The 57,671-nt window shown below is 59.0% G+C and carries 48 protein-coding genes (2 of these 48 running past the window's edge); 19 read left to right on the top strand and 29 right to left on the bottom strand.

Annotated features, from left to right (window positions below):
* The 7 genes from aroB to AFK65_RS18240 form a co-directional block, all read right to left on the bottom strand.
* A protein-coding gene (aroB, locus tag AFK65_RS18210; protein WP_032804992.1) for a 3-dehydroquinate synthase crosses the window boundary here: on the bottom strand, positions 1 to 729 show its 5' portion. 360 nt of this gene lie to the left of the window's left edge; the window shows 729 of its 1,089 coding nt (coding positions 1–729); its start codon is at positions 727 to 729; the stop codon falls past the left edge of the window.
* Between the two features lie 54 nt (positions 730 to 783).
* Entirely contained in the window at positions 784 to 1,305 is a 522-nt protein-coding gene (gene aroK, locus AFK65_RS18215; protein WP_004386573.1) for a shikimate kinase AroK, read from the bottom strand.
* Positions 1,306 to 1,599: 294 nt separating this feature from the next.
* Positions 1,600 to 2,850 carry a DNA uptake porin HofQ gene (hofQ, locus tag AFK65_RS18220; protein WP_369835008.1) on the bottom strand — a complete coding sequence of 417 codons (1,251 nt, stop codon included), beginning with the start codon at positions 2,848 to 2,850 and terminating at the stop codon, positions 1,600 to 1,602.
* The gene (locus AFK65_RS18225; RefSeq protein ID WP_007702653.1) at positions 2,762 to 3,142 is read right to left on the bottom strand and encodes a HofP DNA utilization family protein; all 381 of its coding nucleotides are present in this window, start codon (positions 3,140 to 3,142) and stop codon (positions 2,762 to 2,764) included. Before AFK65_RS18225 ends, hofQ begins: the two co-directional genes overlap by 89 nt.
* Positions 3,143 to 3,161: 19 nt before the next feature.
* Positions 3,162 to 3,638, bottom strand: a complete 477-nt coding sequence (locus AFK65_RS18230) for a HofO family protein (RefSeq protein WP_007702656.1) — start codon at positions 3,636 to 3,638, stop codon at positions 3,162 to 3,164.
* Positions 3,622 to 4,176, bottom strand: coding sequence for a PilN domain-containing protein (locus AFK65_RS18235; RefSeq protein WP_007702657.1), 555 nt, complete (start codon positions 4,174 to 4,176; stop codon positions 3,622 to 3,624). Before AFK65_RS18235 ends, AFK65_RS18230 begins: the two co-directional genes overlap by 17 nt.
* Complete coding sequence (locus AFK65_RS18240; RefSeq protein ID WP_038858747.1) at positions 4,173 to 4,955, bottom strand: hypothetical protein; 783 nt, start codon at positions 4,953 to 4,955, stop codon at positions 4,173 to 4,175. Before AFK65_RS18240 ends, AFK65_RS18235 begins: the two co-directional genes overlap by 4 nt.
* 119 nt (positions 4,956 to 5,074) lie before the next feature.
* On the opposite strand from AFK65_RS18240, the gene mrcA reads away from it, so the two are divergent.
* Entirely contained in the window at positions 5,075 to 7,627 is a 2,553-nt protein-coding gene (gene mrcA, locus AFK65_RS18245) for a peptidoglycan glycosyltransferase/peptidoglycan DD-transpeptidase MrcA (protein WP_007702660.1), read from the top strand.
* Positions 7,628 to 7,707: 80 nt separating this feature from the next.
* Here the strand turns inward: mrcA and nudE are convergent, their stop codons facing one another.
* Entirely contained in the window at positions 7,708 to 8,268 is a 561-nt protein-coding gene (nudE, locus tag AFK65_RS18250) for an ADP compounds hydrolase NudE (RefSeq protein WP_007702668.1), read from the bottom strand.
* A gap of 336 nt (positions 8,269 to 8,604) precedes the next feature.
* Between nudE and AFK65_RS18255 the strand changes: the two genes are divergently transcribed.
* From AFK65_RS18255 to hslO, 4 genes are all read left to right on the top strand, one after another.
* On the top strand, positions 8,605 to 10,743 hold the full coding sequence (locus AFK65_RS18255) for an intracellular growth attenuator family protein (RefSeq protein ID WP_038858746.1): 2,139 nt from the start codon (positions 8,605 to 8,607) through the stop codon (positions 10,741 to 10,743).
* 62 nt (positions 10,744 to 10,805) lie between these two features.
* Positions 10,806 to 11,486 (top strand): GMP/IMP nucleotidase, encoded by a 681-nt coding sequence (gene yrfG / locus AFK65_RS18260; protein ID WP_007702677.1) that lies wholly within the window; start codon positions 10,806 to 10,808, stop codon positions 11,484 to 11,486.
* Positions 11,486 to 11,887, top strand: a complete 402-nt coding sequence (gene hslR / locus AFK65_RS18265; RefSeq protein WP_004385531.1) for a ribosome-associated heat shock protein Hsp15 — start codon at positions 11,486 to 11,488, stop codon at positions 11,885 to 11,887. Before yrfG ends, hslR begins: the two co-directional genes overlap by 1 nt.
* Before the next feature lie 23 nt (positions 11,888 to 11,910).
* Positions 11,911 to 12,789 (top strand): Hsp33 family molecular chaperone HslO, encoded by an 879-nt coding sequence (gene hslO, locus AFK65_RS18270; RefSeq protein WP_007702682.1) that lies wholly within the window; start codon positions 11,911 to 11,913, stop codon positions 12,787 to 12,789.
* Positions 12,790 to 12,836: 47 nt separating this feature from the next.
* Here hslO and AFK65_RS18275 read toward each other — a convergent pair whose 3' ends face one another.
* Positions 12,837 to 14,540: a DUF4153 domain-containing protein gene (locus AFK65_RS18275; RefSeq protein WP_038858744.1), complete on the bottom strand. Its 1,704-nt coding sequence runs from the start codon at positions 14,538 to 14,540 to the stop codon at positions 12,837 to 12,839.
* Positions 14,541 to 14,968: 428 nt separating this feature from the next.
* On the opposite strand from AFK65_RS18275, the gene pckA reads away from it, so the two are divergent.
* Positions 14,969 to 16,588: a phosphoenolpyruvate carboxykinase (ATP) gene (gene pckA / locus AFK65_RS18280; RefSeq protein ID WP_007702685.1), complete on the top strand. Its 1,620-nt coding sequence runs from the start codon at positions 14,969 to 14,971 to the stop codon at positions 16,586 to 16,588.
* Between the two features lie 67 nt (positions 16,589 to 16,655).
* Here pckA and envZ read toward each other — a convergent pair whose 3' ends face one another.
* Together envZ and ompR are read right to left on the bottom strand one after the other, a co-directional pair.
* Complete coding sequence (gene envZ / locus AFK65_RS18285; RefSeq protein WP_007702686.1) at positions 16,656 to 18,002, bottom strand: two-component system sensor histidine kinase EnvZ; 1,347 nt, start codon at positions 18,000 to 18,002, stop codon at positions 16,656 to 16,658.
* A complete protein-coding gene (gene ompR / locus AFK65_RS18290) occupies positions 17,999 to 18,718 on the bottom strand; it encodes an osmolarity response regulator transcription factor OmpR (protein WP_006177890.1) in 720 nt (239 codons plus the stop codon). Before ompR ends, envZ begins: the two co-directional genes overlap by 4 nt.
* 341 nt (positions 18,719 to 19,059) lie before the next feature.
* On the opposite strand from ompR, the gene greB reads away from it, so the two are divergent.
* The 5 genes from greB (at position 19,060) to feoC (ending at position 25,330) form a co-directional block, all read left to right on the top strand.
* Complete coding sequence (gene greB / locus AFK65_RS18295) at positions 19,060 to 19,533, top strand: transcription elongation factor GreB (protein ID WP_007702687.1); 474 nt, start codon at positions 19,060 to 19,062, stop codon at positions 19,531 to 19,533.
* 112 nt (positions 19,534 to 19,645) lie between these two features.
* Positions 19,646 to 21,973, top strand: coding sequence for a Tex family protein (locus tag AFK65_RS18300; RefSeq protein WP_038858742.1), 2,328 nt, complete (start codon positions 19,646 to 19,648; stop codon positions 21,971 to 21,973).
* 554 nt (positions 21,974 to 22,527) lie between these two features.
* The gene (gene feoA / locus AFK65_RS18305) at positions 22,528 to 22,752 is read left to right on the top strand and encodes a ferrous iron transporter A (RefSeq protein ID WP_007702689.1); all 225 of its coding nucleotides are present in this window, start codon (positions 22,528 to 22,530) and stop codon (positions 22,750 to 22,752) included.
* A gap of 26 nt (positions 22,753 to 22,778) precedes the next feature.
* Positions 22,779 to 25,094, top strand: coding sequence for a Fe(2+) transporter permease subunit FeoB (gene feoB / locus AFK65_RS18310; RefSeq protein WP_038858741.1), 2,316 nt, complete (start codon positions 22,779 to 22,781; stop codon positions 25,092 to 25,094).
* Positions 25,094 to 25,330 (top strand): [Fe-S]-dependent transcriptional repressor FeoC, encoded by a 237-nt coding sequence (feoC, locus tag AFK65_RS18315; protein ID WP_007702692.1) that lies wholly within the window; start codon positions 25,094 to 25,096, stop codon positions 25,328 to 25,330. Before feoB ends, feoC begins: the two co-directional genes overlap by 1 nt.
* 48 nt (positions 25,331 to 25,378) lie before the next feature.
* On the opposite strand, the gene AFK65_RS18320 is transcribed toward feoC, so the two are convergent.
* Together AFK65_RS18320 and bioH are read right to left on the bottom strand one after the other, a co-directional pair.
* Complete coding sequence (locus AFK65_RS18320; RefSeq protein ID WP_007702693.1) at positions 25,379 to 25,648, bottom strand: YdgH/BhsA/McbA-like domain containing protein; 270 nt, start codon at positions 25,646 to 25,648, stop codon at positions 25,379 to 25,381.
* Between the two features lie 81 nt (positions 25,649 to 25,729).
* A complete protein-coding gene (gene bioH, locus AFK65_RS18325) occupies positions 25,730 to 26,509 on the bottom strand; it encodes a pimeloyl-ACP methyl ester esterase BioH (protein WP_038858740.1) in 780 nt (259 codons plus the stop codon).
* A 39-nt stretch (positions 26,510 to 26,548) separates the two neighbouring features.
* On the opposite strand from bioH, the gene gntX reads away from it, so the two are divergent.
* Positions 26,549 to 27,226, top strand: coding sequence for a DNA utilization protein GntX (gene gntX / locus AFK65_RS18330; protein ID WP_038858738.1), 678 nt, complete (start codon positions 26,549 to 26,551; stop codon positions 27,224 to 27,226).
* Positions 27,227 to 27,284: 58 nt separating this feature from the next.
* On the top strand, positions 27,285 to 27,860 hold the full coding sequence (gene nfuA, locus AFK65_RS18335; protein ID WP_007702711.1) for a Fe-S biogenesis protein NfuA: 576 nt from the start codon (positions 27,285 to 27,287) through the stop codon (positions 27,858 to 27,860).
* 159 nt (positions 27,861 to 28,019) lie between these two features.
* On the opposite strand, the gene cspE is transcribed toward nfuA, so the two are convergent.
* The 3 genes from cspE to malP all read right to left on the bottom strand — a co-directional run bounded on the left by cspE (position 28,020) and on the right by malP (position 33,026).
* Positions 28,020 to 28,232, bottom strand: coding sequence for a transcription antiterminator/RNA stability regulator CspE (gene cspE / locus AFK65_RS18340; protein WP_004386389.1), 213 nt, complete (start codon positions 28,230 to 28,232; stop codon positions 28,020 to 28,022).
* A gap of 272 nt (positions 28,233 to 28,504) precedes the next feature.
* A complete protein-coding gene (malQ, locus tag AFK65_RS18345) occupies positions 28,505 to 30,613 on the bottom strand; it encodes a 4-alpha-glucanotransferase (protein WP_038858736.1) in 2,109 nt (702 codons plus the stop codon).
* A gap of 10 nt (positions 30,614 to 30,623) precedes the next feature.
* Entirely contained in the window at positions 30,624 to 33,026 is a 2,403-nt protein-coding gene (gene malP / locus AFK65_RS18350) for a maltodextrin phosphorylase (RefSeq protein WP_007702720.1), read from the bottom strand.
* Positions 33,027 to 33,625: 599 nt separating this feature from the next.
* Here malP and malT point away from each other — a divergent pair.
* A complete protein-coding gene (gene malT, locus AFK65_RS18355) occupies positions 33,626 to 36,331 on the top strand; it encodes an HTH-type transcriptional regulator MalT (RefSeq protein WP_038858734.1) in 2,706 nt (901 codons plus the stop codon).
* 140 nt (positions 36,332 to 36,471) lie between these two features.
* Here the strand turns inward: malT and AFK65_RS18360 are convergent, their stop codons facing one another.
* From AFK65_RS18360 to glpE, 3 genes are all read right to left on the bottom strand, one after another.
* Positions 36,472 to 37,230, bottom strand: a complete 759-nt coding sequence (locus AFK65_RS18360; protein WP_007702726.1) for a DeoR/GlpR family transcriptional regulator — start codon at positions 37,228 to 37,230, stop codon at positions 36,472 to 36,474.
* A gap of 25 nt (positions 37,231 to 37,255) precedes the next feature.
* Entirely contained in the window at positions 37,256 to 38,086 is an 831-nt protein-coding gene (glpG, locus tag AFK65_RS18365) for a rhomboid family intramembrane serine protease GlpG (RefSeq protein ID WP_038858731.1), read from the bottom strand.
* 75 nt (positions 38,087 to 38,161) lie between these two features.
* A complete protein-coding gene (gene glpE / locus AFK65_RS18370; protein WP_172461549.1) occupies positions 38,162 to 38,506 on the bottom strand; it encodes a thiosulfate sulfurtransferase GlpE in 345 nt (114 codons plus the stop codon).
* A 208-nt stretch (positions 38,507 to 38,714) separates the two neighbouring features.
* Here glpE and glpD point away from each other — a divergent pair, with 208 nt between their 5' ends.
* Both glpD and AFK65_RS18380 read left to right on the top strand, forming a co-directional pair.
* Positions 38,715 to 40,232 carry a glycerol-3-phosphate dehydrogenase gene (gene glpD / locus AFK65_RS18375; protein ID WP_007702736.1) on the top strand — a complete coding sequence of 506 codons (1,518 nt, stop codon included), beginning with the start codon at positions 38,715 to 38,717 and terminating at the stop codon, positions 40,230 to 40,232.
* A 147-nt stretch (positions 40,233 to 40,379) separates the two neighbouring features.
* Complete coding sequence (locus AFK65_RS18380) at positions 40,380 to 41,939, top strand: sensor domain-containing diguanylate cyclase (RefSeq protein ID WP_038858729.1); 1,560 nt, start codon at positions 40,380 to 40,382, stop codon at positions 41,937 to 41,939.
* Positions 41,940 to 41,944: 5 nt separating this feature from the next.
* Here AFK65_RS18380 and AFK65_RS18385 read toward each other — a convergent pair whose 3' ends face one another.
* The 7 genes from AFK65_RS18385 to asd form a co-directional block, all read right to left on the bottom strand.
* Positions 41,945 to 42,400 carry a hypothetical protein gene (locus tag AFK65_RS18385; protein ID WP_007702742.1) on the bottom strand — a complete coding sequence of 152 codons (456 nt, stop codon included), beginning with the start codon at positions 42,398 to 42,400 and terminating at the stop codon, positions 41,945 to 41,947.
* Between the two features lie 68 nt (positions 42,401 to 42,468).
* Positions 42,469 to 44,916: a glycogen phosphorylase gene (glgP, locus tag AFK65_RS18390; RefSeq protein WP_007702744.1), complete on the bottom strand. Its 2,448-nt coding sequence runs from the start codon at positions 44,914 to 44,916 to the stop codon at positions 42,469 to 42,471.
* Positions 44,917 to 44,928: 12 nt separating this feature from the next.
* Positions 44,929 to 46,362 carry a glycogen synthase GlgA gene (gene glgA / locus AFK65_RS18395; RefSeq protein ID WP_007702746.1) on the bottom strand — a complete coding sequence of 478 codons (1,434 nt, stop codon included), beginning with the start codon at positions 46,360 to 46,362 and terminating at the stop codon, positions 44,929 to 44,931.
* Between the two features lie 98 nt (positions 46,363 to 46,460).
* On the bottom strand, positions 46,461 to 47,744 hold the full coding sequence (gene glgC / locus AFK65_RS18400) for a glucose-1-phosphate adenylyltransferase (protein ID WP_032805004.1): 1,284 nt from the start codon (positions 47,742 to 47,744) through the stop codon (positions 46,461 to 46,463).
* Between the two features lie 13 nt (positions 47,745 to 47,757).
* A complete protein-coding gene (gene glgX, locus AFK65_RS18405) occupies positions 47,758 to 49,737 on the bottom strand; it encodes a glycogen debranching protein GlgX (RefSeq protein WP_038858724.1) in 1,980 nt (659 codons plus the stop codon).
* Positions 49,727 to 51,922, bottom strand: coding sequence for a 1,4-alpha-glucan branching enzyme (gene glgB / locus AFK65_RS18410; protein WP_007702760.1), 2,196 nt, complete (start codon positions 51,920 to 51,922; stop codon positions 49,727 to 49,729). Before glgB ends, glgX begins: the two co-directional genes overlap by 11 nt.
* A 265-nt stretch (positions 51,923 to 52,187) precedes the next feature.
* On the bottom strand, positions 52,188 to 53,294 hold the full coding sequence (gene asd / locus AFK65_RS18415; RefSeq protein ID WP_038858723.1) for an aspartate-semialdehyde dehydrogenase: 1,107 nt from the start codon (positions 53,292 to 53,294) through the stop codon (positions 52,188 to 52,190).
* Positions 53,295 to 53,462: 168 nt separating this feature from the next.
* Here asd and AFK65_RS18420 point away from each other — a divergent pair, with 168 nt between their 5' ends.
* The 3 genes from AFK65_RS18420 to AFK65_RS18430 are packed head-to-tail and all read left to right on the top strand — an operon-like array spanning position 53,463 to position 55,117.
* Positions 53,463 to 54,056: a YhgN family NAAT transporter gene (locus AFK65_RS18420; RefSeq protein ID WP_007702768.1), complete on the top strand. Its 594-nt coding sequence runs from the start codon at positions 53,463 to 53,465 to the stop codon at positions 54,054 to 54,056.
* 51 nt (positions 54,057 to 54,107) lie between these two features.
* Complete coding sequence (locus tag AFK65_RS18425) at positions 54,108 to 54,371, top strand: hypothetical protein (RefSeq protein ID WP_032805006.1); 264 nt, start codon at positions 54,108 to 54,110, stop codon at positions 54,369 to 54,371.
* On the top strand, positions 54,368 to 55,117 hold the full coding sequence (locus AFK65_RS18430; protein WP_007702780.1) for a Fic/DOC family protein: 750 nt from the start codon (positions 54,368 to 54,370) through the stop codon (positions 55,115 to 55,117). The genes AFK65_RS18425 and AFK65_RS18430 overlap by 4 nt, the downstream gene beginning before the upstream one ends.
* A gap of 37 nt (positions 55,118 to 55,154) precedes the next feature.
* Here AFK65_RS18430 and gntU read toward each other — a convergent pair whose 3' ends face one another.
* The 3 genes from gntU to gntR form a co-directional block, all read right to left on the bottom strand.
* Positions 55,155 to 56,495 carry a gluconate transporter gene (gene gntU, locus AFK65_RS18435; protein ID WP_032973649.1) on the bottom strand — a complete coding sequence of 447 codons (1,341 nt, stop codon included), beginning with the start codon at positions 56,493 to 56,495 and terminating at the stop codon, positions 55,155 to 55,157.
* A gap of 3 nt (positions 56,496 to 56,498) precedes the next feature.
* A complete protein-coding gene (gene gntK, locus AFK65_RS18440) occupies positions 56,499 to 57,026 on the bottom strand; it encodes a gluconokinase (RefSeq protein ID WP_038858721.1) in 528 nt (175 codons plus the stop codon).
* A 141-nt stretch (positions 57,027 to 57,167) separates the two neighbouring features.
* Positions 57,168 to 57,671, bottom strand: partial view of a gluconate operon transcriptional repressor GntR gene (gene gntR, locus AFK65_RS18445; protein ID WP_007702792.1) — the 3' portion only. Its footprint extends 492 nt past the window's final position; the window shows 504 of its 996 coding nt (coding positions 493–996); the start codon falls outside the window, past its right edge; the stop codon is at positions 57,168 to 57,170.

The following is a 57,671-nucleotide window of genomic DNA, read 5'->3' on the forward strand; positions in this document are numbered from 1 at the left end:
CAGCAACGCGCGCATGCCGCTTTCGCGCTCGTCCGCTGCGACGACATCGGCTTTGATTTCGCAACAGCGGCGAATGCAGTACGCCATCGCCGCGCCGTCGAGTGTGAGCAGCGCGTCGATGTTCTCTTCCAGCCAGTGGAAGAAATCGCGGTCGAGGATGATGCCATATTTAATGACTTCCGCGAGCCCGGAGGCGAGCTCACGCGCAGGCAGGGTTTGCAGACAGTCGAGATCGACCACCACGGAGGCGGGCTGCCAGAAGGCGCCTATCATGTTTTTGCCAAGCGGATGGTTTACGGCGGTTTTGCCGCCAACGGAGGAGTCGACCTGCGAAAGCAACGTGGTCGGCACCTGGATAAAGCGCACGCCGCGCTGATAGCACGCCGCGGCAAAGCCAGTGAGATCGCCGACTACGCCGCCGCCCAGCGCGATAAGCGTGGTATCGCGGCCATGCGGTTTTTCCAGCAAGGCGCTGAACACGGTTTCCAGTACCGCCAGGCTTTTATAGTGCTCGCCGTCGGGCAAAATCACCTGGTCAACCTTCACGCCGGCCTGTTCCAGCGCAGACCGGACTTTATCCAGCCACAGCGGCGCCAGCGTTTCATTGGTGACCAACATGGTCTGGTCACCTGCACGCAAAGGCCAAAAGGAAGCCGGATCGTTAAACAATCCGGCTGCGATGGTGATAGGGTAACTACGTTCCCCGAGAGTAACCGTTAACCTCTCCATGACGTTCAGTAACCTTCTGTGCTTTACCCGCAGGTGAGTATGGATTCGCCGGAATTAGTTGTTTTCCAGCATATGGATAATCTGGTTAGCCACAACTTTTGCGCTCTGATCGTCAGTACGGATGGTGACGTCGGCAATCTCTTCATACAGCGGATTACGCTCGTTGGCGAGCGCTTCGAGCACTTCACGCGGCGGCGTATCAACCTGCAACAGCGGACGTTTTTTATCGCGCTGAGTACGGGCGAGCTGCTTTTCGATAGTGGTTTCCAGATAGACCACCACGCCACGCGCGGAGAGACGGTTGCGGGTTTCGCGGGATTTGACAGAGCCACCGCCGGTCGCCAGTACAATACCCTGTTTTTCCGTCAGTTCATTGATGACTTTTTCTTCGCGATCGCGGAAACCTTCTTCGCCTTCTACATCGAAGACCCAGCCGACATCAGCTCCGGTGCGTTTTTCGATCTCCTGATCGGAGTCGTAAAATTCCATGTTGAGCTGTTGTGCTAACTGACGCCCAATAGTGCTTTTGCCAGCACCCATAGGCCCAACCAGAAAGATATTGCGTTTCTCTGCCATTTTTTCGGTACTACTAAGACAATTCGTTGATGATAAACCCGCGTGCAATAACCCTGAGCTGCGGGAAATGAACTGAAACCTCTTAAGCGATAGTGCGAGAGTCAGATCAAAAATTATCTCAACACTCAAGGTAGTTTGGCAACCGAATAAATCACCGCGTCTGACGCACAGGAGTGAAAAAACAATAACGGATGCACCGCCTTTGACCGACTCTCAAATCGGTACTCCTTGTATGCTAATTCCAACTCTGCGTCAAACATCCGGCGACGATTATGGCTAAAAACTCCTGCGCGATCAGGCGCCGTTGATGATGCGTGGTGTAATAAACACCACTAGTTCACGTTTTTCTTTATCTTTGCCGTCGTGGCGAAACAGGCCCCCGAAGAGCGGAATATTTCCCAATACCGGCACCTGTTCATTCCCGCTTTTATTTTTTTGCTGGAAAATTCCGCCGAGCGCCAGCGTTTCGCCGTCTTTAACCTCAACCTGCGTTTCAATCTCTTGTTTATCAATGGCTAATACTTCGCCATCAGCCTGTTGCAGCGCCTGGCCCGGCATATTCTGACTGATCCGCAACTTCAGCCGGATACGTCCGCCCTGGCCAATAGTGGGCGTCACTTCCATCCCCAGCACCGCTTCTTTAAATTCCACCGACGTCGCACCGCTTTCGCCGCTCGACACCTGATACGGGATTTCACTACCCTGTTTGATGCTGGCAGGCTGCTGATGCGCGGCCAGCAGACGCGGGCTGGCGATAATTTCCACTTTCTGTTTTTGCTCCAGCGCTGACAGCTCGAATTCCAGCATGCGCCCGTCGATACGGCCGATATTAAAGCCCAGCCGCGTGGTAGCGTTCGCCACCGCCAGATCCGCGGAAATGGTGGTGGGGTGATAGAGCTTAGTGGCGCCTTCGGCATCCGCGGTGCTCCACTTGACGCCGAGCTCGCGCAGGCTCTGCTGATTGATGGTAACGATATGGGCGGCCAGCTCCACCTGGCCTACCGGAATATCCATTTTCGCGACCCACTCCTGCACCTGACGCAACGCGCTTGCGGTATCGCGTATCAGCAGCCGGTTGGTACGCTTATCCACCGTGACGCTGCCGCGTGGCGTCATCAGTTTATCGCCGAGCGCCGCCAGCCCGGCGGCAAGCTCCGTGGCTTCGGCATAACGTAGCGTGACGGTTTCGCTCGCCAGCGGCAGATGACGCGCCTGCTGCTGGCGCGCCGCTTCGCGCTGGGCCTGCGTTTGCTGCTCCCAGCTTTCGGGGTAGACGCGCAAAATGTTGCTCTCTTTGCGCCAGCGCAGCCGCGCGCTCTCCGTGACCATCTGAAACGCCTGCTGCCAGGGCACGTCCTGCAAATGCAGCGAGACCACGCCCTCCACGCCAGGCGCGATGACCAGATTTAACTGCTCGCTCTCGGCCAGCGCCTGCAACAGCTGGACGACCGGCGTTTCATCCGCCACCAGCGAGACGCCCGGGCTCGCGGGCGCGGCGCAGACGGTTGTCGCTGCGAGTAATAATAAAGGAAGGGATTTCCTTATCATGATGCGCATCCTTAAGTGTCCATACCAGAACCGAAGGGCGGCACCCTTCGCCACTTTTTAACATCACCTTACCGGCTTCAACACCGGTAAGCTGCCAGCCTGTCGGGAGCGTCGCGCCAGGGCTGACACGCAGCCACGTTTTCTCCGGCGTCTGCAACAGCACCCGCACTGAATCGCCCTTTTTCACCATGCCGCCATAGCGCCAGAGATCGGCCTCGTGCAACTGGCAGCGCGCCTGCGGCGGCGCAAAAGGGTCACGCCCTGCCCAGACCGGACAACTCGCCAGCATTAGTAAGATCCATAGCACGCTACTTCTCATGGGCGCGCCCCAGCTGTAGCGTCAGGCGCAGGCGCTGGTCGCTCTCACGCCGCAAAGCAAACCCGTGCGCCAGCATGTCGTTTTGCGCGAGCGCTTCAAAAACCGCTGGCGCATGCGGCCACATCAGCGCCAGTTCCAGCTCGCCCGTATCGCCTTGCGGTTGCCAGCGGATAAGGTGCCCGTCCGGGCCGGGATTCAGCGCCAGCGGCGAAAACGGCTTCAGGACGAGCTGCGCCTCCAGCGCGGCGATAGCTTCTCGCCGATCGGGCTGCACGGACCGTAATCGCTGAAGCGTTTGCCGTTCAGCGCCGCGTTGCTCAAGCTGCGCGTTTAACTGATCAAGCTCCTGGCAGAGCGGCGCCAGCCATGAGTAAGCCGCCGCTGCCAGCAGCGCCAGCCAGCTGATGGCGCACACCATGCGCAGCGCCAGCGGGCCGCTAAGCCAGCGATCAATGAGAAGCCGCATCGGCAGGCTCCTTCTGCAATGAAAGGCTAAAATGCCAGTAGCCCTCGGCCTCCCGGCGCGTTTCACCTGGCGTTACCCGCGTAAAAGGCGCAAGCCCGCGCAGATTTTCCTCAAACAGACTGAGCGCCTGTGGTTCGTAAGCGTTGCCGGTGAGCTCCAGTCGATCGTCATGAAAACGCACCGTGGTGAGCCAGAGCGACGCCGGCAGGGCATCGGCGAGTGTGAGAAGGCGTTGCCGCCACGCCGCGACGTCCTGACGGGCGCTTTCACGCCGCTGCCAGCGCGCGCGCAACGCCTCATATTCCGCTCCGGCGCGCTGCGCCTGTTGCAGCTGTGTTTTTTGCTGCGTCACAACGAGGAGCAGAGCGTCAAGCTGCTGCTGTAGCGCGCGTCGCTGATGCCTCATGACAGAGTGACCGGCCACAGCCACAAGCGCTGCCGCAAGCGTCACGAGAAGAAAAAAACCGCCCCAGCGCATCAGCCGCGTGCGTCGCCGAATGTGTCGCCACGGTAAGAGATTAATATGCCGCTTCATCACGCCGCTCCCAGCGCCAGCCCAATGGCGACCGCGAAGCGCCCGCGCGCATCCGGCAAGGGCGGACAGGGCCAGGTGATAGCCTGCCACGGATCAAACATCTGCCAGTCCCCCTCTTCCTGGGGGATGCCGCATAAGGCTATCTCCTGCGCCTGCACGTTAAGCTGCGCTGCGAGCGACGCCAGGCCTTCCGCGCCAGGGGTCGCGCATACGCCCCAGCGATCGCGCATCGCCCACAGCCACTGCGCGCCCGCCTGCGCCACAATGGCCTTGCAGGCATCGCCGACATACGGAAAGAAACAGGCCAGCGCGCTCGCGTCGGGCGTTAGCGCGGCGGGCGTCAAACGCAGCGCGCGAGCACAGGCCGTCAGTTCCGCCACCTCCGCGGCGCGCGCGGCGGTTACGGCATAGCCCTCCTGGCTCTCGGTATAATCAAACGCCAGCGCGTCGGGCGGCAGAGAGAGCTGGCGGGCGGCCACGGCGCCAAGCCAGGCTTCGCACTCCGGTTCGCACAGCGCGGTGACGGGCCGGGGAAGCTCTCGCCGGAGCGTTCGCTGCGCCGGAAATCCGAGCCGGATGGACGAATAGCGCGGCAGCTGCGCGCGCCACGGCGTCAGCGCGTCAATTAACGCCTGACGGCGCTGTTCATCATCGTAATAAGGCGCCAGCGGGATCGCCCACCAGCGCTGCTGCCGCCAGCCGCCTCGCTTAGGCGTTAGCGCCACGGAAATAACCATATCTGATTGAATATGCAGGCCTATCTGCCATTGCGCACCGATCATTTTTGACGTTCTCCCTGTCCCGCAAAATGAAAATGCAATATCAATGCTTCTGGCTTGCCTTTATACTACCGCGCGGTTGTTTATAAACTGCCCAACAGAAACTAAATGGGAAATCCTCGGTGAAGTTCGTAAAGTATTTATTCTTCCTTGCAGTCTTTTGCATTCTGCTGGGAGCCGGCTCGATATACGGTCTGTACAAATTTATTGAGCCCCAGTTACCTGATGTCGCCACGCTGAAAGATGTGCGGCTGCAGATTCCTATGCAGATCTACAGCGCTGATGGCGAACTGATCGCGCAGTACGGCGAAAAACGCCGCATTCCGCTGACGCTTAATCAAATCCCGCCGGAAATGGTAAAGGCGTTTATCGCCACGGAAGACAGCCGCTTCTACGATCACCACGGCGTCGATCCGATCGGGATTTTCCGTGCCGCGAGCGTTGCGCTGTTCTCCGGCCACGCCTCGCAGGGCGCGAGCACCATTACGCAGCAGCTGGCGCGTAACTTCTTCTTAAGCCCGGAACGCACCCTGATGCGCAAAATCAAGGAAGCCTTTCTCGCGGTGCGTATCGAGCAACTGCTGACGAAAGATGAGATCCTTGAGCTTTACCTGAACAAGATTTACCTCGGCTATCGCGCCTATGGCGTGGGCGCCGCCGCGCAGGTCTATTTTGGCAAAACGGTGGATCAGCTCTCCCTGAGTGAAATCGCCGTCATTGCCGGTCTGCCGAAAGCGCCGTCGACGTTTAACCCGCTCTACTCGCTTGAGCGCGCCACCGCGCGCCGCAACGTCGTGCTCTCACGTATGCTGAGCGAAGGCTACATCAGCCAGTCGCAGTATGATGACGCCCGCAGTGAAACCATTGACGCCAATTATCACGCGCCGGAAATCGCGTTTTCCGCGCCGTACCTGACGGAAATGGTGCGTCAGGAGATGATCAGCCGTTACGGCGAGAATGCCTATGAAGACGGTTATAAGGTCTACACCACCATTACCCGCCGCATTCAGCAGGCCGCGCAGAAAGCGGTTCGCGATAATGTGATGGACTACGACATGCGCCACGGTTACCGCGGCCCGTCTAACGTGCTGTGGCGCGTGGGCGAGATGGCATGGGACAGCAAGAAAATCACCGATTCGCTGAAAAATCTGCCGACTTACGGGCCGCTGCTGCCTGCGGTGGTCACCTCGGCGAATCCTGACGAAGCGACGGCGCTGCTTGCCGACAACTCATCGGTGTCGCTGAAGATGGACGGCGTGCGCTGGGCGCGTCCTTACCGCTCCGATACCGCGCAGGGCCCGACGCCGCGCCGCGTCACCGACGTGTTGCAGGCGGGCCAGCAGATTTGGGTGCGTAAGGTCGATGACAGCTGGTGGCTGGCGCAGGTGCCGGACGTCAACTCGGCGCTGGTCTCCATCAACCCGAAAGATGGTTCGGTGCTGGCGCTGGTGGGCGGTTTTGATTTCAACCAGAGCAAATTTAACCGAGCGACCCAGGCGCTGCGCCAGGTCGGTTCGAACATTAAGCCGTTCCTGTATACGGCGGCGATGGACAAAGGCCTGACGCTCGCGAGCATTCTGAACGACGTGCCGATTTCCCGCTGGGATGCCGGCGCTGGCTCCGACTGGCGGCCGAAAAACTCCCCGCCGGAGTACGCCGGGCCGATTCGTCTTCGCCAGGGCCTGGGCCAGTCGAAAAACGTGGTGATGGTTCGCGCCATGCGCGCGATGGGCGTCGATTACGCGGCGGAATATCTGCAGCGCTTCGGCTTCCCGGCGCAGAATATCGTGCATACCGAATCGCTGGCGCTCGGTTCCGCGTCCTTCACGCCGTTGCAGGTCGCGCGCGGCTACGCGGTAATGGCGAATGGCGGCTTCCTGGTAGACCCGTGGTTTATCAGCAAAATCACCAACGATCAGGGCGAACCGCTGTTTGAGGCGAAGCCGAAAATCGCCTGCCCGGATTGCGATATCCCGGTGATTTACGGCGAAACGCCGAAATCAAACGTGCTGGAAAACAAAGACGTGGAAAACGTCGCCACCTCAGCCGAGCAGCAGAACGCGCCGGTGCCGATGCCGCAGCTTGAGCAGGCGAACCGCGATCTGGTGGCGCAAAGCCCGGCGCCGCAGTATGCGCCGCACGTCATCAGCACGCCGCTGTCGTTTTTGATTAAAAGCGCGCTGAACAGCAATATCTTCGGCGAGCCGGGCTGGCAGGGAACGGGCTGGCGCGCAGGACGCGATCTTAAGCGTCGCGATATCGGCGGGAAAACCGGTACCACCAACAGCTCGAAAGACGCCTGGTTCTCCGGGTATGGTCCGGGCGTGGTGACGTCTGTGTGGATTGGCTTTGACGATCACCGCCGCGATCTCGGCCGCACCACGGCCTCGGGCGCGATTAAAGATCAGATCTCCGGCTATGAAGGCGGCGCGAAAAGCGCGCAGCCTGCATGGGATGCGTATATGAAAGCCGCGCTGGAAGGCGTGCCGGAAGAGCCGTTAACGCCGCCGCCTGGCATCGTAACGGTCAATATCGACCGCAGCACCGGCCAGCTGGCGAACGGCGGCAACAGCCGTGAAGAGTACTTTATCGAAGGCACGCAGCCTACCCAGCAGGCAGTCCATGAAGTCGGAACGACGATTATCGATAACGGGGAAACCCACGAACTGTTCTGATAAAACGACAAACGCCCCGTTATGGGGCGTTTTTTTTGAAAGCGTGGCGCAGAGGAAAACGCCTTGTGGCGTTTTTTTTCCTACAGCCTGCCGTGCATCTTCAGCCATTCACGTACTAAAAACAGCGCGCTGACGTTGCGGGCCTCGCTGAAATCGGGATCTTCCAGCAGATCCATCATATGCGCGAGCGGCCAGCGCTCCTGAACCAGCGGCTCCGGCTCGTCGCCCTGCAGCGTTTCCGGGTAGAGATCTTCCGCCACCAGGATATTCATCTTGCTGGAGAAATAAGACGGCGCCATAGTGAGCTTTTTCAGGAACGTCAGTTGATTCGCGCCAAAGCCGACTTCTTCTTTTAATTCGCGGTTGGCGGCTTCGTAAATATTCTCACCCGGATCGATAAGCCCTTTGGAAAAGCCCAGCTCATAGGATTCGGTGCCGACGGCATATTCACGGATCAAGACCAGATGATCGTCAATAATCGGCACGATCATGACTGCCTCGCGTTCGGAAGGACGCATGCGCTCATAGACGCGCTGCTCGCCGTTGCTGAAGGCCAGACTCACCTGCTCGACGCTGAAAAGACGCGAACGGGCGACCGTTTCGATATTCAAAATAGTGGGTTTTTGCAGGGGTTTACTCATATTAACCGGCCACCGGGTGACAATATCTCTTCTCATTGTGCGACACACCGCACGGTTCGGGCAATGTGAATCGTTTTTTATTTACATTCCCGCAACTTCACGCGCACGTAAAACCCAAATACCCATTTATGTCAAGAGGTTGAATTTAAAATAAGAATTTGCTGATATTTCCGCGCTTCTCGCTTTGCTAACATTGATTTACCGCTGGTATGCCTCAAATAATTTCACTCAAATTGAATACATACCTGTCGATTTTTGTTCATTGTTCTGCCTTAATGTTGCATAGGCAATACTTGTTTACATTTGCATCGAGTACCGTGATTTGATGGGGAAAGCATGAGCACCTTGTTGATTTTAGTCGCTGCTATGCTGGCCTGCATCGTCATTGCAGGTTGGTGGATAAAGCGCAAAATTCGCCCCCGTCATCCCCGTTTACCCGCCCAGGTTTTTGCTGGCGCCACGACCCGTAAACTCAGCAGTGAAGAGCGTAGCGCCATCGAAAGCTATCTGGAAACGCTCTCGCGTTTTCAGGATTCGCCGACGCCGACCGGCGCGATTAAGCCGCCAGTCCGGTTAACGCTGACGCCGCAAAGCGGCACCGTTTACTGTATCCGTCGGGCCATTACCCGCTACGGCCTCTCATCCGACGATCCCAACAAATGGCGCTATTACCTGGATTCGGTCGAAGTACATCTGCCGCCCTTCTGCGAGCAATACATCACTGACGATAATAGCGTCGAGCTTATCCGTACCGCGACGCTGCCGCTGGTTATCTCGTTAAACGGCCATTCGATTCAGGAACATGTGCATGAAGCCCGCGGCTACGTGCTGGAAGGCCCGGCGTCGGGCCTGGCGTCCATTCGCGGCGAAGAGAGCGAACAGATTGAGTTGCTGAATATTCGCCAGGAGACGCAGGAAGAGCACATGCTCGGACGCCCGGACGGGCTGCGCGAGGCGCTGCTAATTTGCGCCGCGTTTGTACTCTTTTTTCTCTGCCTCGTGACGCCGCCGATGATGCTGCCCTGGCTGGCGGGCGGCGCGATTTTGCTCCTGGGCGCGGGCCTGTGGGGGCTGTACGCGCCGCCGGCGAAAACGGCGCTGCGCGAAATCCACTGTCTGCGCGGCACGCCGAAACGCTGGGGGCTGTTTGGCGAAACCAATCAGGAACAGCTTAATAATATTTCGCTCGGCATTATCGACCTTATTTATCCGCCGCACTGGCAGCCGTTTATCGCGCATGATTTAGGCCAGAAAACGGATATCGATATCTATATGGACAGGCATGTAGTGCGCCAGGGGCGTTTCCTGTCGCTGCATGACGAAGTGAAACATTTCCCGCTCCAGCACTGGCTGCGCAGCGCGGTGATTGGCGCGGGCGCGCTGCTGGTGCTGCTGCTTCTGACCCTCTGGGTGCCGCTCGATATGCCGTTTAAGCTGACTCTCTCCTGGCTTAAAGGCGCGCAGACGGTCGAAGCGACCAGCGTCGCGCAGCTTGAAGAAGCGGGTTTGCGCGTTGGCGACACGCTGCGTATCAACGGCACGGGCATGTGCAATATTCATTTGCCGGGGCGTTACACCACGCGTCAGAACTACCCGTTTATGCCGTTCGACTGCTCGCAAATTCTCTGGAATAACGCAAGCCCCCTGCCCCTGCCGGAATCCGATACCGTAACCAAAGCGACAGCGCTGGCAGACGCGGTAAACCGCCAGCTGCATCCGCAGGAAGGCGACACCAAAATCAACCCGCAGCTGGCGTCGGCGATTCAGAAATCGGGCATGGTGCTGCTGGATGATTTCGCGGAGATCGTGCTGAAAACCGAAGCGCTGTGTACGGGCGAGGAAGAGTGCGTGAGACTGAAAAACGCGCTGGTGAACCTCGGCAATACCAAAGACTGGCCGTCGCTCGTCAAACGCGCCAGCGAAGGCAAACTCGACGGCATCAACGTGCTGCTGCGCCCGGTCAGCGCTGAATCGCTCGATAATCTGGTGATTGCGTCAACCGCGCCGTTCTTCGTGCGTGAAACCAGCCGCGCCGCGCAGTCGCTCAATAGTCCTCCGCCGGGCGGCTTTATGATTATCAGCGACGAGGGCAAAGATATGGTGAACCAGCCGCTGCCGCCGACATCGCTGTATGATTTCCCGCCGCAGGAGCAGTGGAAAGAGTTTCAGCGGCTGGCAGGTATGCTGATGCAGACGCCGTTCCACGCCGAAGGCGTGGTGACCAGCCTGCGCACCGACGCCAACGGCACCCAGCATGTCACGCTCAGCAGTATTCCGGACAGCGCCGGGCTGTGGCGCTATTTCGGCACCACGCTCCTGATGCTGGTGATGCTCATCTGCGCGCTGTATAACGGCGTCGTCGCGCTGCGCCGCTGGCAGCGCAGCCGCACCCGCATTGAAGAAATCCAGCGCTACTACGAAAACTGCTTCAACCCGCAGCTGGTCCCCTCCGCGGATATTCGCCCCCTGTTCTGATAATCCGGCGGCGACAGGTTTATGGTAATCTGTCGCCCCTTTTTCCTCAGGCGGGAGTTCCCATGACTATTGATATCGCCTGGCAGGAGGTCGATACCGTTCTGCTGGACATGGACGGCACGCTGCTCGATCTGGCGTTCGACACTTTCTTCTGGCAGAAACTGGTGCCCGAAACGCTAAGCCAGCAGCGCGGCATCTCGCTGGATGACGCCCACAATCATATCCGTGCCGAATATCACGCCGTGCAGCATACGCTAAACTGGTACTGTCTGGATTACTGGAGCGAGCGCCTGGGGCTCGATATCTGCGCCATGACGACCGAGCAAGGGCCGCGCGCGCTGATACGTGAAGATACCGTGCCGTTTCTCGACGCGCTGAAAGCCTGCGGCAAGCGGCGCATTTTGCTGACCAACGCGCATCCGCATAATCTGGCGGTCAAGCTTGAGCATACCGGGCTTGCTCAGCACCTTGATTTATTACTTTCCACCCACACATTTGGTTATCCAAAAGAGGATCAGCGGTTATGGCAGGCCGTTGCCCGGCACACCGGCCTTGATAAGTCGCGCACGCTGTTTATCGACGACAGCGAGCCGATTCTCGATGCCGCCGCGCGGTTTGGTATTCGCTACTGCCTTGGCGTCACCAATCCCGATTCAGGCGTTGCGGATAAAAGCTATCAGCGCCACCCGGCGCTTGGCGATTACCGGCGTCTGATCCCCTCGCTGCAAACCGAGGAGTCGTGATGAAAGAGAAATCCACCGAGGGGGTTCGCCTGGACAAATGGCTCTGGGCGGCGCGCTTCTATAAAACCCGCACGCTGGCCCGCGAGATGATCGAAGGCGGCAAGGTGCACTACAACGGGCAACGGACCAGACCGAGTAAAATTATCGAACCGAACGCGGTGTTAACGCTGCGCCAGGGAAACGATGAACGCACGCTGGTGGTAAAAGGCATTACCGATCAGCGACGACCGGCAAGCGAAGCGGTACTGCTGTACGAAGAGACGGCAGAAAGTATCGAAAAGCGCGAAAAACTCGCGCTGGCGCGTAAACTCAACGCCCTTTCCATGCCGCATCCGGATCGCCGCCCGGACAAAAAAGAGCGCCGCGATCTGATCAAATTTAAATTTGGCGACAGCGAATAACCGTCACGCCAGGAGAGAGAATAATGGCTCAACACGACCAACTACACCGCTATCTTTTTGAAAATTATGCCGTGCGCGGCGAACTGGTGACGGTTTCAGAAACCTGGAAACAGATCCTTGAAAACCATGACTACCCGATGCCGGTTAAAACCCTGCTCGGCGAGCTGCTGGTCGCCACCAGCCTGCTGACCGCGACGCTGAAATTCGCGGGCGATATCACCGTTCAGTTGCAGGGCGACGGCCCGATGACGCTCGCCGTGATTAACGGCAACAACCGCCAGCAGATGCGCGGCGTCGCGCGCGTGCAGGGCGATGTTCCGGCGGACGCCGACCTGAAAACGCTGGTCGGCAACGGCTATCTGGTCATCACCATTACGCCGGAAGAAGGCGAGCGCTATCAGGGTGTCGTCGGTCTGGAAGGCGATACCCTGGCCGCGTGCCTGGAAGATTACTTCATGCGTTCAGAGCAGCTGCCGACCCGCCTGTTTATCCGTACTGGCGAAGCGCAGGGCCAGCCTGCCGCAGGCGGTATGCTGTTGCAGGTGCTGCCGGCGCAGGACGCCCAGACGGAAGACTTCAATCATCTGGCGACGCTGACCGAAACCATCAAGGCGGACGAGCTGTTTACGCTGCCCGCCAACGATGTGCTGTGGCGTCTCTACCACGAAGAAGAAGTGACCGTTTACGATCCGCAGGCGGTGGAGTTCAAATGCACCTGCTCGCGCGAGCGCTGCGCCGATGCGCTCCGCACGCTGCCGGATGAAGAAATCGCACAGATCCTGGAAGAAGATGGCGAAGTGGATATGCATTGCGACTACTGCGGCACCCACTATGTGTTCGACGCGATGGATATCGCCGGGATCCGCAAAAACGCCTCCCCGGCCGATCCGCAGGTACACTAAGGCCTGCTGACGCTCCCCGCCGCCCGGCGGGAAGCGTTTTTTTACGCTTACTGATAGTTGATCGGAATTCTTACCCCGCCGATTTCCACATCCTGCCAGGTTTTCTCTTTTCCTTTGATCTGATTTTCGCGCAGCGCCTTGTCGAATTTCTCGCGCGTCAGACTGCCGGGAACCTCCTGGCTCCATCCTGCCTGCCGCCACTGGCCGTTCTCGCGCATCGTGACGCTACAGCTTCGCGTGTCGCTGTTGCACAGCAGCACTTCATTTTGCCCGTCATGGTTCAAATCGAGCGCCGCCACAACGCAGCTGCCCTTCTCATATAAACAGCCGCGCACGCTGTAGGTGTCTTCTTTACGCACCCACTGCCACCAGCTCTCCGCAGGGGCCTGCGCGCCGGCGGCAAGCGTAATGGCGTCGCGAAGGTCGTCGTCAGCCACGGTCGAATCGCTGTCCAGCAGATCGCGCAGCGCCTGGCGATTCTCTTTATCGGCCATAAAAGCCGGGTTATTGCGAAGTTCATTCAGCGCCGCCTGACCGCGCCGTCCGGCGTGTTGCAGCATATAGAGGCTCATCAGGTCGGCCTTGCGCGCCCCGCTCTCATAGCGCGCCATCTGGCTCTCCACGCTGATGCGCCACGGGTCGAGCACCGGCGAATGGCTTAAGACCAGCAGCGCGAGTGAGAACAGCATGACGACCCGACCGCCGCGATCGCTGGCTGGCTCACCGCTCTTCATTCGCCTTACCGTCTGTAACGTGGCGCACACCGCCCAGCACAGCACCGTCGCTGTGATAAGCGCCGCGTAAACGCGCCACGGCGTCCAGCCATATTGCTGAACGCGCAGCCACAGCGACCACCCGGCCAGCGCCGAAAAGAGCGGGGTCGCGATAAGCCCGACCGTGTTCAGCAGCCGCAGCGCCTTGTGCGGCGGCGGCGCGCTGCGCCAGGGCGCGCAGGCCAGACTGGAAAGCGACAGCAAAACCAGCGCCAGCGTATTCAGCAACGCGTTGCAGGAGGTGCGCGCCGCAAGACCGCTCAGGCCAACAAACGGCAGCGTCGCAAGAAACAGCAGCGCGATAAGCGCGGCGAGCGGCAGCAGGCCGGACGCCACCAGCGTCAGAAAACGCATCAGCGCCTCGGTGATGCGCGTCTGGCTGCGGCACAGCAGCAAGCACACCGCGCCGGAAACCGTCGCCATGACATAAACAAAGAGCGGCGTGTCGAAAAACAGAATGTCAAAGAAGCGGATATCCACCGCGTTAAAGAGTTTCGCCCACAGCAGCAGCACGCCCCAGAACACACCGGCGAGCGCCAGCGCCAGCAGCAGCGCGACGCCGTTATTCCACAGCGCCAGACGGCGTGAAACGGGCGCGCCGGACGCAGTGCCTCGCTGAACCCAGGGCAGCGCCATAAAGAGCGTGACCGCCAGATGAAAATACCAGGTCGCTATCATCTCGCCCGCGTCCAGCTCATCGACGCCCGTAACAGACCAGCGCATCCAGCCCGACATCACGCCCACCAGCGCCAGCAGCGCGCCCGTCATTAACCAGAAACGCGGCGCGCGCAGGCGGGTCGCCGCCAGCGCCACGCTTGCGCACAGCGTGACGGCCAGCGAGTGCAGCACCAGCGCCGAGCCCTGGCTCATCGCCAGCAGGCTGTGCGGGCCGGTTAAAAACATCAACAAACCGCAGAGCGCGGCAATCATCACAATGCCCCAGCGCGTCGCGGGCGCCAAGGGATGAAGTTCAGACATGACGATAATCCTTTAAAAACGCATTCACGCGGTGAAGATAACCCGCCTGCGTGAAGTGAGCGTGAAGTGGGAAAAGACGCGTTTCGCAGGCCAGAGCCTGACGCGTATCCGCAAAAGTCCGTTTATCCTGTGCGATCCCCCGCCGGTTTTGGTTTTCACATAAAAGATAATTTTCTTCAGGAAAGCGCTTACAGTCACAAAGTGCGGGTTTAGCGGGGGGCTTTTATAACATATTCGGAACAATTAACGCGTACACAGATAAAATATTGCCATACTCTGAGTCCCGTCGTGACCGGTCTCACAGAATTTTCCACTATGGCGCGCCTGGCGACCCATCAGTAACGTAAATCTATGAAGCCTGTCGCGGTTAACGTCCCCGGAATGACCCTACACTTTCAGATAGTATAAATTGGCTAAGGAGCAGTGACATGCGAGTTACAGGCATAACCCCGCAGGATCTCAAGGCTTACGGTATCAACGACGTCCAGGAGGTGGTTTATAACCCCGATTACGACACCCTTTATCGCGAAGAGCTTGACCCGTCGCTTGAGGGTTACGAGCGCGGGGTGCTGACAGATCTGGGTGCGGTCGCCGTCGACACGGGCATTTTTACCGGCCGTTCGCCGAAGGATAAATACATCGTTCGCGACGACACCACGCGCGATACGCTGTGGTGGTCCGATAACGGCAAAGGCAAAAACGACAACAAACCGCTGACGCCGGAAACCTGGCAGCATCTGAAAGGCCTGGTGACGAAGCAGCTCTCCGGTAAACGTCTTTTCATCATCGACGCCTTTTGCGGCGCTAACCCGGACAGCCGCCTGGCGGTGCGTTTTATTACCGAAGTGGCATGGCAGGCGCATTTCGTTAAAAACATGTTTATTCGCCCGTCCGGGGATGAGCTGGAGGGTTTCGAGCCCGATTTCATCGTGATGAACGGCGCGAAATGCACGAACCCGGACTGGCAGGCGCAGGGGCTGAACTCTGAGAACTTTGTAGCCTTTAACCTGACCGAACGGATGCAGCTGATTGGCGGCACCTGGTACGGCGGCGAAATGAAAAAAGGCATGTTCTCTATCATGAACTACCTGCTGCCGCTGAAAGGCATCGCCTCGATGCACTGCTCGGCGAACGTCGGCGAAAAAGGCGATGTGGCGGTGTTCTTCGGCCTCTCCGGCACCGGCAAAACGACGCTTTCCACCGATCCGAAACGCCGCCTTATCGGCGATGACGAGCACGGCTGGGACGATGACGGCGTGTTTAACTTCGAAGGCGGCTGCTATGCCAAAACCATTCGCCTCTCTGAAGAAGCCGAGCCGGATATCTATCACGCCATTCGCCGCGACGCGCTGCTGGAAAACGTGACCGTGCGCGACGACGGCAGCATCGATTTCGACGACGCCTCTAAAACCGAAAACACCCGCGTCTCCTACCCGATTTATCACATCGACAACATTGTGAAGCCGGTATCGAAGGCGGGCCACGCGACCAAAGTGATCTTCCTGACCGCCGATGCGTTCGGCGTTCTGCCGCCAGTATCGCGCCTGACGGCCAGCCAGACGCAGTATCACTTCCTCTCCGGCTTTACGGCGAAACTCGCGGGCACCGAGCGCGGCGTGACCGAGCCGACGCCGACATTCTCCGCCTGTTTCGGCGCGGCGTTCCTGATGCTTCACCCGACGCAGTACTCCGAAGTGCTGGTAAAACGCATGCAGGCGGCGGGCGCGCAGGCGTATCTGGTCAATACCGGCTGGAACGGCACCGGCAAACGCATCTCCATCAAGGACACGCGCGCGATTATCGACGCCATCCTGAACGGTTCGCTGGACGATGCGGAAACCTTTACGCTGCCGCTGTTTAATCTGGCCATCCCGACCAGCCTGCCGGGCGTCGATGAGCGCATTCTCGACCCGCGAAACACCTATGCTTCGCCGGAACAGTGGCAGGAAAAAGCGCAGCAGCTGGCGCAGCTGTTTATCAGCAACTTTGAGAAATATACCGACACGCCTGCCGGCGCCGCGCTGGTGAGCGCAGGCCCGCAACGCTAACGGGTTGAAGGTAAAAACGGCTCCGTAAAGGAGCCGTTTTTTTATGGCGTGATGCAATCAGCAAAGGTTAGCTGGTTTTGATAACCGTCGTGCCTACCGGTACCGGAAGCCAGGCGCGGATACGTAACCCGCCGCGCTCGCTCTTGCCGATATCCAGCAGCCCGTGGTGGTTGTCGATAATGCGCTGCACAATCGCCAGCCCCAGCCCGGTGCCGCTGGTGCTGCGCGCGCTGTCGCCGCGCACAAACGGTTGCAGCAGGTGTTTGAGCTGGGCAGGTTCAATGCCCGGCCCGTCATCTTCCACCTGGAACCAGGCGCGGTTGAGTTCCGTGCCGCTACTCACTTTGATCCAGCCGTTGCCGTAACGCGCGGCGTTGACCACCATATTCGCCACGGCGCGCTTGATGGACAGCGGATGAATGCGCAGCGGGATCTCGCCGCTTTGCAGCGCCGTTTCTATCTCGCGCTCATAGCCGCTTTCCGAGGCGATCACCTCGCCCAGCACCGCGTTAAGATCGGCGGTTTCCAGCGGCATCTCCTGCCCGGTACGCAGGTAGTCGATAAACTGCTCGATGATGTCGTTGCACTCTTCAATATCTTTATTGATAGATTCGGCCAGGTAGCCGTCGCCTTCGCTCATCATCTCGGTGGCCAGACGAATACGGGTCAGCGGCGTGCGTAAATCATGGCTCACGCCCGCCATCAGCAGCGTGCGGTCGTCCGCCAGTTGCTTCACGCCTGCCGCCATATGGTTAAACGCGCGGGTCACCGATCGCACTTCGGAAGCGCCATATTCGCGCAGCGGCGGCGGAATAATGCCTTTACCCACCTGCAGCGCGGCGTGCTCCAGCTCCACCAGCGGCCGGTTCTGGATGCGGATAAACAGCCAGGCGCCGCCAATCGCCAGCAGCATAATCGCCAGCGTATAGCGGAACAGCGGCGAGAAATCGCCCTGATGGATTTCAGTGAGCGGCACGCGCACCCAGATGTTGGGCGACAGCCAGGTTTTCAGCCACACCACTGGCGAGCTTTTATTGACCTCGACGCGCACTTCCGTCGGGCCGCCAAGCTGCTGCGCCATCTGCTGGCTTAAAAACTCATAATGCTGCGCCCAGCGCAAACCCGCCTCTTCCGCCGCCTCGTTGGCATAGAGCGAAATCCCCAGCTCACGGTAAATCTCGCGACGAAACGCCGGCGGCACCACCAGCTGCGTCCCGTCCTCCAGTTGCAGTTTATCGGTCATCAGCATACGCACTTCGTAGGCCAGGACTTTATTAAACTGCTGGAGGCTCGGCAGGATGGCGAAGTTAAGCACCACCAGGTATGTCGTCACCAGGCTTGCGAACAGCAGGGTGACGATGAGAAGCAGCGTGCGGGCGAAAGAACTGCGAGGCGAGAAGCGCAGCTTCCTCATGCTTTAGCGCCGTCCGGCACAAAGACGTAGCCCAGGCCCCAGACGGTCTGGATATAGCGCGGATGCGCCGGATCTTCTTCCACCATGCGGCGCAGGCGGGAGATCTGCACGTCGATAGAGCGCTCCATCGCGGAGTATTCACGGCCGCGCGCCAGGTTCATCAGCTTATCGCGCGACAGTGGCTCGCGCGGGTGGCTGACCAGCGCTTTCAGCACGGCGAATTCCCCGCTGGTGAGCGGCATCGGCTCATCTTCGCGGAACATCTCGCGTGTGCCGAGGTTTAGTTTGAATTTCCCGAAGGCGATAACCGCCTCTTCCTGCGACGGCGCGCCCGGCAGCTCGTTGGCCTGACGGCGCAGTACGGCGCGGATGCGAGCGAGCAGCTCACGCGGGTTGAACGGTTTAGGGATGTAGTCGTCGGCGCCGATTTCCAGCCCCACGATACGATCGACCTCTTCGCCTTTCGCGGTGACCATGATGATCGGCATCGGGTTGCTCTGGCTACGCAGACGGCGGCAAATCGAGAGGCCGTCTTCGCCAGGAAGCATCAGATCAAGCACCATCAGGTGGAAGGACTCGCGGGTCAGCAGGCGGTCCATCTGTTCGGCGTTTGCCACGCTGCGCACCTGGAAGCCCTGCTCGGTGAGGTAACGCTCAAGCAGCGCGCGCAGGCGCATATCGTCATCCACCACCAGAATCTTGTAATTTTCTTGCATTGTGTTTACTCCCAAAGGCTCAAACAGTTGTAACGCCATTCTAAAAAAGTGTGCGTCAGCCGGTGAGTTAAATCTGGTATATATTGTAGTCGAAATTGTTACAAAGCATATTTAACAGCAGCTTATCTTCACTTTCGATCACAAAACCGCCGAGTCTCTAAAGGGCGATATCACGACGCTGCCGACCTTAGGCTTCATCATAAACGAACTGGCGCATTTCGTATGCCGGCCGCGCTTTATCAGGCCCGTGAGTCAGGCTCGCTTTCGCGCGCCTGGCGCTTCACATTCGCCACCGCGCCCGCTAAGGTACGGACGTTAAAATTGTCAGCGAAGGCCAGCCGATGAAAACGCCGTTAATTACCCGCGAAGGTTACGAAAAACTCAAAAAAGAGCTCGACTATCTGTGGCGCGAGGAGCGGCCCGAAGTCACCAAAAAAGTGACCTGGGCGGCAAGCCTTGGCGATCGCAGCGAAAACGCCGATTACCAGTACAACAAAAAGCGCCTGCGCGAAATCGACCGCCGCGTGCGCTATCTCACCAAATGCCTTGAGAACCTGAAAATCGTCGATTACTCGCCGCAGCAGGAAGGCAAAGTCTTTTTCGGCGCCTGGGTTGAGGTGGAAAACGACGACGGCGACGTGAAGCGTTTTCGTATCGTCGGCTATGACGAGATTTTCGGGCGCAAAGATTACATCTCCATCGACTCCCCTATGGCCCGCGCGCTGCTCAAAAAAGAGAAAGGCGACGTGGCGACCGTCCAGACGCCGGGCGGCGAGGCCACCTGGTATGTGAACACCATTGAGTATGTGAAGTAACCCTTTGCGGATAGCTCCGAAACCCGCCACGGGCGCGGCTACGGCTGGCATTTTTACCCTTCAGTCCGTATAACTGTGCCCTGACTTTTTGTACATAACAGATGATATTGCCATGATGAATGATTCGCTCAGTCGTATTATCGCCAGTGAGCTTCAGGCCAGGGCTGAACAGGTAGACGCTGCCATTCGCCTGCTTGATGAAGGGAACACCGTGCCGTTTATCGCACGCTACCGTAAGGAGGTCACCGGCGGTCTGGACGACACCCAGTTGCGCCAGTTGGAGACGCGTCTGGGTTATCTGCGCGAACTCGAAGAGCGTCGTGCGGCTATCCTCAAATCGATCGCCGATCAGGGCAAACTGACCGAGGAACTTCAGGCGGCCATTACCGGCACCCAGAGCAAAACCGAGCTTGAAGACCTTTACCTGCCTTACAAGCCGAAGCGCCGCACCCGCGGGCAGATAGCGATTGAAGCGGGCCTTGAGCCGCTCGCCGACCTGCTGTGGAACGAGCCGTCCCACGACCCGGAGGCGGAAGCCGCAAAATTTATTAACGCCGATAACGGCGTGGCCGACACCAAAGCCGCGCTCGACGGCGCGCGTTATATCCTGATGGAGCGCTTTGCCGAAGACGCGGCGCTGCTCGCCAAAGTGCGCGATTATCTGTGGAAAAACGCGCATCTGGTTTCTACCGTGGTGCCAGGCAAAGAGGAAGAAGGCGCGAAATTCCGCGACTACTTCGCCCACCACGAACCGATCGCCACGGTGCCGTCGCACCGCGCGCTGGCGATGTTCCGCGGGCGCAACGAGGGCGTATTGCAGCTTTCGCTGAACGCCGACCCGCAGTTCGACGAGCCGCCGCGCGAAAGCTACTGCGAGCAGATTATTACCGATCACCTCGGCCTGCGCCTGAATAACGCCCCGGCCGACAGCTGGCGTAAAGGCGTGGTGAGCTGGACCTGGCGTATCAAAGTGTTGATGCATCTGGAAACCGAGCTGATGAGCACGCTGCGTGAGCGCGCCGAAGACGAGGCGATTAACGTATTCGCCCGTAACCTGCATGACCTGCTGATGGCCGCGCCTGCCGGGCTGCGCGCCACGATGGGTCTCGATCCGGGCCTGCGTACCGGCGTAAAAGTGGCGGTGGTTGACGCCACCGGCAAGCTGGTCGCGACCGATACCGTCTATCCGCATACCGGCCAGGCGGCGAAAGCGGCGGTCGTTATCGCCGCGCTGTGCGAAAAACACAATGTGGAACTGGTGGCTATCGGCAACGGCACCGCCTCGCGCGAAACCGAACGTTTCTTCCTCGACGTCCAGAAGCAGTTCCCGAAAGTCACCGCGCAGAAAGTGATTGTCAGCGAAGCGGGCGCGTCGGTGTACTCCGCCTCTGAGCTGGCGGCGCAGGAGTTCCCGGATCTTGATGTGTCGCTGCGCGGCGCGGTCTCTATCGCCCGTCGTCTGCAGGATCCGCTGGCGGAACTGGTGAAAATCGACCCGAAATCCATCGGCGTGGGCCAGTATCAGCATGACGTCAGTCAGAGCCAGCTGGCGCGTAAACTCGATGCGGTGGTGGAAGACTGCGTGAACGCCGTGGGCGTCGATCTCAACACCGCCTCGGTGCCCCTGCTGACCCGCGTGGCGGGCCTGACGCGTATGATGGCGCAGAACATTGTGTCCTGGCGCGACGAGAACGGCCAGTTCCGCAACCGCCAGCAGTTGCTGAAAGTGAGCCGCCTGGGGCCGAAAGCGTTTGAGCAGTGCGCGGGCTTCCTGCGTATTAACCACGGCGATAACCCGCTCGACGCCTCGACCGTTCACCCGGAAGCCTACCCGGTGGTGGAGCGCATTCTGGCGGCGACGGAGCAGTCGCTGCGTGATCTGATGGGCAACAGCAGCGCGCTGCGTAACGTGAAGGCGGTGGATTTTACCGACGAGCGTTTCGGCGTGCCGACCGTGACCGACATTATCAAAGAACTGGAAAAACCGGGCCGCGACCCGCGTCCGGAATTCAAAACCGCCCAGTTCGCCGAAGGCGTGGAGACGATGAACGATCTGCAGCCGGGCATGGTGCTGGAAGGCGCGGTGACCAACGTGACCAATTTCGGCGCGTTTGTGGATATCGGCGTGCATCAGGATGGTCTGGTGCATATCTCCTCGCTCTCCGACAAATTCGTCGAGGATCCGCACACCGTGGTGAAAGCGGGCGATATCGTGAAGGTGAAGGTGCTGGAAGTCGATTTGCCGCGTAAGCGTATCGCGCTGACCATGCGTCTCGACGAGCAACCCGGCGAAGGCAACGCGCGGCGCGGCGGCGGCAACAGCCGCGAGCCGCAGAAGCGTCCGGCGCAGAATGCCCGCAAGCCGGCGCGCGACAGCGGCGCAGGCGGCAACAGCGCGATGAGCGACGCGCTCGCCGCCGCGTTCGGTAAAAAGCGTTAAGCCGCAGCACAACACATAAGGCCGGGAAACCGGCCTTTTTTATTATTTTTGGATGGTGCCATTGGCGGGCGCGCTGCGCTTACCCGCCCTACATTTTGACAGGCATTTTTATTCCGTAGGGTGGGTAAGCGCAGCGCGCCCGCCTTTCATTCCTTACCCAAGCCACCATTTCTTATTTAAAAATCCACACTCAGAAATAAAATCAAATATGAACGCGGTTACATTTTTCATTTAAATAACAACCAGAACAAATAAATAACACTCATAAAAGGTGTCACAATAATCTGTTGCCGCTTTTAATTTTAATTAAATGAAAAATAAAGAATAAATAATTTTACCATGTCTGTGGAAAACGCTGGTGACCGCGTTTTTTTGCGCCAGAACAAATAAACCTCCGAAAGTCCCGTTACGCTGCATTATTGCATTGAAGATAAAAACCATTCTCATTACCATCTTAATCAGATAAACAACCCTTTCCCGCGCAATAATCGGCTCCTGGCCGTTGTATCGCTACGACTCACCGCCGCTGAGCGCATTCGGAATAAGCAGGTCCTATGCAATTCACACCTAACAGCAGCTGGAAAATCACGGGTTTCGCCCGGGAAATCAGCCCGGCCTACCGCCAGAAGTTACTGTCGCTCGGCATGCTGCCGGGTTCATCGTTTGAGGTAAAACGCGTGGCTCCGCTGGGCGACCCGATTCATATTGAAACCCGACGCGTAAGCCTGGTGCTGCGAAAAAAAGATCTGGCGCTTTTGCAGGTTGAAGCGACCCGCTGACCTCTTTCTGTGTTGAGTTAACGCAAATGAAAAAATTAACCATCGGCTTAATCGGCAATCCGAACTCCGGCAAAACCACGCTGTTTAACCAGCTCACCGGCGCGCGGCAGCGCGTGGGCAACTGGGCGGGCGTGACGGTAGAGCGTAAAGAGGGCAACTTCGCGACGACCGATCACCAGGTGACGCTGGTCGATCTGCCTGGCACCTACTCTCTGACTACGATTTCCTCGCAAACCTCGCTTGATGAACAGATCGCCTGCCACTACATCCTCAGCGGCGATGCGGACATGCTGATAAACGTGGTGGACGCCTCCAACCTTGAGCGCAACCTCTACCTGACGCTGCAACTGCTGGAGCTCGGCATTCCGTGCGTGGTCGCGCTCAACATGCTGGATATCGCCGATAAACAAAACATCCGTATTGATATCGACGCGCTGGCAAGCCGCCTCGGCTGCCCGGTGGTGCCGCTGGTTTCTACCCGCGCCCGCGGCATCGACAGCCTGAAGCTCGCCATTGACCGCCACAAACGTAATCAGACGATTGAGCGCGTCCATTACCCGGCGCCGCTTTCTGAGGCAGCAGAGACGCTGGCAGCGGCGATGCCCGGCGATCTCTCCGCCCAGCAGCGCCGCTGGCTCGGGCTGCAAATGCTCGAAGGCGATATCTACAGCCACAGCGTGGCGGGCGATGCCGCCGCGCGGCTCCCGCACATTCAGGCACAGCTTGAAAGCCAGCTTGACGATCCGGCGCTGCATATCGTTGACGCCCGCTATCAGAGCATTTCGACGATTTGCGACGCCGTCAGCAACAGCCTCACCGCCGAGCCGCACCGCCTCACGGCCGCGCTGGATAACATTATTCTCAACCGTTTTCTGGGCCTGCCGGTCTTTCTCGGCGTGATGTACCTGATGTTCCTGCTCGCCATTAACATCGGCGGCGCGTTGCAGCCGATTTTCGACGCGGGCTCCGTGGCGATTTTCATTCACGGGCTGCAATGGGTCGGCTATACCCTGCATTTCCCCACCTGGCTGACGCTGTTCCTCGCCCAGGGGATTGGCGGCGGCATCAACACCGTGCTGCCGCTTGTGCCGCAAATCGGCATGATGTATCTGTTCCTGTCGTTTCTTGAAGATTCCGGTTATATGGCCCGCGCGGCGTTTGTGATGGATCGCCTGATGCAGGCGCTGGGCCTGCCGGGTAAATCGTTCGTTCCGCTGATTGTGGGCTTTGGCTGCAACGTGCCGTCGGTGATGGGCGCCCGCACGCTGGATGCGCCGCGCGAACGACTGATGACGATTATGATGGCGCCGTTTATGTCCTGCGGCGCGCGGCTGGCGATTTTCGCGGTATTCGCCGCCGCCTTTTTTGGCCAGCAGGGCGCGCTGGTGGTCTTTTCGCTCTATCTGCTCGGCATCGTGATGGCCATTCTGACCGGCCTGATGCTGAAGTTTACGATCATGCGCGGCGAAGCCACGCCCTTTGTGATGGAGCTGCCGGTCTATCACGTACCGCACCTGAAAAGCCTGCTGCTGCAAACCTGGCAGCGCCTGAAAGGCTTTGTGCTGCGCGCCGGGAAAGTCATCGTCGTTGTCAGTGTGTTCATTGGCGCGCTGAACAGCTTTTCGTTCAGCGGCAAGACCGTGGATAACATTAACGACTCCGCGCTGGCCTCCGTCAGCCGCGTACTGACGCCGCTGTTAAAACCGATCGGCGTACAGGAAGACAACTGGCAGGCCACCGTCGGGTTATTCACCGGCGCGATGGCGAAAGAAGTGGTGGTCGGCACGCTGAACACGCTTTATACCGCCGAAAACATCCATGAAGCCCCGTTCGACGCCGCGAGCTTTAGCCTGAAGGACGAGCTGACCGGCGCGCTGGCGGAAACCTGGCAGAGCCTGAAAGACACCTTTAGCCTTAGCGTACTGGCGAACCCCATCGAAGCGAGCAAAGGCGATGGCGAGATGGCGACCGGGGCGATGGGCGTGATGAGCGCGAAATTCGGCAGCGAAGCCGCCGCCTACAGCTATCTGGTGTTCGTGCTGCTCTATATCCCCTGCATCTCGGTGATGGGCGCTATCGCCCGCGAATCGAGCCGCGGCTGGATGGGCTTTTCGATTCTCTGGGGGCTGAATATCGCGTATTCGCTGGCGACGATGTTCTACCAGGGCGCGACCTTCCAGGCGCATCCGCTCTATAGCCTTACGGCGATGCTGGCCGTCGTGCTGTTTAACATTGGGTTGCTCACCGCGCTGCGTCGGGCGCGTAGCCGGGTGGATGTGAGCCTGCTGGCGCCGCGACGCGAAGCGCGCTGCTGTGAAACCACCGCCGGGGAGTGTCACTGATGGCCACGCTGATTGAGGTGCGGGATCTGCTGGCGCTCTCGGGAAGAATGGAGGCGCAGCGTATCAGCGAACAGCTCGCGACGCCGCTGCCGCTGGTCAACGCGATGCTCAGTCGCCTGGAAGCGATGGGGAAAGCGGAACGTCAGGAGGAGTGGCTGTCGGGCTGCCTGAGCGGCAGCTGTCGCCACTGCCCGGAAGGCAAGGCGTGCCGTAAAGAGGTGTGGCAGTTGCGATAACAGACAGGGCGGGCATAATGCCCGCCCTTTTTCTTCGTGCTACACGTCTTATTTATAAACATCCGCCGTGGCGTGAATGTCTTTACCGGTTTTCTCGCCGCTGGTGATGACATAATATTTGCCACCCATTTCATCGGCTTTCTTAATCAGTTCTTCTTTCGCGTCCATCGGCGCGGTGCCTTTGTCAGAGACAATGGTGCCGATTTTGGTGAGATTCATCTCTTTGACTTTATCTTTCTGCAGCTCCTGCGCCGCCATCGCGCCAAAAGAGAGCGAACCCACAATCACAGACAACAGCATACCGGTGCGTAATTTCATAGTAATGACTCCCTGCTCAGATGATGTGAAGGGCGGGATAAAAACGCCCGATAACAATGACATCTAAAGTATGGCGCGCTTTCAGGGGTTTGCCAGGCGAGCCTTCAGCGCCAGCAGCGCATCGCAGAATTCGCGCGGGTGGGAGATGAACGGCGCGTGGGCGGCTTTCTCAAAGATCTGCGATTCGCTGTCAGGGAAGCGTGCATCAAGCAGCGCGGCGACCTTGCGCGGCACCAGCCCGTCGAGACGGCCATAGAGGCGTAAAAACGGCCCCTGCCAGGCGGTGAGCGCCTCGCGCAGATCGGCGGTTTTCAGGATCTCCAGCCCGCCGTTTAATACCTCAGCACCAGGCATCGGCTGCGCCAGTACGATGGATTTCAGGACGCGCGCGTCCTGGCGCGCCGTCTCGGTGCCGAGCGTTTGCAGCGCGAGAAAACGCTCAACCGTACGCTGAAAATCCTCGCTCAGCTGACGCTGAAAACCGCTTAAGACTTCCGGCTTGATGCCGGGCCAGTCGTCGCCCGCCTGAAAACAGGGCGACGAGGCGACCGTCACCAGCGCGTCAACGCGGGACGGTTCATTGAGCGCCACCTGACTTGCCACCAGCCCGCCGAGGCTCCAGCCAAGCCAGATGGCGCGTTCAGGCGCGCGGCTCGCCACCAGGCGCGCCATCTCGTCAAGGGTCAGCGCGCCGTAGCCCTGGCTGCGCCCGTAGCCCGGCAGGTCCACCAGGTGCAGCGTAAAGTGCGAGCGTAATTCCTGCGAAATGCAACGCCACACTTCGGCGTTCAGCCCCCACCCGTGCAGCAGCACAAGATGACAATTTCCTTCGCCCGTGGTCTGCCACCAGATGTCATTCATCCGTTACTCTTCTCATGATTGATGTACAAGGAGGCCGTCATGCTAACAATACCAGGGATGTGTTGGCTATGCCGGATGCCGCTGCGCGTGGCCGGCTGGGGGATTTGTTCGCGCTGCCAGCGGCGGCGGCAGGTAGCGGTATGCCCGCAGTGCGGCCTGCCCGCCGCGCTTGAGACGCAGCCGTGCGGCCGCTGCCTGCAAAAACCGCCCGTCTGGCAGCGGCTGCTCGCCGCGAGCGACTACGCGCCGCCGGTCAGCGGACTGGTGCATCAGTTTAAATTTCACGGCCGCACCGCGCTTGCGTCCGCGCTCGCCCGCCTGTTGCTGTTAAAAATACTCGCCGCGAAACGCGCCGGCGCGCTTCCTGAAGCGGATCTTATCATCAGCGTGCCGCTGCACCGCGCGCGCGCCTGGCGACGCGGTTTTAACCAAAGCGCACTTATCGCCAGGGCGCTGTCACGCTGGCTTGGGATACGCTACGCGCCGGACGCGGTGGCGCGCATCAAAGCCGCCCCGCCCCAGCGGCAGCTCAACGCCCGCCAGCGGCGCAGCAACCTGAAGAACGCCTTCCGGGTTGAATTACCGGTGGCGGGTCTCCATATCGTTATTGTGGATGATGTCGTCACAACAGGGAGTACCGTTGCCCAAATCGCGCGCCTGCTTAAGCGCAACGGCGCGGCGACTGTCCAGGTATGGTGCCTGTGTCGAACCTTGTAGAGCCTCGATGATGGGCGTATTATAACCAACTAAAATAGTCAACTATTAGGCCATTGCTATGATCCGTATTTCCGATGCCGCCCAGGCACACTTTGCCAAGCTACTGGCAAGCCAGGAAGAAGGGACGCAGATCCGCGTATTCGTTATCAACCCAGGCACCCCGAACGCTGAATGCGGCGTGTCCTACTGCCCGCCCGACGCCGTGGAAGCTACGGATACCGCACTGAAGTTCGACCTGCTCACCGCCTATGTCGACGAACTGAGCGCGCCGTATCTGGAAGATGCGGAAATCGACTTTGTGACCGACCAGCTGGGCTCGCAGCTCACGCTGAAAGCGCCTAACGCGAAAATGCGTAAAGTGGCGGATGACGCGCCGCTGATGGAGCGCGTGGAGTATTTACTGCAGTCGCAGATCAACCCGCAGCTGGCGGGCCACGGCGGCCGCGTCACGCTGATGGAGATCACCGACGAAGGCTACGCCATTCTGCAATTCGGCGGCGGCTGCAACGGCTGCTCTATGGTGGACGTGACCCTGAAAGAGGGTATCGAGAAACAGCTGCTGAACGAGTTCCCGGAACTCAAAGGCGTGCGCGATCTCACCGAACACCAGCGCGGCGAGCACTCTTACTACTAAGCGCGAACGCCCGCCATTAAAAAAGCCCGCTTTAAGCGGGCTTTTTTTTCGCGTATGCTCGGAATAAAAAAACCCGCACAAGGCGGGTTCTTTTTTGCGTCGGTTTCACTGCTCAGGGCTGACCCGTCATCGCTGTCGGAAACCGCGCAGAGCGAGCGATTAGATAGCAGTTACGTTCGCAGCTGCCGGGCCTTTCGCGCCGCTTTCAACGGAGAAAGAGACCTTCTGGCCTTCTTCCAGGGTTTTGAAGCCGTTGTTCTGGATAGCGGAGAAGTGAACGAAAACGTCCTTGCTGCCGTTGTCCGGAGTGATGAAGCCAAAACCTTTTTCCGCGTTAAACCATTTTACTAAACCAGTCATTTTGTCAGACATGTTATCACCTTAAAAAATCATTGAGCCTTGCGGCGTTGCGTGGTCTGCATAACAGAATTTACTTAGCGCTTATGGAGGAGACTCAAAAAGAAGGGATATCTTGGGATAACACTTGAAATGAGAACTGCTTTACTAAACTGCTTTTCGACGGGTCTGTCTCGCAAACCGAGGAGTGCATTAACGCATGCTGGCTCCTGCAAAGCAAGCTTTTTATTGCGGGAGGCCAAAATAGTTGCCCCTGCGCCTTTTATGCAGCGCGCAGGGGCGAACGGTTACTTACGCTTTGCAGGCTTTACCGCCGAGGCGGCGCGGCGGCGCTTATCCAGATCTTTAATCAATCGGTTCACGGTGTCGTCGGCAAACATCGCCTCCAGCCCCACGGTGAGCTTGCGTCGCCAGTTTTGGTACTGAGCGCTGGTGCCCGGCACGTTGACCGGCTGCGCCATATCCAGCCAGTCTTCCGGCTGAAGACCGAGCAACGCGCTGTTGCTGTCGGCGATATAGCGCTGGAGCGCGCGGTTCAGCGTGGCGCCCATTTTCATGCGCGCGGCGTGGTGGCCTGCGCGTTTCGGCAGACAGCCATGTTGATGCAGGCTCTCCAGCAGCCCCTGTTTGGCCCGCTCGCGATCGGCATACAGCCCTTTTAACACCTCTTCGTCGGGATAAAGCCCCAGCGTTTTTCCGAGGGTTAAATCGCCGCTCTCCCAGTAACCGCGCAGCGTCGGCAGATCGTGCGTGGTCGCGACCGCCATCGCCTGCGATGTCCAGCGCTTCGGCGCGCGGAAGCGGCTACCGCCTTCGTTTTCGAAGTAGAGCACTTTGTACGAGTAGACGCCGCTGTCGCGCAGTTTGCCGACGATCTCCGCCGGGACGGTGCCGAGATCTTCGCCGATCACCATGCAGCGGTGGCGCTGGCTTTCAAGCGCGAGGATCGCCAGAAGATCGTCGACCGGATACTGCACGTAAGCGCCGTTATCCGCCGTTTCGCCATACGGGATCCACCACAGGCGCAGCAGCGACATGACATGGTCGATGCGCAGCGCGCCGCAGTTCGTCATATTGGCGCGCAGGAGTTCGATAAACGGCTCGTAGGCGCGCGCCTGCATTACGTGAGGATCCATTGGCGGCAGGCCCCAGTTCTGCCCGAGCGGCCCCAGAATATCCGGCGGCGCGCCGACCGACGCTTTCAGGCAGTACAGCTCGCGGTCGCACCAGGTTTCCGCGCCGCCTTCCGCCACGCCGACCGCCAGATCGCGATACAGGCCGATCGGCATATCGTATGACTGGCTGGTCTCCCAGCAGCGGGCGAACTGCTCGTACGCGAGCCATTGCAGCCAGAGGTAGAAATCGACCTCATCAGCGCGGTTTTTACAAAACGCCTGCACTTCCTGGCTGCTGGTGCTCTGATACGCTTTCGGCCAGGCCGGCCAGCCCCAGCGCATCGGATCCTCCTGCGCCTGCCAGGCGTGAATGGCGTCGAACGCCGCCTGCCAGTAGAGACTTTCGCCCGAGCGGGCCACGAAATCGCGAAACGCCACCACATCGTCATCATCCGGGCCGCGCGTGGAAAAGCGCGTCCAGGCCATTTTCAGCGCGGTGAGTTTCAGCATAGTCACGGTGGAGTAATCGACCCACTGCGACTCCCGGGCCGCTTTCAGCGCCTGCTGCGTGGATTTGAGCTTCCACCAGGCCTGCGCCTCCTCGCTACGCCTGAAATCCTCCACCGCGTTCACGTCGATATAGATAACGTTAAGCCAGCGGCGGGACGACGGGCTGTACGGGCTCGCGCTCTCCGGGTTCGCCGGATAGAGCGCGTGGATCGGGTTTAAACCGATAAACGCGCCGCCGCGCGGGCCCACTTCATTCAGCATCGCTTGCAGATCGCCGAAATCCCCGATGCCCCAGTTATTTTGCGAGCGCAGCGTATAAAGCTGGACGCACGCGCCCCAGAGTTTTTTACCCTCGCGCAGCGCCTGCGGCTCATAGCAGCGCTTCGGCGCGACGATAAGCCGGCAGTGCCAGCGATGATCGTCACGCGTGAGCGTCAGCGTATGATAACCCTCGTCAAGCTTTGCCGGCAGCGTCAGCGCCTCGCCGCCGCGCGCGTTGCCGCTAAACTGCTCGCCGGTTTCGCTGGTCAGCAGCCAGTGGTAGTCGCCGCGGCCCTGCGGCGTTAGCTGCATACGGCGGCTCTTCGCCACCACTTTCACCGGCGGCAGCGGCGATTTATCGGCCGCTTTCGGCGCGGCCTCAGGGTTCATCGCTTCCAGCAAACGCCGCTTGGTCTCAGCGCCAATCGCCTGCGGTTTGCCGTGCGCATTGATGTAGTTAGGGCTAATCCCCGCCGCAAGGGCGGAGGAGTCAAGGCGTTTGCTTTCCATGGCGGCTCCTTTAGCGTTTTGCCTGCCAGATACGTTGCTGATAATCCCGGATAGAGCGGTCAGAGCTGAACATGCCGCAGCGCGCGGTATTGAGGATAGCCGCGCGGGTCCAGGCTTCCTGGTCGCGGTAGAGCACATCCACCTGCTTCTGGGCTTCAACATAGGCGGAAAAGTCCGCCATCACCAGGTACGGATCGCCGCCCTGTTTGCCAAGGCTGTGCAGCATCAGATCGAAAGCGTGCTTGTCGCCGTCCGCGTAGACGCCTTTTTCCAGCTCTTTGAGCACCTCATCCAGCAGTTTGTCTTTTTTGCGCCATTTCACCGGGTCATACCCTTTGGCTTTCAGCGCTTTCACTTCTTCAACCGTGTGGCCGAAGATAAAGATGTTCTCTTCGCCCACCTGTTCGGCAATCTCAACGTTCGCGCCATCCAGCGTCCCGACGGTGAGCGCGCCGTTCAGCGCCAGCTTCATGTTGCCGGTGCCGGAGGCTTCTTTACCGGCAGTTGAGATCTGCTCGGAGATATCCGCCGCCGGGATCATCATCTCGGCGACCGAGACGTTGTAATCCGGCAGGAAGACCACTTTCAGCTTGTCGCCGACCCGCGGATCGTTATTCACCGCGTGCGCGACTTTGTTGATAGCGTAGATGATATTTTTCGCGAGGTAGTAACCCGGCGCGGCTTTTGCGCCAAACAGGAAGACGCGCGGCACGCGATCCGCCTTCGGGTTTTCGCGAATTTCTTTGTAGAGCGCCAGAATGTGCAGCAGGTTGAGATGCTGGCGTTTGTACTCATGCAGACGCTTGATCTGCACGTCAAACAACGCGTTCGGGTTGATTTCAATGCCGGTACGGGCATGGATATACGCCGCCAGACGCTGCTTGTTTTCCTGTTTGATAATGCGGTACGCCTTGCGGAATGCCGCGTCGTCGGCGTATTGCTCAAGCCCGGCCAGCGCGTCGAGATCGTTTATCCACTCTTTTTTCAGCGTCTTATCGATAAGCGCGGCCAGCGCCGGGTTGCACTGTTTGATCCAGCGGCGCGGCGTGATGCCGTTGGTCACGTTGTGGAATTTGTTCGGCCAGAGCTGATGGTATTCCGGGAACAGATCTTTGACGACCAGATCGGAGTGCAGCGCCGCCACGCCGTTCACCGCAAAGCCGCTCACTACGCAGAGATTCGCCATACGCACCTGGCCGTTGTGTACCACGGCGAGTTTCGCCCAGACCGCCTCATCGCCGGGCCAGGTTTTGGTCACCTGCTTTTTAAAGCGCGTATTGATCTCTTTGATAATCTGCATATGACGCGGCAGCAGCGTGCGGATCAGACGCTCGTCCCAGCACTCCAGCGCTTCCGGCATCAGAGTGTGGTTGGTATAGGCAAAAGTGCGGCTGGTGATCGCCCAGGCGTCATCCCAGCTCAGCTGATGTTCGTCGATAAGCACGCGCAGCAGTTCCGGGATGGCGATCGTCGGGTGCGTGTCGTTGAGCTGGATGACTTCGTGATCCGCCAGCTCGGCCAGTTTGCGGCCCGCCAGATGGTGGCGACGCAGAATATCCGCTACGGAACAGGCGCACTGGAAATATTGCTGCATCAGACGCAGCTTCTTGCCCGCCTGATGGTTGTCGTTCGGGTAGAGGACTTTGGTCAGTTTTTCCGCGTCGATGCCCTGCTGCTCGGCACGCAGGAAATCGCCGTCGTTGAATTTTGTCAGATCGAACGGATGGGCGTGCGTCGCCTGCCACAGACGCAGCGGCTGCGCCACGCTGTTCCGGTAACCCACGACCGGCAGATCCCATGCTTCGCCGGTAATGACGAACCCCGGCACCCAGCGCGCGGTTTTCCCCTCTTTGATGACTTTACCGCCGATGCCGACCTGCACATCCAGCGCCTCGTTATGGGTAAACCACGGGTAGCTGCGACGGTGCCAGTCGTCCGGCGCTTCCATCTGTTTGCCGTCGTCGAAAGACTGGCGGAACAGGCCGTACTGGTAGTTCAGGCCATAACCGGTCGCGGACTGCCCGACGGTCGCCATGGAATCCAGGAAGCAGGCCGCCAGACGCCCCAGACCGCCGTTGCCGAGCGCCGGATCGGTTTCCTGCTCCAGCAGATCGCCCAGATGGATGTTGTGGCTTTCCAGAATACGGCTAACCTCATCGTGCCAGCCGAGATTCAGCAGGTTGTTGCCGGTCAGACGGCCAATCAGAAACTCCATCGAGATGTAGTTTACGTGGCGCTGTTTCGCCTGAGGCTGCTGCGGGGGAATGGCGACGAGCATTTCCGAGAGCGCGCCGCTGACCGCCTTCCACCACTGGCGCTGCGTCATTTCTTTGGCGCTGTGTAAACCAAAACGCTGCCACTGACGGGTCAGCGCGGCCTCGAATTCAACCGGGTTAAAGGTGGGCTGTGACATAGTAAATCGGGGTCCTGTAGCAAAAATAAGGAGAATTTCCGCTAGTTTGCCCGGCCCCCTGAGTGAATTCCTCATCCTGCGCAGGATTAGCGAGGGAGGAGGAACGGGTAGTAGCAAAAACTGTGATCCCGGGCACTAAAACTCACCTCAAACGCGGTAAAACGCGCAGGAAGTACGACGCCACTTGTCGTTCCTGCAAGCCTTCTTACCTCACTACTGGCGGCCGTCCAGACAGGCTGTTACAGCAGAAACGAATTCTCACTAAAAATAACGCTTAAGCGCCGTTCAGGCGCGTTTTGACGGTGATTTAGCGCACAAAAATCGGCAAAACGGCGCTTAGTTTGCAGGGTTTACTGCCCCGATGGTGAAATAAAAACCGGCTATGACCCGACGCGAAGCCAGAGCCAACGGCCTTTGCAGGCGAGCGACGCTGAAATATTCACAGAAAAAATGGAAATGTGACAGAGTGCAACTTTAAGATGCCCAAAAAAGGACATAACTTGCATTCACGCTGATTCTGTCCGACCTTAATTTAGTATTAATTACGAAGCACAAAAAAAATCGTCATCTCTTTGCCTCCTGCACAGTGAAGTGATCCTATGTTGATACCGTCTAAGTTAAGTCGCCCGGTTCGTCTTGAACACACTGTGGTTCGTGAACGTCTGCTGGCTAAATTATCCGGCGCTAGCAACTACCGGCTGGCGCTTATCACCAGCCCCGCCGGCTACGGGAAAACGACGTTAATTTCCCAGTGGGCCGCAGGTAAAACCGAACTGGGGTGGTATTCGCTTGATGAAGGCGACAACCAGCCGGAGCGCTTCGCCAGCTATCTTATCGCCGCCATTCAGCAGGCCACCGGCGGACACTGCGTCAGCAGCGAAGTGATGGCCCAAAAACGCCAGTACGCAAGCCTTTCATCCCTCTTCGCCCAGCTTTTCATCGAGCTGGCGGACTGGCCGCGCCCGCTCTTTCTGGTGATTGACGATTACCATCTCATCACCAATCCGGTGATCCACGAGGCGATGCGCTTCTTCCTGCGCCATCAGCCCGATGCGCTGACGCTGGTGGTGCTGTCGCGCAATCTGCCGCAGCTGGGCATCGCCAACCTGCGCGTGCGCGAACAGTTGCTCGAAATCGGCAGCCAGCAGCTCGCATTTACGCACCAGGAAGCGCGCCAGTTTTTCGACTGCCGCCTGAGCCAGCCCATTGAACCGGCGCAGAGCAGCCGCCTTTGCGACGACGTCGCAGGCTGGGCCACCGCGCTGCAACTTATCGCCCTCTCGGCGCGGCAGAATACCGGCGCGGTGCATCAGTCGGCGCGCCGTCTGGCGGGCATTAACGCCAGCCATCTCTCCGATTATCTGGTCGATGAGGTGCTGAATAACGTCGATAACGACACCCGACAGTTTTTACTGAAAAGCGCCCTGCTGCGCTCGATGAACGACGCGCTGATTGTCCGTGTGACCGGCGAAGAGAACGGCCAGATGCGGCTGGAGGAGATCGAGCGTCAGGGGCTGTTTTTGCAGCGGATGGATGATTCCGGTGAATGGTTCAGCTATCACCCGCTGTTCGGTAACTTCCTGCGTCAGCGCTGCCAGTGGGAATTGTCGACCGAGCTGCCGGATATCCACCGCGCGGCGGCGGAGAGCTGGATGGCGCAGGGCTTCCCGAGTGAAGCCATCCACCACGCGCTTGCGGCGGGCGACGCCAGTATGCTGCGCGATATCCTGCTCAATCACGCCTGGGGGCTGTTCAACCACAGTGAACTCACTCTGCTGGAACAGTCTTTAAAAGCCCTGCCCTGGGAGAGCCTGCTGGCGAACCCGCGCCTCGTACTGTTGCAGGCCTGGCTGATGCAGAGCCAGCACCGCTACAGCGAAGTCAACACTCTGCTGGCGCGCGCCGAGCAGGAGATGAAAGGCGAAATGGACGACACGCTGCATGGCGAATTCAACGCCCTGCGCGCGCAGGTGGCGATTAACGACGGCGACCCGGACGAGGCCGAGCGGCTGGCGATGGTCGCGCTGGAGACATTGCCGCTGGCGAATTTCTACAGCCGCATCGTGGCGACGTCGGTCCACGGCGAAGTGCTCCATTGCAAAGGCGACTTAACGAAATCGCTGTCGGTGATGCAGCAGACCGAACTGATGGCGCGCCGTCACGATGTCTGGCATTACGCGCTCTGGAGTCTTATCCAGCAGAGCGAAATTCTCTTCGCCCAGGGCTTTTTACAGGCCGCGTGGGAGACGCAGGAAAAGGCGTTTATTCTTATCCAGGAGCAGCATCTCGAACAGCTGCCGCTGCATGAATTCCTGCTGCGCATTCGCGCGCAGCTGCTATGGGCCTGGGCGCGGCTGGATGAAGCGGAAGCCTGTGCGCGCACCGGGATGACCGTGCTGGCGAACTACCAGCCCCAGCAGCAGTTGCAGTGTCTGGCGCTGCTGGTGCAGTGCTCGCTGGCGCGCGGCGATCTCGACAACGCCCGCAGCCATCTGAACCGTCTTGAAAATCTGCTCGGTAACGGCCATTACCACAGCGACTGGGTTTCCAACGCCGATAAAGTGCGGGTGATTTACTGGCAGATGACCGGCGACAAAGCCGCGGCCGCCGCCTGGCTGCGCCAGACGCCGAAACCGGCCTTCGCCAATAACCATTTCCTGCAAAGCCAGTGGCGCAATATCGCCCGCGTTCAGATCCTGCTTGGCGATTACGAGCCCGCGGAGATGGTGCTGGAAGAGCTTAACGAAAACGCCCGCAGCCTTCGTCTGATGAGCGATATCAACCGCAACCTGCTGTTGCTGAACCAGCTTTACTGGAATGCCGGACGGAAAAGCGACGCCCAGCGCGTGCTGATGGAAGCGTTAACGCTGGCCAACCGCACCGGGTTTATCAGCCATTTCGTGATTGAAGGCGAAGCGATGGCGCAGCAGTTGCGTCAGCTGTTGCAGCTTAATACGCTGCCGGAGATCGAACAGCATCGCGCGCAGCGGATTTTGCGTGATATTAACCAGCATCATCGCCATAAGTTCGCTCATTTCGACGAGAACTTCGTCAATAAACTGCTGAATCACCCGGAAGTGCCGGAGCTCATTCGCACCAGCCCGCTGACACAGCGCGAATGGCAGGTGCTGGGGCTTATCTATTCCGGTTACAGCAACGATCAGATTGCCGGCGAGCTTGATGTGGCGGCGACCACGATTAAAACCCATATCCGCAATTTGTATCAGAAGCTTGGCGTGGCGCACCGTCAGGACGCCGTTCAGCACGCCCAGCAGTTGCTGAAGATGATGGGGTATGGGGTTTAGGGTTAGCAGTAATCCGCGTTAATGGTGGGTGCGCTGCGCTTACCCACCCTACATCAAAGGATGATGAACTGAACCGTAGGGCGGGTAAGCGCAGCGCACCCGCCGTTCCGCAGACAACCGTCGCCGCAAAACTCACCACATCAGCACAACTCTAACTGCACCTTATTGGCGTTAATCACCTGCATTACGCCTGCGGGCGGCATTGTGTCGGTATAGACCGCATCCACAAGGCTGATGCTGCCTAAATTCACCATCGCGTTGCGGCCAAACTTGGAGTGATCCACCACCAGCATCACATGGCGCGAGTTCTCGATAATCGCGCGCTTGGTGCGCACTTCGTGGTAATCGAACTCCAGCAGCGAGCCGTCGCTGTCGATGCCGCTGATACCCAGAATGCCGAAATCGAGCCGGAACTGAGAGATAAAATCGAGCGTCGCCTCGCCGATAATCCCGCCGTCGCGGCTGCGCAGCTCGCCGCCCGCCAGAATGATGCGGAAATCGTCCTTCACCATCAGCGTATTCGCCACGTTCAGGTTATTGGTCACGATGCGCAGATTCTCATGGTTTAACAGCGCGTGCGCCACCGCCTCTGGCGTGGTGCCGATATCGATAAACAGCGTCGCGCCGTTAGGGATCTGGCTTGCCACTTTATAGGCGATACGCTCTTTTTCCGCCGTCTGGGTCGCCTTGCGGTCATGCCAGGAAGTATTGACCGAGCTCGACGGTAACGCCGCGCCGCCGTGGTGGCGCAGGATCATGTTTTGTTCGGCGAGATCGTTGAGATCGCGGCGGATGGTTTGCGGGCTGACGGCAAACTGCTCCACCAGCTCTTCGGTACTCACATAGCCCTGTTTTTTTACCAGTTCAATAATGGCATCGTGACGTTGTGTTTGCTTCACACCCTTCTCCTGACGTGTTGCCGTATTATTTTCGTTTTCGCGCATGCAGAGTATCCGTCATAGCCATCGCCAGGCCAATCAGCATCCCCGCCACCAGATCGGCATTCGCCGTCTTGTTGCCAAACAGCCCCAGTCCGCCGATGGCGAGCCACAGCAGCATAAACACCAGAATGCCGCGGGGCAGATGCAGCCCGTTTTCCGGCTCGCGTTCGCCGCGCAGCCAGACGTAGCCGACCAGCGCGTAGACCACGCCGCCGAGGCCGCCGAACCACGGGCCCGCGATTTGATACTGAATCACGCCGCCCACCAGCGCCGTCACCAGCGTCAGCGTCAGCAATTTACCGCTGCCGGCGCTCTTCTCCAGCGGACCGGCAAGATACCACCACCATAGCAGATTGAAGATCAGGCTCAGCAGGGAAAAGTGCAGCAGCAGCGGGCTGACATAGCGCCAGAGTTGAAATTTGAGAGAGGGATCGAAAGGCCATGCAAGCCAGACGGCCACTTGCGGAGAACCAATGACGCTCATCGCGAGAAAGGCGACAACGCACAGCGCCATCATGCCGAGCGTCAGCGGGCCCGCGTGGGCGCGCACGGTGTCCATAAAGGGGTAAGAGCGGTAGCGCAACCCCGCGTTGAGTTGCCCGGTCTGCCAGCTCGCGGAGAGATAGCGCGGATCGCCCGGATGCGCGAGAAAGTAGCTCAGCTCCGCTTTAACCCTTTCCGCCTGCGCCTCATCGGCAAGCCAGATATCCCAGGTCTCATGCCGCTGGATTTCCAGTATCACGCCCTGGGTGGCCATATAGTCAACAAACGCCTGCGCCAGACGCGGGTTGTCAAACGAGTTAATCATCAACATAGCAAGTCGTTCTGTTCAGAAGGGTATCCCCATACGAGGAAAGCAGTATACCTGCGAACGACGCGGACACGATGCTTAACTCTCTCCGTGCGCCACTTCCGCCGGGAAATGACGATGCCAGGCATCGAAACCGCCGTCCACGCTGTAGACCTGGTCAAACCCCTGGTGGAGCAGATACTGCGCGGCACCTTTGCTGCTATTGCCGTGATAGCACATCACCAGCACCGGCACGTCGAAATCGGTCTGCTGCATAAAGGCGGGCAGCGTGGCGTTGGTTAAATGAAACGCGCCGGGCGTGTGGCCCATCGCATAGCTTTGCGGATCGCGAATATCCACCAGCACGGCGCCGCCCTGCTGCAGTTTCTGGTGCGCTTCTTCGACATTAATACATTCAAACTGATCCATGGTGCTCTCTTTCATTTTTAAAGGGGCGTAAGGCTGGCCAACGACGCGCGATGCGTTATGCCGATAATAACGTAAGTGTAAGGCTTCCTCCGTCTGTAACGCCATAATGTTATTCACATCACACTGAAATGTTTTTTTGTTGTTATCAAAAGCGCGTTTGTTTGCTATTATGAGCGATAACGAACATTTATGAGCTTTAACGAAAGTGCGTGAGGGCAGCAGCATGGAAACCAAAGATCTGATTGTGATAGGTGGGGGCATCAACGGTGCCGGTATCGCGGCAGACGCCGCAGGGCGTGGACTCTCTGTGCTGATGCTGGAAGCGCAGGATCTGGCATGTGCCACCTCTTCCGCCAGCTCCAAATTGATCCACGGCGGCCTGCGCTACCTGGAACATTACGAGTTCCGCCTGGTGAGCGAAGCGCTGGCCGAGCGTGAAGTGCTGCTGAAAATGGCGCCGCACATTGCCTTCCCGATGCGCTTTCGTTTGCCGCACCGTCCGCACCTGCGTCCGGCGTGGATGATCCGCACCGGCCTGTTTATGTACGATCACCTCGGCAAACGCACCAGTCTGCCGGGCTCCACCGGTTTGCGTTTTGGTTCGGATTCCGTTCTGAAGCCCGAAATCGTGCGCGGTTTCGAATATTCCGACTGCTGGGTCGACGACGCGCGTCTGGTGCTGGCGAACGCCCAGATGGTCGTGAAAAAAGGCGGCGAAGTGCTGACCCGCACCCGCGCCACCTCCGCGCGTCGCGAAAACGGCATGTGGATCGTGGAAGCGGAAGATATCGATACTGGCGAAACCTATACCTGGCAGGCGCGCGGCTTAGTGAACGCCACCGGCCCGTGGGTGAAAAACTTCTTCGACGACGGCCTGAAACTGAAATCGCCTTATGGCATCCGCCTGATCAAAGGCAGCCATATCGTAGTGCCGCGCGTGCATAACCAGAAGCAGGCCTACATTCTGCAGAACGAAGATAAACGCATCGTGTTTGTTATTCCGTGGATGGAAGAGTTCTCGATCATCGGCACCACGGATGTCGAATACAAAGGCGATCCGAAAGAAGTGGCGATCGACGAGTCAGAAATCGGCTATCTGCTGAAAGTGTATAACGCGCACTTCAAAAAACAGCTGACCCGCGACGATGTGGTCTGGACTTACTCTGGGGTGCGTCCGCTGTGCGATGACGAATCCGACTCGCCGCAGGCCATCACGCGTGACTATACGCTGGATATTCACGATGAAAACGGTAAAGCGCCGCTGCTGTCGGTCTTCGGCGGCAAACTCACGACGTACCGTAAACTGGCTGAACACGCGATGGAAAAGCTGTCGTCCTATTACAGCAATATCGGCCAGGCGTGGACCCGTAACGCCGTGCTGCCGGGCGGCGCCTTCCAGGGCGAGCGCGACGACTACGCCGCGCAGCTGCGTCGCCGTTATCCGTTCATCAGCGAAACGCTGGCGCGCCACTATGCCCGTACCTACGGCAGCAACAGCGAGCTGATTCTGGGCGATGCCGCGGACCTTAACGCGCTGGGCGAACACTTTGGTCATGAATTCTACGAAGCGGAGCTGCGCTACCTGGTCGAGCACGAATGGGTGCGCCGCCTGGATGACGCCATCTGGCGCCGTACCAAACTCGGCATGTGGCTCAACGGCGAAGAACAATCGCGCGTGGCGCAATGGCTGAGCGAAAACGTCGGCAAAAAAGCTAACGTGAAGCTGTCGCTCGCGTCGTAACCCGTTCCCCTTTCGCGGCCGCGTCTCCTCCTGCGCGGCCGCGTCTTTTTATCTCTCGTTCCCCCGCCTTGCCACGTATTTCTGTCGCTACACTTAACAACATCGTATTACTATGGGTCATCGACCATGCCCTCAGGAGAGCGCCGTTTGCGCAAGGCAACATTCCGTTCGCCGGATGCCGTAATGCTGGCTTTTTTGTTGCTGATTTCGCTTCTGGTGATGGCGGTCAGCGGCAGCTCGTTATGGCAGTCGTGGCAGCACAGCGTCGAAGAGACGGAGCGGCAGGCGCGTAACCAGTCAATTTCCCTGGCCCGGCAGGCGGAAGATACATTTCTTCAGGTGCAGTTAACGCTGGATGAGCTGGCGCGCCGCTCCGATGATATTTTTCTGCAACCCGCAGAGTGGAATGGCCCGCGCGGCCTGCTCGCCCAGCAGCAGCGTCAGCTGCCGCAACTGCATGGGTTGTTTGTCTACGACGCCAGCGCCGACTGGCTCGCCACCTCGGCGAGCGTCATTCCGGCGCAGGCCAACAGCGCCGAACGCGATTATTTCCGCTGGCACAGCCAGCACAGCGACACCGGTATACATATCGGTCATGTGATCCGCAGCCGCTCCACGGGCGAGCTGGTGGTGCCGGTTTCGATGCGTCTGAATAACCGTGAAGGACGCTTTCGCGGCGTGTTGCTGGCGACGGTGGATATCGACTACTTCCGCCAGTTTTACGGCTATTACGAAATGGGGCCGACCGATACGCTGGGCATCACCTTCGCGGACAGCACGGTGCTGTATGTGCGCCCGTTTCCCGACTCCTACATCAACCGCACCCTCTCCTCCAGCCCGCTGTTTACCCGAATGCTGAAAATCGCCCCGACCGGCGGCGGCGCATGGAAATCGGTGTTAGACGGCGTGCCGCGGATTTTCGGCTATGCGACGCTTGAACGCTATCCGCTGGTGGTGTCGGCAGGCTACGACGTCAATGAACTGCGCGCCGCCTGGTGGCGTAACAATATTCCGACGCTCGCGCTGAACGCCGTACTGCTTGGCGTTGTGCTGGTGTTCGGCGTGCTGGTGCTAAGACAAATCCGCGCCAGCCTGCGCTATCAGCGGGAGCTTATCGGGTTGCGAGACGATCTGACGCGCTCGAACCATATTTTGCAGGATCTGGCGCTGCTGGATGGCTTAACGGGGCTTGCCAATCGCCGGCAGTTCGATATCTATCTGGAGCAGTGCATGACGCGCGCGCAGGCGACCGGCGCGCCGGTCTCGCTGGTGATGTGCGATATCGACTATTTCAAAATCTATAACGACACCCAGGGCCATGTGGCGGGCGACGAATGCCTGAAAGCCGTGGGCGACATTCTGCGGCATCTGCCGCTGCACAAGACCGACCGGGTCGCGCGCTACGGCGGCGAAGAGTTTGCGATTATCCTTCCCGGCGCGGATGCGCATGCCGCGCAGCGGGTGGCGCTACGCGCGCTTGAGGCAATCCATGACGCCCGGCTGTCGCATCCGGCGACGCCGATGGAGGAAAAAGTGCTGACGATAAGCGCAGGCGCCGCTACCGTCACAGGGGATGACATCAATGGCGAAATGCTGAAGAGCCGGGCGGACGACGCGCTCTATCAGGCGAAACGAGCAGGCCGCAACTGCGTGGCGGGCGCGGCGGGCGTAAGTCATATTCTGCTCGACGCCCCCTACCAGGCATAACGCCCTTATCCCGCGCGCCGCCGTCCGTAATAAAACCCCGCCAGTACGACGCCCTGTCCCAGCGCGGGGATCCACAGCGGCCATACAGAAAAAGCGTCCCTCGCGAGCAGCCAGATGTACGCGCTCGGGAGCCAGCCGGCAAAGAACAGCGCGCCCCGCGGCGCGTCGGGCAAAAACGCCGCCTTTGTACTGAACGCGGCCGCACAGACGACGTACCAGCCAAACACAGCCCAGAACACGCGCCCGCTGTGGGGCCGCCGCGTCGCCTGATGTTTCCCCAGCAGCGCCAGTGACACCCCTTGCAGCAATACCAGTACGGCAGTGCCGACGCTCGCCGAGGCGAACGTGCGCATCACGCCTGAAAGCGCGAAATCCGCCACCGCGCCGTATATCTGCGCCAGTAATGGCGCGCCTGCCAGCGATACGAGCAGCGCGCCCGCCCATGTGGTTTTTTTCGTCATCCTTGCTTTTCGCACCCATAAAAAAACCAGAGTGTCACCACTCTGGTTGTGTTGATAACGCAGCGATCTTACAGGCGTACGGGATTGATATGCCAGATATTTTCCGCATACTCCTGGATCGTGCGGTCAGAGGAGAAATAGCCCATGTTGGCGATATTATGCATCGCGCGCGTGGTCCACACCTCTGGCTGCAGATACAGCTCGTCCACCTGATCCTGGCAATCCACATAGCTGCGGTAATCCGCCAGCACCTGATAGTGATCGCCAAAGTTAATCAGCGAATCCACCAGATCCCGGTAGCGGCCCGGCTCTTCAGGGCTGAACACGCCGGTGGCTATCTGGGTCAGCACCTGGCGCAGCTCGTCGTCCTTCTCATAGTAATCGCGCGGGTTGTAGCCGGCGCGACGCAGCGCTTCCACTTCATCCGCCGTGTTGCCGAAGATGAAAATGTTCTCTTCGCCGACATGCTCCTGCATCTCAACGTTCGCGCCATCGAGCGTGCCGATGGTCAGCGCGCCGTTGAGCGCAAATTTCATGTTGCTGGTGCCGGACGCTTCGGTGCCCGCGAGCGAAATCTGCTCCGAGAGATCCGCCGCCGGAATAATGAGCTGCGCAAGACTGACGCTGTAGTTCGGGATAAACACCACTTTCAGCCGATCCCTGACCTGCGGATCATTGTTGATGACCTTCGCCACGTCGTTAATGAGGTGAATAATGTGCTTCGCCATGTAATACGCCGAGGCGGCTTTACCGGCGAAAATATTCACGCGCGGCACCCATTCTATATCCGGATCGGCTTTGATGCGGTTATAGCGCGTAATGACGTGCAGCACGTTCATCAGCTGGCGCTTGTACTCGTGAATACGTTTGATCTGCACGTCAAACAGCGCTTTCGGGTTCACCACCACGTTGAGGTGCTGCGCGATGTAAATCGCCAGACGCTTTTTATTCTCAAGCTTGGCTTCGCGCACCTGCTGGTTCACCGCCGGGTAGTCGATGTGCTGCTCCAGTTCGCTGAGCTGGCTGAGATCGGTGCGCCAGGTGCGTCCGATGTTCTCATCGAGCACCTCCGAGAGCGCCGGGTTCGCCAGCGCCAGCCAGCGGCGCGGCGTCACGCCGTTGGTGACGTTCAGGAAGCGCATCGGGAAGATCTTCGCGAAATCGGCGAACAGCGACTGCACCATCAGGTTCGAGTGCAGTTCCGATACCCCGTTAACCTTGTGGCTGATAATGACCGCAAGCCAGGCCATACGCACGCGGCGCCCGCCAGACTCGTCGACAATCGACACGCGGCTTAGCAGCGCGGTATCGTTCGGGTATTGATCCTGAACGGTACGCAGGAAGTAGTCGTTAATTTCGAAGATAATTTGCAGATGGCGCGGCAGGATCTTGCCGAGCATATCCACAGGCCAGGTCTCCAGCGCCTCGCTCATCAGCGTATGGTTGGTGTAGGAGAACACCTGGCAGGTCACCTCGAACGCCTCGTCCCAGCTGAACTTGTGCTCATCGATAAGCAGGCGCATCAGCTCCGGAATCGACAGCACCGGGTGGGTGTCGTTCAGGTGAATCGCCACTTTCTGCGCCAGGTTGGCGTAGGTTTTATGCAGCATGTAATGGCGGCTTAAAATGTCCTGCACGGTGGCGGACACCAGGAAATACTCCTGCCGCAGGCGCAGCTCGCGCCCGGAATAGGTGGAGTCGTCCGGGTAAAGCACGCGCGATACGTTCTCGGAGTGGTTTTTATCTTCCACCGCCGCGAAGTAATCGCCCTGGTTAAACTTACCGAGGTTAATAGCGCTACTGGCCTGCGCGCTCCAGAGCCGCAGCGTGTTGGTCGCGTCGGTGTCGTAGCCGGGAACAATCTGGTCAGAGGCGACCGCGATGATCTCTTCGGTTTCCACCCAGCGGGTCTTCTTGCCTTCCTGCTGAATACGGCCGCCGAAGCGCACTTTATAACGCGTGTTGTGGCGCTGGAACTCCCACGGGTTGCCATATTCCAGCCAGTAGTCTGGCGATTCTTTCTGGCGGCCGTCGACGATGTTCTGCTTAAACATGCCGTAGTCGTAGCGAATGCCGTAGCCGCGGCCCGGCAGGCCCAGCGTCGCCAGCGAATCCAGGAAGCAGGCGGCGAGACGCCCCAGACCGCCGTTGCCAAGGCCGGGGTCGTTCTCTTCGTCGATGAGCTCTTCCAGGCTCAGGCCCATCCCCTCCAGCGCGTCCCGCACATCTTCATAGATGCCAAGCGACAACAGGGCGTTTGAGAGCGTGCGGCCAATCAAAAACTCCATCGACAGATAGTAAACCTGACGCACTTCCTGGGAGAGTTGGGCGCGAGTGGAGCGCAGCCAGCGCTCCACCATGCGGTCGCGCACCGCAAACAGCGTGGCGTTCAGCCACTCATGTTTGTTAGCGATAGCCGGATCTTTACCGATGGTGAACATCAGCTTGTAAGCGATAGAGTGTTTTAACGCCTCCACGCTCAGGGTTGGCGACGCATAGCTAAAGGGTTCATTCATCGACGTGTTCCTTTACAACAAGCGTTGATAAAGTTCGCGGTAGGATTTCGCCGCGACCTGCCAGCTAAAGTCCATCCCCATGGCCTGGCGCTGCACAAAACGCCAGAGGGACGGACGGGACCACAATACGAAAGCGCGCCGGATAGCCCGCAGCAGCGACCAGGCGTTGCTGTCTTCAAAGACGAAACCGCTGGCGATGCCGTCCGCCAGGTTCTCCAGCGAGCTGTCGGAAACGGTATCCGCGAGCCCGCCGGTGCGGCGCACCAGCGGCAGCGTGCCGTATTTCAGACCGTAGAGCTGCGTCAACCCGCACGGCTCAAAGCGGCTCGGCACCAGAATGACATCCGCGCCGCCCATGATGCGGTGCGAGAACGCCTCGTGATAGCCAATCTGTACGCCGACCTGGCCTGGATGTTCGGCCGCGGCGGCGAGGAAACCTTCCTGAAGGACCGGATCGCCTGCGCCCAACAGCGCCAGTTGTCCACCCTGTTCCAGCAGCCCCGGCAACGCCTCCAGCACCAGATCCAACCCTTTCTGGCTGGTGAGGCGGCTGACCACCGCGAACAGCGGCACTTTATCATTCACCTTCAGGCCCATCGCAATCTGCAACTGGCGTTTGTTCTCCGCTTTCTCTTCCAGCGTGTCGCGGGTGTATCGCGAGGCCAGCAGCAGATCGTGCGCCGGGTTCCAGATGTTCTCATCGACCCCGTTCAGAATGCCCGACAGCCGCCCTTCGCTGTGACGCTGTTTCAGCAGCCCTTCCAGACCATAGGCAAACTGCGGCTCGGTAATTTCGCGCGCGTAGGTCGGGCTCACCGCCGTAATATGATCGGCATAATAGAGGCCCGCCTTGAGGAACGAAATCTCGCCGTTGAACTCCAGGCCATTCATATTAAACATCGACCATGGCAATCCGATTTCATCCATGTGATGCGCGTAAAACATGCCTTTGTAGGCGAGGTTATGCACGGTAAACACCGATTTCGCCGGACGGCCGCGCGCCGCGAGATACGCGGGCGTTAGGCCCGCGTGCCAGTCATGCGCGTGAACGATGTCAGGACGCCAGAACGGATCGAGGCCGGCGGCCATTTCGCTCCCCACCCAACCCAGCAGGGCAAAGCGGATCACGTTGTCAGTGTACGCGTACAGGTTAGTGTCGTGATAAGGGCTGCCCGGACGGTCATAAAGATGCGGCGCGTCGATAAGATAGATGCCGACGCCGTTGAAATGCCCGTATAACAAAGAGATACGCCCGGCGAAAGTGTCGCGGCGCGTGATCACTTTGGCATCCGCGACCCCGCGGCGGAGATCGGGGAAGCCTGGCAGCAGCACGCGCGTATCCACACCTTCGGTAATCTGCGCAGCAGGCAACGCGCCAAGGACATCCGCCAGACCACCCGTTTTCAGCAGCGGAAAAAGTTCAGAACATACATGTAAGACCTGCATTATCTCTCCCGTTGAAAGTCACAGCGCAACAGGCGCGCCGAACGCGAAACCATCGCGCGCGGAAATTCTCGTCCGTGCGCACGTAATCCTTGTGCGACTCAGTCTGACAAACGCGCCAGCATGTCGCGGGTCACCAATACAATTCCCTCTTCGGAGCGGTAGAAACGGCGAGCGTCCTCTTCGGCGTTTTCGCCAATCACCATTCCTTCAGGGATAACACAGGCCCGGTCGATGATGCAGCGACGCAGGCGGCAGGAGCGGCCAACCCAGACATCAGGCAGCAGCACCGCAGAATCAATATTGCAAAACGAGTTCACGCGCACGCGCGGGAACAGCACCGACTGCACCACCACCGATCCGGAAATAATGCAGCCGCCGGATACCAGCGAGTTCAGCGTCATGCCGTGGCTGCCGGAGCGGTCCTGCACGAACTTGGCGGGCGGCAGCGACTCCATGTGCGTACGAATCGGCCAGTCCTGGTCATACATATCCAGCTCCGGCGTCACCGAAGCCAGATCCAGATTCGCCTTCCAGTACGCTTCCAGCGTCCCCACGTCGCGCCAGTACGGCTCGGCGTTCGGGTCGGACTGCACGCACGAGAGCGGGAACGGATGCGCGTAGGCTTCGCCGCTGTACGTCACTTTCGGGATAATGTCTTTCCCGAAGTCGTGGCTGGAGGATTCGTTTTTGTCATCCTCTTCCAGCAACTCATAAAGATAGTCGGCATCAAAAATATAGATACCCATGCTGGCGAGCGCTTTGGTATCGTCGCCTGGCATTGAAGGCGGGTTGGCGGGTTTTTCCACGAAGTCGATGACTTTGCTGTTCTCATCCACCGCCATCACCCCGAACGCTCTCGCCTCGGCCACCGGCACCGGCAGACAGGCCACGGTGCAGCGCGCGCCTTTTTCGACATGGTCGATAAGCATGCGCGAGTAGTCCTGCTTGTAGATGTGATCGCCCGCGAGGATGACCACATACTCCGCTTTATAGCGACGAATGATGTCGAGGTTCTGAGTGACCGCGTCTGCGGTGCCGCGATACCAGGTTTCGCCGTGTACGCGCTGCTGCGCGGGCAGAAGGTCGACGAATTCATTCATCTCTTCGCTGAAGAACGACCAGCCGCGCTGGATGTGCTGCACCAGCGTGTGCGACTGATACTGCGTGATAACCCCGATGCGACGAATGCCCGAGTTAATGCAGTTCGAGAGCGCGAAGTCGATAATGCGGAATTTACCGCCGAAATGAACGGCGGGCTTGGCGCGGGTCGCGGTCAAGTCTTTCAACCGCGTGCCGCGGCCACCGGCCAGAATCAGCGCCACGGATTTCAACGGCAACTGCCTTGCCAGCATCAACGGATCTTTCTTTTCAAGCCTGACCATGACGAACTCCTGTTTATGACTTCCGGAAGACGCACACACCGTGCGCAGGCCCATGCCATACAGCCATGACAACCGGATTATCCTCTCCGGCAAATGGAGGAACGGCGCGCCATTCCCCTTCAGGTAATACGATCTCGCTTACTTCATCGCGGCCGTTAAGGGTAACAAGCCAGCGATCGGACAAGAGGATTTGCAGCTGGCGTGCGCCGCTGTGCCACTCCTCGGGTCGCATCGGCGCGCCCGCGGCGTTCAGCCAGCGGACGTTGCCGTCGTTCTCTTCCCACCACCCTGAGGCGGTGAGCGCCGGGATCTGCCTGCGCAGGCGGATCAGCGCCGCGGTATACGCGATAAGCCCTTCGTCCGCCTGCGACCAGTCAAACCAGGTCAGTTCGTTATCCTGGCAATACGCGTTGTTATTGCCATGCTGGCTGTGGCCATGTTCGTCGCCCGCCAGCAGCATCGGCGTGCCCTGCGACAGCAGCAGCGACGCCAGCAGCGCGTGCGTGCTCGCACGCCGCGCGTCCTGAACGCCCTGTCCGCCGCCGGGGCCCTCGTAACCGTGATTATTGCTGTGGTTTTCCCACGCGCCGTCGCGGTTATCTTCGCCATTCGCTTCGTTATGCTTGTCGTTAAACGACACGCAGTCGCGCAGCGTAAAACCGTCATGCGCCGTCACCAGATTGACGCTCGCCCACGGCTCCCGGCCATTTCTGCGATACACATCCGCCGACGCGGCGACGCGCGTGGCGACTTCGCCCGCATCCAGCTCGCTTCGCAGCCAGAAGCGGCGCATATCGTCGCGAAAGCGATCGTTCCACTCGGCGAAGGGCGGCGGATAGTTGCCCACCTGATAGCCGCCGGGGCCGATGTCCCACGGCTCGACGATAAGCTTCACCGCGGACAGTGACCGGTCGCGGCGCATCGCCTCAAAAAGCGGCGCGTCCTGGCGAAATTCCGGCGTGCGCCCCATGACTGTCGCCAGATCGAACCGGAAACCGTCGACGTGGCACTGCTCCACCCAGAACTTCAGGCAGCCGATGGCATAATTCACCACCGCCGGATGGCTCAGGTTCAGCGTGTTGCCGCAGCCGGTCCAGTTGTGATAATCGCCGTGCTCCTGTAACCAATAATAGCTACGGTTATCAATTCCGCGCAGGGAGAAGGTCGGTCCTTCGAGATCGAGTTCGGCGCTGTGGTTAAGCACGACATCGAGAATCACCTCGATACCGGCTTTATGCAGCGCTTTAACGGCGTCGCGAAATTCACTGAGCGCCGCCTGCGGCGAGGGCTGCGAGGCGTAACGCGTCTCGACGGCCCACAGCGCCAGCGGGTTATAGCCCCAGTAGTTCGCGAGGCCGAGGCGTTGCAGACGCGGCTCGCTGCAGAATTTCGCAACAGGTTGTAACTCCAGCGTCGTAATGCCGAGCCGCTGAAAATAAGCGATCATCACCGGGTGGCCGAGCGCCGCGTAGGTGCCGCGCAGCGCTGGCGGGATATCCGGATGCAGACGCGTCAGGCCGCGTACGTGCGCCTCGTAAATCACCGTCTCGCCCCAGGCGATGTTGGGCGGCGCGTCGTCTTCCCAGTCGTAGCGGTCGTCCATCACGACTGATTTCGGCATCACGTCGTGGTTGTCGCGCGGGTCCGGCGTGTCGATGCCGCCATACAGGCGCGGATCGTCGATAACATCGCCCTCCACGCCGCGGGCGCACGGATCGAGCAGCAGTTTCGCCGGGTTAAAACGATGGCCCTGCGCCGGGTTCCACGGGCCATGCACGCGATAGCCGTAGCGCAGGCCAGGGCGCGCGCCCGGCAGATAACCGTGCCAGATATCGCCGCTGCGGGCGGGCAGCGCGTAACGCGTTTCGTTGCCGCTTTCATCAAACAGGCACAGCTCCACCCTCTCCGCGTGGGCGGAAAAGAGCGTGAAATTCACGCCAGCGCCATCAAACCAGGCGCCAGGCGGAGCGGAATGGCCTGCGTTAAGCTGCATCGTCTGCCTCTCTGACCAGCCAGATGGTGGCAAGCGGCGGCAGCGTCAGGGAGAGCGAGTTATCGCGTCCGTGACTGGCAATCGCCTCGCTGCGCACCTTGCCGCCGTTACCGGCGTTACTGCCATGATAGTGTTGAGAATCGGTATTCAGAATTTCGCGCCACTCGCCCGGCTGGTTAATGCCAAAGCGATAGTCATGGCGCACCACCGGCGTGAAGTTACTGGCGACGATGATTTCATTGCCCTGCGAATCGCGGCGCACGAAGATAAATACCGAGTTCTGGTTATCCTCTACCACCAACCATTCGAAGCCGTAGGGATCGAAATCAAGTTCATGCAGCGCTTTATGGTGGCGATATGTGGAATTGAGATCGCGCACCAGTCTTTGTACGCCGTGATGCCAGTTGTCGTCGCCTTCCAGCAGGTGCCAGTCGAGGCTGGCGTCGTGGTTCCACTCGCGCCCCTGCGCAAATTCATTGCCCATGAACAGCAGTTTTTTACCGGGAAAGCCCCACATCCAGGCGTAGTAGGCGCGCAGATTGGCGAATTTCTGCCAGGCGTCGCCGGGCATACGGTCGAGGATCGATTTTTTGCCATGCACCACTTCGTCATGCGACAGCGGCAGAACGAAGTTTTCGGTGTAGTTGTAAATCATCCCGAAGGTCATTTTGTGGTGATGATACTGGCGGTAGACCGGGTCGAGCTTCATGTAATCGAGCGTGTCGTGCATCCAGCCCAGGTTCCACTTGTACCAGAAGCCAAGCCCGCCCGATTCCGGCGGACGTGAGACGCCAGGGAAATCGGTGGACTCTTCCGCCATCGTCACCGCGCCGTTCACCTGCTCGCCGATAATGCGGTTGGTGTTGCGCAGAAACTCCATCGCCTCCAGGTTTTCGCGCCCGCCGTACTGGTTCGGGATCCATTCACCTTCTTTACGGCTGTAGTCGCGGTAAATCATTGAGGCGACCGCGTCCACGCGCAGCGCGTCGATTCCGAAACGCTCCGTCCAGTAGAGCGCGTTGCCCACCAGGAAGTTGCTCACTTCGCGGCGGCCATAGTTGTAGATAAGCGTGTTCCAGTCCTGGTGATAGCCTTCGCGCGGGTCGCTGTGCTCATAGAGCGCCGTGCCGTCGAAATTCGCCAGCGCGAAATCATCAGAGGGAAAGTGGCCCGGCACCCAGTCGAGAATAACGTTCAGCCCCGCGGCGTGCGCGGCGTTGATGAAATAGCGGAACTCTTCGCGGGTGCCGAAACGACGCGTCGGCGCGTAGAGCCCGGTCGGCTGATAGCCCCAGCTGCCATCGAACGGGTGTTCATTAACCGGCAGCAGTTCGATATGGGTAAAGCCCATCCACTTCACATACGGGATCAGCTGGTCAGCCAGCTCGCGGTAGCTGAGCCAGAAATTATTATCGGTATGGCGACGCCATGAACCGAGATGCACTTCGTAAATGGAAATCGGCGCATCGAAGCGGTTAGCGTCCTGACGCGCAGTATTCGGCTCCACTTTTTCCGGCAGCCCGCAGATGAGCGACGCGGTTTCCGGGCGCATCTGCGCCTCGAACGCGTACGGGTCGGATTTCATGCGCAGATGGCCGTGCGCGTCGATCATTTCATATTTGTAGAGCTGGCCGTTGTGTGCGCCAGGGATAAACAGCTCCCAGATGCCGCTCTCTTTACGCAGGCGCATCGGGTGGCGGCGACCGTCCCAGTAGTTGAACTGCCCCACCACGGAGACGCGCTGCGCGTTAGGCGCCCAGACGGAAAATCGCGTGCCGGTGACGCCATCCATCGTATCCGGGTGCGCGCCGAGCGTTTCATAAGGACGTAAATGCGTGCCTTCGGAAAGCAGCCAGACATCCAGCTCCTGAAGCAGCGGCCCGAAGCGATACGGATCATCAATCAGATTTTGCTGCCCGTGCCAGATCACGGCCAGCTGATAGCGAAAAGGTTTTTTACGACGCGGCATCACGCCGCTGAAGAAACCGCGAGAGTCCAGACACTCAAGCTTGCCCACTTTACGCCCCGTCTTGGGTTCAATGACCCAGACTTCGGTGGCGTCGGGAAGCAGCGCGCGGACTTCAATCCCGGCGTCGGTGGTGTGCATGCCCAGAACGGAGAAAGGATCCGAAAAATGGCCCGCAATCAGCGCATTAATCACGTCTCTTGAGACACGATCAGACATGGTTATCATCCTGTTTATTTGGTGTCGCCCCATTCCAGCCTTACGCCTGCGCGTCCGGTAGCGACACTCTTAATGACCTGAACGGGCAGAGCCTGAAGCATTCCTGCGGCTGTGCCGTTCTACCTGGAAGTATGGCGAGAAAACCTCGCCTTCTGCTAAGCATAGCCAGGGGATTCTGTTACCCCTCAGAAAATATGAAACATTCGTCTTTTCTTTAGTGACGGACGTAAAAAAAGAGCGCCGAAGCGCTCTTTTTTCATTGGGTTTACGCCAGCTGACGCAGCATACGCCGCAGCGGCTCGGCAGCGCCCCACAGGAGCTGGTCGCCGACGGTGAACGCCGAGAGATACTCCGGCCCCATGTTGAGCTTGCGCAGGCGTCCGACCGGCGTGCTGAGCGTGCCGGTGACCGCCGCCGGCGTTAATTCACGCACGGTGATGTCGCGGTCGTTCGGCACCACTTTTACCCAGTCGTTATGGCCCGCCAGCAGCGATTCAATGGTGGCAATCGAGACATCTTTTTTCAGCTTCAGCGTAAACGCCTGGCTGTGGCAGCGCAGCGCGCCAATGCGCACGCACAGGCCGTCTACCGGGATGGTCGATGCGGTGCCGAGAATTTTGTTGGTCTCCGCCTGGCCCTTCCACTCTTCGCGGCTCTGGCCATTATCGAGCTGTTTGTCGATCCACGGAATAAGCCCGCCCGCCAGCGGTACGCCGAAATTATCGACCGGCAGTTCGCCGCTGCGGGTAAGCTGCGTGACTTTGCGTTCGATATCGAGGATGGCGGAGGCCGGGTCGGCGAGTTCCGCCGCGACGTGCTGTTGCAGCAGGCCCATCTGGGTCAGCAGTTCGCGCATATGGCGCGCGCCGCCGCCGGAGGCCGCCTGATAGGTCGCCACGGACGCCCACTCCACCAGGTTTTCCGCAAACAGGCCGCCCAGCGACATCAGCATCAGGCTGACGGTGCAGTTGCCGCCGACAAAGGTTTTCACGCCTTTATTCAGCCCGTCGGCGATCACATGCTGGTTCACCGGGTCGAGGATAATAATGGCGTCGTCTTTCATGCGCAGCGAAGACGCCGCGTCAATCCAGTAGCCCTGCCAGCCGCTTTCACGGAGCTTTGGATAGATTTCGTTGGTATAATCGCCGCCCTGGCAGGTCACGATAATGTCCAGCGCCTTCAGCGCTTCCAGATCGTAAGCGTCCTGAAGCGTACCGCCGCCCTGCGCGCCAAAGGCGGGCGCGGGCTGGCCGAGCTGGGAAGTAGAGAAAAAGACAGGACGAATGGCGTCAAAATCGCGCTCTTCCACCATGCGTTGCATGAGTACAGAGCCGACCATACCGCGCCAGCCGATAAAACCAACATTTTTCATAACCCGTGTTCCTGCGAGATGTGCTTTGTGTGCGTGACGGGAGAGCCCCGGAGATACTTTCACCATACAAAATGCAGCTAAAGTGGCAAGTGAAATTAATCAATGATCGCCTGAACATCAGAAACAGAGCTAATCAGGCGTCACGTTTACTCTTATCAGGATGCTTTAATGAATGACATTCTCTCCGCCGCCGTCCTGCTGATCCTGATTATGGATCCGCTGGGCAACCTGCCGATTTTCATGTCGGTGCTGAAGCATACCGAGCCGAAACGCCGTCGGGCGATTATGGTGCGCGAGCTCTTTATCGCGCTGCTGCTGATGCTTATCTTCCTGTTCGCGGGCGAGAATATCCTGGCGTTCCTGAATCTGCGCGCCGAGACCGTCTCTATTTCCGGCGGCATTATTCTGTTCCTTATCGCCATCAAGATGATTTTCCCGAGCCACGAAGGCAACAGCACGGGCCTTCCCGCCGGTGAGGAGCCGTTTATCGTGCCGCTGGCGATCCCGCTGGTCGCAGGCCCGACGCTGCTCGCGACGCTGATGCTGCTGTCGCACCAGTACCCGAACCAGATGGGGCATTTAGTCATCGCGCTGCTGCTCGCCTGGGGCGGCACGTTTGTCATCCTGCTGCAGTCCTCGCTCTTTTTACGGCTGCTCGGCGAGAAAGGCGTCAACGCGCTGGAGCGCCTGATGGGGCTGGTGCTGGTGATGCTCGCCACCCAGATGTTCCTGGACGGTATTCGGGCATGGATGAAGGGTTAGGAACCCAAAACGCGATGTGCTAAAATTTATACAATAACGGAGGTAGTTTTTATGCCGAAAAATGCGTCTCCCAGCGTTGCCAGCAAGGTTCGCCACCTTGCTGCTGTTCATAATATTTCAGCCGGCTGCGACAGTACGAGCCGTATGGCGACAGCGATTACCCGTCTCGCTGGTGATACGGTAGTTCTGGATAACGTCGAGCAACTGCTCGTTAATCTCAAAAGAAAAGGCGTGCTGACTAAAGCCGAAAGCTTGTCACTACAGGCTGATTATCTGGAAGAAAAGCGTCAGTCCAGAAGGAAAGTGCGTGCGTGATCTTCGATCCTTTCGGTGACTTCGAAAAAGCAGGTTACTTACAAAATACCTTAGGGTTGAAAGACCCTGGTGACGTAAAGCAATTCGAGCATTTCGTTTTTGAACTGGGGATCGAAGAAGCGCTCCAGTTTCTGGCTGAGCAAACCACCCTCGATTACGCTGCTATTTTAAAGGTTCACGAGATTCTTTTTTCTGGCTTTTATCCCTGGGCGGGCCACGATCGCTATGAGCTTGTGCCGGATCTCGCCATCTTTAAAGGAAGCGCGGAAAATCCCCGCCATACGGTCTTTGCGCATCCGAAGGAGATTAAGCGTGCTGTCGATTATGCGTTGCAATTAGCCTCTGACAGTAACCGGTTCAGGAAACGACCAGGGGAAGTGATGGGCGCGCTGGCGCTGGCGCATCCTTTTCTCGACGGTAATGGCAGAACGCTTTTGCTGTTCTATATGGAACTCTCTTACCGTGCGGGTTTCTCCATTGACTGGTCGAGAACCCACAAAGATGATTACCTGCTCGCGCTGAGCACTGAAATTGACGACCCGAGCAAAGGCTGTCTCGATCGTTATTTACAACCCTTTGTGGTGGATATTTCCAGCCGCGACGACTGGCCTGAAATGATTGGCGGCATTAAAGGGCTCGATGGTCTGGATAAAGAAGATATGACTTATCACAGTCTGGACGACCCTGAAATACAAAGCCTCTATCTGACGAAAAAGTATTACTTTTCAGAGTCTGGCGAAAAGTAAAAAGGGCTTCCGACAGGAAGCCCTTTTTGATAGTGATTCAGGAAAGCAGCGTAAACGCAATCATCCCGACAATCGCGCCGGTGGTGCCGAGCAGCGTTTCCATCATCGTCCAGGTCTTGAGCGTTTGCGCTTCGGTGGCGCCGGTGAACTTACCAAACAGCCAGAAACCGGCGTCATTGACGTGGCTGACCACAATCGAGCCGCCTGCGATGCAGATAGACAGCGCGGCAAGCTGCGCGCCGGAGAAGTGCAGTTGTTCGATAACCGGCATCACCAGGCCTACCGCCGTCAGACAGGCGACGGTCGCGGAGCCCTGAATAATGCGCACCGCGGCGGCCAGCACAAAGCAGGTCAGCGCAATCGGCAGGCCCATGCCGGTCAGCGCGCCGCCGAGCGCCGGGCCGACGCCGGAATCCACCAGCACCTGTTTAAACACGCCGCCTGCGCCAATCACCAGCAGAATAATGCCCGCCGGTTGCAGCGCCTGGCCGCAGATTGCCATAACTTTCTCTTTTTCCATCCCCTGCCGGCGCGCCAGACCATAAATCGCCACCAGACAGGCGACCAGGATCGCGGTAAACGGGTGGCCGATAAACTGCAGCCATTCGTAGAGCGTTGAGCCTTGCTCGGTAAAACGCGCGGCGATGGTTTTCAGGCCCACCAGCACCAGCGGCAGCAGAATGAGCGAGAGGCTGAAGCCGAAGGACGGCAGTTTGCCTTCGCCGAGGTGTGGTTCGCTGATGTCGTCAGGTATATGCAGCTCCACATGGCGGCTGATGAAGTTACCGAAAAGCGGCCCCGCCACCAGCATGCCAGGGATAGCCGCGCACAGGCCGATTAAAATCATCCAGCCAAAATCGGCGTGCATCTGCGAGGCGAGCAGCATCGGCGCAGGCCCCGGCAGCAGAAACGCCGCGGCGGCCGCGACGCCCGCAAACAGCGGGATCACAAGCTTCACAAGATTGGTGCCGGTGTGACGCGCCATAGAGAACGCGACGCTAATCAGCAGCACAATCGCCACTTCGAAAAACAGCGGCAGCGCGCAAATCAGGCCCGCCAGTCCAATCGCGTAGTGCGCGCGGCTGTGGCCGAAGGATTTCAGCATCTTGACCGCAATCTGATCGACCGCGCCGGTTTCATGCAGGATTTTGCCGAACATCGCTCCCAGCGCCACCACCACGGCCAGAAAGCCGAGCGTGCCGCCCATGCCTTTTTCCATCGTGGAGGCGATTTTATCGAGCGGCATCCCGGAGAAAAGGCCGGCGCCGATGGACACCACCATCAGCGCGACAAAGGCGTGCATACGCGCCTTCATTACCAGAAACAGCAGAAGTAAAACGGACCCTACTGCCGTTAACACGAGGGTTAATGTATTCACGACTTACTCGCCTTTATTGATAAGCGCGATCGTGCTGTCGATAACGTCGTCGAGCGACTGGTTAATATCCACAAACAGCACATCTTTTTCATCTTCCTGCGGGGCTTCCAGCGCCTCGAACTGGGTGACCAGCATTTGCGGCTTGAAGAAGTGCCCTTTGCGCGCGCGCAGGCGGCTTTCAATCACTTCAAAATCGCCTTTCAACCAGATGAAAGAGAGGTTCGGGTTGCCGCTGCGCAGGATGTCGCGATAGCGTTTTTTCAGCGCCGAGCAGACGATGAGCGACACTTTGTTGGTGCGCTGCATGGCGAAGGCGGCGTCGTTAAGCGCCTGCAACCACGGCGTGCGGTCATCATCGTTCAGCGGATCGCCCGCCGCCATTTTCATAATGTTGCGGCGCGGATGCAGAAAGTCGCCATCGAGGAACGCGGCTTTCAGACGGTGCGCGACTTCGCTGGCGACAACGGATTTCCCGCTGCCGGAAACGCCCATCAGGATATAAATATGGTGATCATGATTGGTCGTGCTCATTGCAGTACTCCCCTGGCAAAGGCATTACGGATAATGTTACGGGTAACTGTTAACGGTAACATTGTCTGGCTCACACTGAAAATTAGCAATTTCCGCAGGCTCTCAGCATGAATAAGTGTGAGCCAGTTCAAATTTGTGGGATTAAATAGAGCCGCCAGGCGAGAGCGTAAAACCAAGATCGAGCATTTGCGGAGCGACCGTTTCGCCGCGGATACGCGCCAGCAGACGCTCGGCGCCGATGCGCCCCATGCGTTCGCGCGGCGTAAGCACGCTGGCGAGCTGCGGCTCCATCACCTGGCCGATATCGTGGCCGTGAAAACCGGCAATCGCCATGTCATCAGGAATGCGCAGGCCCAGACGCTGGCACTCAAACGCGGCGCCGATCGCCAGATCGTCATTGGTGCAAAAGATGCTGTCGAGCTGCGGATATTCCCGGCGCGCCTGGCGCAGCAGTTCGCTGCCGGTCGAGAAAGACGAAGAGTGTTCCACCATCACGCTGTAGGGCGTCAGGCCCGCGTCCAGCATCGCCTGCTCGTAGCCCTTCTGTTTCATGATGGTGCGCTCGTCGAGACGCGCGCCGAGATACGCGACGTGGCGATGGCCTCGGGCGATGATGGCCGCCGTCATCTGGCGGGCGGCGTCAAA

Source organism: Cronobacter universalis NCTC 9529, assembly GCF_001277175.1.
Classification (GTDB): domain Bacteria; phylum Pseudomonadota; class Gammaproteobacteria; order Enterobacterales; family Enterobacteriaceae; genus Cronobacter; species Cronobacter universalis.

Bases quoted from the DNA above. Each gene is read 5' to 3' on its own strand.
- glpD (WP_007702736.1), top strand. From the start codon at position 38,715: ATGGAAACCAAAGATCTGATTGTGATAGGTGGGGGCATCAACGGTGCC.
- aroK (WP_004386573.1), bottom strand. From the start codon at position 1,305: ATGGCAGAGAAACGCAATATCTTTCTGGTTGGGCCTATGGGTGCTGGC.
- yrfG (WP_007702677.1), top strand. From the start codon at position 10,806: ATGACTATTGATATCGCCTGGCAGGAGGTCGATACCGTTCTGCTGGAC.
- glgB (WP_007702760.1), bottom strand. From the start codon at position 51,922: ATGTCTGATCGTGTCTCAAGAGACGTGATTAATGCGCTGATTGCGGGC.
- gntK (WP_038858721.1), bottom strand. From the start codon at position 57,026: ATGAGCACGACCAATCATGATCACCATATTTATATCCTGATGGGCGTT.
- feoC (WP_007702692.1), top strand. From the start codon at position 25,094: ATGGCCACGCTGATTGAGGTGCGGGATCTGCTGGCGCTCTCGGGAAGA.
- cspE (WP_004386389.1), bottom strand. From the start codon at position 28,232: ATGTCTGACAAAATGACTGGTTTAGTAAAATGGTTTAACGCGGAAAAA.
- hslO (WP_007702682.1), top strand. From the start codon at position 11,911: ATGGCTCAACACGACCAACTACACCGCTATCTTTTTGAAAATTATGCC.
- asd (WP_038858723.1), bottom strand. From the start codon at position 53,294: ATGAAAAATGTTGGTTTTATCGGCTGGCGCGGTATGGTCGGCTCTGTA.
- bioH (WP_038858740.1), bottom strand. From the start codon at position 26,509: ATGAATGACATCTGGTGGCAGACCACGGGCGAAGGAAATTGTCATCTT.
- AFK65_RS18240 (WP_038858747.1), bottom strand. From the start codon at position 4,955: ATGATCGGTGCGCAATGGCAGATAGGCCTGCATATTCAATCAGATATG.
- malT (WP_038858734.1), top strand. From the start codon at position 33,626: ATGTTGATACCGTCTAAGTTAAGTCGCCCGGTTCGTCTTGAACACACT.
- malQ (WP_038858736.1), bottom strand. From the start codon at position 30,613: ATGGAAAGCAAACGCCTTGACTCCTCCGCCCTTGCGGCGGGGATTAGC.
- nfuA (WP_007702711.1), top strand. From the start codon at position 27,285: ATGATCCGTATTTCCGATGCCGCCCAGGCACACTTTGCCAAGCTACTG.
- AFK65_RS18420 (WP_007702768.1), top strand. From the start codon at position 53,463: ATGAATGACATTCTCTCCGCCGCCGTCCTGCTGATCCTGATTATGGAT.
- AFK65_RS18255 (WP_038858746.1), top strand. From the start codon at position 8,605: ATGAGCACCTTGTTGATTTTAGTCGCTGCTATGCTGGCCTGCATCGTC.
- AFK65_RS18225 (WP_007702653.1), bottom strand. From the start codon at position 3,142: ATGCTGGCGAGTTGTCCGGTCTGGGCAGGGCGTGACCCTTTTGCGCCG.
- glgX (WP_038858724.1), bottom strand. From the start codon at position 49,737: ATGCAGCTTAACGCAGGCCATTCCGCTCCGCCTGGCGCCTGGTTTGAT.
- nudE (WP_007702668.1), bottom strand. From the start codon at position 8,268: ATGAGTAAACCCCTGCAAAAACCCACTATTTTGAATATCGAAACGGTC.
- AFK65_RS18320 (WP_007702693.1), bottom strand. From the start codon at position 25,648: ATGAAATTACGCACCGGTATGCTGTTGTCTGTGATTGTGGGTTCGCTC.
- AFK65_RS18300 (WP_038858742.1), top strand. From the start codon at position 19,646: ATGATGAATGATTCGCTCAGTCGTATTATCGCCAGTGAGCTTCAGGCC.
- glgC (WP_032805004.1), bottom strand. From the start codon at position 47,744: ATGGTCAGGCTTGAAAAGAAAGATCCGTTGATGCTGGCAAGGCAGTTG.
- AFK65_RS18275 (WP_038858744.1), bottom strand. From the start codon at position 14,540: ATGTCTGAACTTCATCCCTTGGCGCCCGCGACGCGCTGGGGCATTGTG.
- envZ (WP_007702686.1), bottom strand. From the start codon at position 18,002: ATGAGGAAGCTGCGCTTCTCGCCTCGCAGTTCTTTCGCCCGCACGCTG.
- feoB (WP_038858741.1), top strand. From the start codon at position 22,779: ATGAAAAAATTAACCATCGGCTTAATCGGCAATCCGAACTCCGGCAAA.
- malP (WP_007702720.1), bottom strand. From the start codon at position 33,026: ATGTCACAGCCCACCTTTAACCCGGTTGAATTCGAGGCCGCGCTGACC.
- pckA (WP_007702685.1), top strand. From the start codon at position 14,969: ATGCGAGTTACAGGCATAACCCCGCAGGATCTCAAGGCTTACGGTATC.
- glgA (WP_007702746.1), bottom strand. From the start codon at position 46,362: ATGCAGGTCTTACATGTATGTTCTGAACTTTTTCCGCTGCTGAAAACG.
- feoA (WP_007702689.1), top strand. From the start codon at position 22,528: ATGCAATTCACACCTAACAGCAGCTGGAAAATCACGGGTTTCGCCCGG.
- glpE (WP_172461549.1), bottom strand. From the start codon at position 38,506: ATGAAAGAGAGCACCATGGATCAGTTTGAATGTATTAATGTCGAAGAA.
- glpG (WP_038858731.1), bottom strand. From the start codon at position 38,086: ATGTTGATGATTAACTCGTTTGACAACCCGCGTCTGGCGCAGGCGTTT.
- AFK65_RS18230 (WP_007702656.1), bottom strand. From the start codon at position 3,638: ATGCGGCTTCTCATTGATCGCTGGCTTAGCGGCCCGCTGGCGCTGCGC.
- ompR (WP_006177890.1), bottom strand. From the start codon at position 18,718: ATGCAAGAAAATTACAAGATTCTGGTGGTGGATGACGATATGCGCCTG.
- gntX (WP_038858738.1), top strand. From the start codon at position 26,549: ATGCTAACAATACCAGGGATGTGTTGGCTATGCCGGATGCCGCTGCGC.
- glgP (WP_007702744.1), bottom strand. From the start codon at position 44,916: ATGAATGAACCCTTTAGCTATGCGTCGCCAACCCTGAGCGTGGAGGCG.
- AFK65_RS18385 (WP_007702742.1), bottom strand. From the start codon at position 42,400: ATGACGAAAAAAACCACATGGGCGGGCGCGCTGCTCGTATCGCTGGCA.
- greB (WP_007702687.1), top strand. From the start codon at position 19,060: ATGAAAACGCCGTTAATTACCCGCGAAGGTTACGAAAAACTCAAAAAA.
- hslR (WP_004385531.1), top strand. From the start codon at position 11,486: ATGAAAGAGAAATCCACCGAGGGGGTTCGCCTGGACAAATGGCTCTGG.
- AFK65_RS18425 (WP_032805006.1), top strand. From the start codon at position 54,108: ATGCCGAAAAATGCGTCTCCCAGCGTTGCCAGCAAGGTTCGCCACCTT.